This is a genomic window from Seonamhaeicola marinus (assembly GCF_008085455.1).
Genome location: NZ_VSDQ01000163.1, coordinates 155,672 through 213,342 on the forward strand (window position 1 = coordinate 155,672; position 57,671 = coordinate 213,342).

Genomic DNA, 57,671 nt, shown 5'->3' on the forward strand with positions numbered 1-57,671 from the left:
AGGCCAACGGGTTATGAAAACCCAGAATTAAGACGCCAAGTAGCCGATGACCAACACAACAAAACAATCATAAATGGCATTAGCCGCATTGGTTGGATGAAAGGTGGTAAATCGGCTGAGTGGGTAGATGAAGACTTTCCTTATAAATTAACAGAAAAAGCAAATACTTTTATTAAAGAAAATAAAGACAACCGTTTCTTCTTGTATTATTCATTTCATGATATTCACGTACCTCGCCTGCCCCATAAAAACTTTCAAGGGAAAAGTGAAATGGGCCCAAGAGGTGATGCTATTGTACAAGTAGATTATGTTGTAGGTGAAATTGTAAAATCATTAGAAACTGAAGGAATAAGTAAAAACACATTGATTATTTTCACCAGTGATAATGGTCCAGTTTTAAATGATGGTTACGAAGATGATGCTGTGGAAAAATTAGGTAACCATAAACCTGCAGGTAACCTAAGAGGTGGAAAATATAGTGTTTACGAAGCTGGAACAAGAGTTCCTACAATTGTGTATTGGCCTGAAGAAGTAGCACCAAAAATTTCTAATGCGCTTATGAATCAGGTAGATTTTTACAGTTCTTTTGCTGCCCTAACAGGGCAAAATAAAGAGGCTTCTATTTTAGATTCTGAAAACCATTTACAAGCCTTACTGGGTAAAACCGATAAAGGACGAGTAGAAACTGTTTTAGAAGGTTACACTTTAGCCTTAAGACAAGGTAATTGGAAATATATTAAACCTTCAAATAAACCTGGAAAATGGATTACCGAAGAGAAAAAAATTGAAAGCGGTTTAACTACAGTAGAACAATTATATGATCTAGGAAGAGACCCTAGCGAACAAACTAATGTAGCCGACCAATTTCCGGAAAAAGTTGAAGAACTGAAATTCAAACTAAAGCAAATAGAGGAGTTAACCTACTAATTCTATGTTTTATATAGTAAAAAAAAGGTAGCGCAATGTGCTACCTTTTTGTTTTACTGGAAGTTTATTACATATAAATTTTCTAATACATCTAAGAGTAAAAGTTTATTATTTATTTCATTTAGTTGTTTAGCTAACTAATTTTTATATATTTGTCTTATGACAGAAAAAAATCTTTACTACCTCATTGAGCTTACAGCCAGAAAGATTAGACATTATGGTCAAACCATTCTTAACGAACATGGCTTAAACCTATCCATTGAACAGTGGCTGGTTTTAAAAACCGTTTCTGAAAATGAAGGAATTAATCAAATAAAAATTGGTGAACTTTTGATAAAGGACAAACCCACAATTTCAAGAATGATAAAGAATCTTGTTAATCAAGAATACATTGTAAAAAGAAACGACACTAAAGATTTAAGACAATACGCCATCTATTTAACACCTAAAGGCAATGAACTTCTAAAAAGACTACTTCCAATAATTGAAGATATTAGATTGAAGGGGCTTAACAATCTAACAGAAGATGAACAACTCGCAGCCAATTCTATATTATTAAAAATTCAAAATAACCTTTTCGAATAAATTTTAACAATATAGTTGTCTAGCTAATTAATTTTATAACCTTTAATAATTTAAAAATGAAAAAGTTAATTCTAATTCTAACAATCGCACTATTAGCATCTAAGCTTACAAATGCTCAAAACAATGACGAAATTGAATCTATTAAAACCAGTCTATTGGCTTATATCTCTGCTGGAGATAAAAACGATGGTCAAGCACTTAAAAAACAACTCCATAATGATTTTAGAGTTGCATTGTACGATGCTAACAAGAAAACCCCAACTATTTTAGACCGCAATACTTACGTAAGCTTTATAGAGAAAAAAAAATTTGGTGGCTACACAAGAACAGCTAAATTTCATAACATCCAAACCATAGAAAAAAATATGTCTACTGTTAATGTTACCCTAACAAGTCCGGGAAAACCAACCTTAAAAAACTTCTACTCATTGGTAAAACAAAATGATAATTGGTTGGTGCTACAAGATTATGTCACATTAATCAAGTAAGAGTTTACAAAAACTAACAGATTTAGCAACAGTTTTGCTAAATCTGTTTTTAAAGTATAAATTAATCTAGCACTTACGCATTTTATTGGAATACAAATACACAAAGATAGAGCTACTCATGGCTTTTGAACTCTATAAATCACATTCTAATGTTCATGAGTTACAATTAATAACCAAAAAACATGGTTACTAATCTCTTAATTTCTTCACCTTTTTAGCTATCAAAATTAAACCCAGAGGCTTGCCATCACAAAAATTAAACTGGCCCAAGAATTGCTTCAAAGGTGTTTATCTTATTGCGCTAAAAGATCTTGGTTTAACAAGAAAGTTTCTCAAAAAATAGGTTTACTTTTTAGGAATATGTTTTAATATCTCTAAAACAAACTTCCAGTACTTTTGTACTGAAGAAATTTGGGCACATTCATCAGGAGAGTGTGCTCCTTTTATGTTTGGTCCAAAGCTTATCATATCCATTTCAGGATAGTTAGTTCCTAAAATACCACATTCTAAACCTGCATGACAGGCAGCAACATGAGGCTTTTCACCATTTAAATCTTCGTATAACTTCGCCATTACTTTTAAAATAGCAGAATCCATATTAGGGGTCCAACCGGGGTAATCTCCAGAGAATTCAACTTCACATCCCGTTAATTCAAAAGTAGCTCTTAAGGTATTAGCTAAATCTAACTTTGCACTTTCAACAGATGATCTTGTTAAACAAGCAATTTTAATATTACCTTCTTTAATAAGTACTCGTGCTAAATTATTTGAAGTTTCTACCAAATCAGGAATATCGGCACTCATTCTATATACGCCATTTTGTGTTGCATATAGCGCTCTGGTAACGCCTTCCTGAACCCCAAGATCCATTATTTTTTTTGGTGATTCGCATTTAGAAACCACAATATCCAAATCTGGTTCAGTAGTTTTTAATTCTTTTTTTATCGTATTTAAAACCAAGGCCATTTCTAAAAGAAATGCATCTTCATGAATAGCATCTATGGCAACAACGGCTTTACTTTCTCTTGGAATAGCGTTACGAAGTCCACCACCGTCAATTTCAGATATACGCAGACCAAAATTTTCAAAACCGTCAAAGAGTAAGCGGTTCATTATTTTATTGGCATTGCCTAAGCCTTCATGAATTTGCATACCTGAATGTCCACCTTGCAAGCCTTTTACCTCAATGGTATATCCTATTTTAAATTCTGGAGTTTCTTCTTCGTTATAACTTCTAAATGCGGTAACATCTACACCACCAGCACAACCAACACCTATTTCATCATCTTCTTCGGTATCTAAATTCAATAAAATACCACCTTCTAAAAGTCCTCCTTTTAAGCCCATAGCACCAGTCATGCCAGTCTCTTCATCAATAGTAAAAAGTGCTTCAATTGCTGAATGTTGTATATCGGTACTTTCTAATATCGCCATTATGGTAGCAACTCCTAAACCATTATCTGCTCCTAGTGTGGTTCCTTTAGCTCTAACCCAATCACCATCTACATACATCTCTATGCCTTGAGTATCAAAATCAAATACAGTATCATTGTTTTTTTGGTGTACCATATCTAAATGAGACTGCATAACTACAGTAACTCTATCTTCCATTCCTTGCGTGGCAGGCTTTTTAATGATAACATTCCCAACGTCATCAATAATCGTTTCTAAACCTAAATTTTCACCAAAAGCTTTCATAAAAGCAATGACACGTTCTTCTTTTTTTGAGGCTCTTGGCACCGCATTTAAATTGGCAAAATTCCTCCAAATTTCTGTTGGCTGTAATTGTCTTATCTCTGTAGTCATAGTTTTCAATTGAAGTTTTGCAAAGATACGTTTTACTAACATTCATTAATAACATTTGTTTATTTTTGATATATGCTAAAAAATAAAAAACTTCTTATTGCTTTAAGTTTGCTTCCTCAATACTTTCTAATTGTTTGGGCTTCTAAAAACCCCAACTTTGTGGAATCTTTTTACAGTAATGGGCTCTATGTGTATATTTCTAGACTCTTTAGATATATGTTAGGGTGGTTACCTTTTTCTTTTGGCGATTTAGTCTATGGCATTGCTATAGTATATATTTTAAGGTGGCTTATTGTAAACAGAAAACGTATTTTAAAAGACACTAAAAATTGGATTATAGATGTAGTTTCTGCTGTATCTCTCATATATTTTGCTTTTCACTTTCTTTGGGGATTGAACTACTACAGGTTGCCCCTGCATAAAAGTTTAAATCTAAGTCATGAATATAATACAGAACAGTTAATTGCGGTTACAAAAAAATTAATTGATAAATCTAACAAGATACACTTTCAAATCTCAAAAAATGATACTGTAAAAGTTGATTTACCATACACCAAAAGTGAAATTTTTAAAATGGTACCTAATGGTTATGATAATTTAAAAAACACATTTCCTCATTTGGAATACCACCCAAAAAGTATTAAAAAATCGCTTTTTAGTTACCCATTAACCTACATGGGGTTTAGCGGTTATTTTAATCCTGTAACAAATGAAGCCCAAGTTGATGGTTTACTTCCTACTATAAAATTCCCAACCACCTCTACCCATGAAATGGCGCATCAATTAGGATACGCAGCGGAAAACGAGGCTAATTTTATTGGATGTTTGGCATCCATTCATAATGATGATATGTATTTAAAATATTGCGGTTATACTTTTGGATTACGCTATTGTTTGAATGAAATTTATAGAAGAGATGAGGAGTTATTTAATGACATAGTGAAAACTGTTAACAAAGGTATTTTAAAAAACTACGAGGAGGTTAGATTATTTTGGGAAGCCCATGAAAACCCCATAGAACCGCTATTTAAAGTATTTTATGGCGGCTTTTTAAAAGCAAATAACCAAAGTAAAGGCATGAATAGTTATAGCTATGTTGTAGCGCTATTGGTTAATTATTTTGAGACCAAAAACTTATGAGCAAGAAAATTACAAGCTTACAAAATGTATATATAAAAAACTTAGTTCAATTAAGAGACAAGTCCCGTGAAAGAAGGAAAACAGGAACGTTTTTAATTGAAGGTGAGCGTGAATTATCTCTGGCCATTAAAGGCGGATATGAGTTAGAAACTATATTATTCTATCCAGAATTGTTTTCAAAAGAACAACTCATCAATTTTACAAATCTACAAGCAAATGTAATAGAGGTTTCCAAAGAAGTTTATCAAAAACTAGCATATAGGGAAACGACCGAAGGTATTTTAGGGGTAGCAAAATCTAAAGAAAACACCTTGACTGATTTAGTTTTTAACACTAAAAACCCATTAGTTTTAATTGCTGAAGCTCCAGAAAAACCTGGAAACATTGGTGCACTTTTAAGAACTGCCGATGCGGCTAATGCTGATGCCTTTATCATAGCAAATCCTAAAACCGATTTGTATAACCCTAATATTATTCGATCCAGTGTTGGTTGTGTATTTACAAACCAAGTAGCAGCTGGTTCTACCAAAGAAATAATATCATTTTTAAAAGCTAAAAACATAAATATTTACAGTGCAATTTTACAGGAATCGGTAGAATACCATACCCAAGATTTCACTAAACCAACTGCCATTGTTGTAGGAACTGAAGCCACTGGCTTAGGTGAAGATTGGCGCGTTAATTCTACACAAAACATCATTATACCAATGCAAGGTGAAATAGATTCTATGAATGTATCTGTTGCCGCTGGAATTCTTATTTTTGAAGCCAAAAGGCAGCGAGCTTTTGAATAGCTTGTTGTGCTGAACTTATTTCGATATCTAAAAAGAGTTTTAACCTATAAGAAACACTGAAATGAGTTCAATAGAACATACGACCAGAATAGTACACAGAAATACTACGATTAGAACAAAATAAGAAATGACTTCAACTACACTTTTCTACATCATCATAGCCATAATAATTATAAATTTTATTAAGGATAAAGTAATTGATGCTTTAAACGCAAAACATTTTAATGACGCTCTTCCTAAAGCATTACAAGATGTTTATGATGAAACAGAATATAAAAAATCACAAAATTATAAGGCAACCAAATACAAGTTTGGGATTTTAACCTCTTCTTTTTCTATAATATTAACCCTAGCTTTTTTATTACTGGACGGCTTTGAATTTGTAGATAATATAGCTAGAAACTACAGCACCAATCCTATACTTATAGCCTTAATATTTTTTGGAATTATAATGATTGTAAGTGATATTTTAACCACGCCCTTTTCTTATTACAGCACTTTTGTTATCGAAGAAAAATTTGGTTTCAACAAAACCACTAAAAAAACCTTTGTTTTAGATAAAATAAAAGGATGGCTTATGTCTGCTATTTTAGGTGGTGGTATTCTCGCTTTAATTATTTGGTTTTATAACGTTACTGGGCCGTACTTTTGGTTATATGCATGGGGATTAGTAACTGTGTTTACTGTTTTCATGAATATGTTCTATTCCAAACTCATAGTTCCTCTGTTTAATAAACAATCCCCACTAGAAGAAGGAGAACTACGAAATAAAATTTCAGCATATGCTAAAACTGTCGGTTTTAAATTAGATAAGATTTTTGTGATTGATGGCTCTAAACGCAGTACTAAAGCTAATGCCTATTTTTCTGGTTTTGGTAGTGAAAAACGCGTAACCCTCTATGATACATTAATAAATGATTTGGATGATGAAGAAATAGTTGCCGTATTAGCTCATGAAGTTGGACATTATAAAAAGAAACACATCATTTTTAATTTAGTAGCTTCTATTTTACTTACAGGAGTAACCCTTTTTATTTTATCGCTTTTTATTTCAAATCCCTTGTTATCACAAGCTTTGGGTGTTGAAACTGCTAGTTTTCATGTAGGTTTAATTGCTTTTATGTTACTCTACTCCCCAATTTCTGAAGTGACTGGTTTAGTTATGAATATTTTTTCAAGAAAGTTTGAATACCAAGCCGATGATTACGCCAAAATCACTTATAAAGGAGAGCCTTTAATAACCAGTTTGAAGAAGCTTTCTAAAAACAGTTTAAGCAATTTGACGCCACATCCTGCTTATGTATTTATGCATTATTCACATCCTACTTTATTGCAACGAATTAAGAATTTAAGGAAAATATAAACGCAACCTTTTTAGGCAATAAGCATCTTAAAGTAAATTACTTACAAAATGAAAAGAAGCTTATTCCTCATTCTCTTGCCATTATTTGTTCTTAGTTGTGACTCAAATGAAACATCTGAAAACATTAAGGTTGATTCCACCCTAATTTCTAAAGGTAACCTTTATGGCAACGGGCAAGAAAACATAGATAAACAAAACATTGTATTAGAGAATCAATCTTCCTGGAATAGTTTAATATCTAAAATGGATACGGTAAATAATGAATCGGATAACTTTTCCGAAACGGATATTGATTTTTCCAAATATACCGTTATCGCTGTATTTGAAGATATAAAAGCTAATGGAGGTCATGCTCTAGAGTTAAATATTACTTCTAATTCCCAAACTATATTAGTTGAAGTAATTAATACAAGCCCAAAGGGAAACGCTACCACTGTCATTACCCAGCCTTACCACATCGTAAAAATCTCAAAAAATGATTTGCCAATAGTTTTCAACTAAGAAAAAATCTATTCAATTATGGCTCATACAACAAACTTCCCTAAGCTTTTGATTTTAAAAACATTAGCACTCTTAATACTTATAAGTTGTTCTAAAACCGAAAATTCGATCTCAGACTCTTTGGAATTTAATGAGCCACAGGTTATGAATATCTATTGCCAAAGGGATTCAAATACCATTTTAAAAAGCTTAGAATATACTTATGAAGGGAATAACTTAGTTTCGAAAACCACTTTGCGTAATGGCAAAATAATAAGTAAATATGAATTTGAATATAATGCTAAAGACCTGTTGCTATTTGAAATCTATACGTCAACACTTTCTAAAACTGAAAAGAGCTACTTTTACAATACTTTGGACCAATTGACAAATATTAAATACAAATTCACTCAATTTAATGCCAATGGGGAAATATTAGAAATAAAAGAATATGAGGAGCCTAGAGAATATGAAAACAATCTACTTATAAAGGAATGGAAGTATTGGGGCGGATTTAGCACCTATGAATATAATCAGGGTAAAGTATCAACAAAAATTGATTACACAAAAAACGGAATCGAACACCACTTCACAACTTATAAGTATTCTGAAAATTTATTAATCCAAGAAAAAAAAGAAACTAAGGTTGGTAGCTTGCTATACTTAAAAACTTTTGTTTACGACTCTGATAACAGATTAACAGAAGTTTTAGATAGGGAAAACACTATTGAAGAGTATGATTACGTAAACGGTAAACTCACTGAAAAAAGAACTTACTATTTCGGCATTGACCCAGGATACGATATTTGTTATGGTAATTATATTTATAGGTTCGAATATTAATATTTAGTTACCTATTTCTATTAAGTTCCCCATTTCTAAAAAAGCATATATAAGTAGATGGGAGCATTAAACCAATCTTTACAGGTTGTCTAGTACCCAAATAAAAAAACATTATATTTGCCGCTTTAAACGCCTCAGGGTGAGGCTGTGTTACTAGAAGGTTTAGGTTTTAAGTATGTCGGTTCACTTCTTTATGTAACACTACATAACATAACTGATGACTTAAACTCAATAATGAGCACATTCCAAAACTTAGGTTTGCAGGATAATCTTTTGCAAGCCATTACAGATTTAGGCTTTGAAAAACCAAGTGAGGTTCAAGAAAAAGCAATTCCAATTTTATTAGACGAAGAAACAGACTTAGTAGCTTTAGCTCAAACTGGAACTGGGAAAACTGCCGCTTTTGGCTTTCCTATGCTTCAAAAAATCCAGATAGATAGCAGAACTACTCAAGGTCTTATTTTATCGCCAACTCGTGAGCTTTGTTTACAAATAGCCAATGAACTAAAACTTTACGGTAAATATTGTAAAGGCTTAAATGTTGTAGCCATATATGGTGGTGCAAGCATAACAGAACAAGCTAAACAGGTAAAAAGAGGCGCCCAAATCATTGTTGCCACACCTGGTAGAATGAAAGATATGATTAACCGTAGAATGGTTGATATTTCTAAAATAGAATATAGTGTTTTAGATGAGGCAGATGAAATGTTAAACATGGGATTTTATGAGGACATAACCAGCATTTTATCGCATACACCAGACGAAAAGAATACTTGGCTTTTCTCTGCAACCATGCCTAAAGAAGTTGCCACTATTGCTAAGAAATTCATGTATAATCCCAAAGAAATTACTGTTGGGCATAAAAATGAAGGTAGTAAGAACGTATCGCATGAATATTATACAGTTAACTCAAGAGATAGATACCAAGCTTTAAAACGATTAGCAGATGCTAATCCCGATATCTTCTCAGTGGTATTCTGTAGAACCAAACGAGACACGCAAAAAGTAGCTGAACAACTAATTGATGATGGATACAATGCTGGAGCTTTACATGGTGATTTAAGCCAGAATCAACGAGATTTGGTAATGAAAGCTTTTAGAAACAAGCAAATACAGATGCTTGTGGCTACAGATGTTGCCGCTCGTGGAATTGATGTAGACGACGTAACCCACGTAATAAACTACCAATTACCAGATGAAATTGAAACCTATACGCACCGTTCTGGACGTACTGGTAGAGCTGGAAAAACAGGTGTTTCTATGGTAATTGTCTCTAAAAGTGAAGTTCGCAAAATAAAGAGTATTGAACGCATCATAAAAAAGCAATTTGTTAAAAAAGATATTCCTGATGGTGCCATAATTTGTGAAATTCAATTAATGGCACTTGCTAACAAAGTTCATAACACAGAAGTTAACCACGAAATAGATAAACATCTTGATAGTATTAATGAGCTATTTGAGGATACTACCAAAGATGAGTTGATTAAAAAATTCTTTTCTGTAGAGTTTACGCGTTTTTACAACTACTATCAAAAAGCTAGAGATTTAAATGTTTCTGGAGGAGAGAAAGCCGGAGGCAGTGGAGATAATACAAGGTATTTTATTAATGTAGGAAGAAAAGATGGCTTTGATTGGATGTCTCTAAAAGACTTCTTAAAAGAAGTTCTAGAACTTGGCAGAGATGATGTATTTAAAGTGGAAACAAAAGACACATTCTCATTTTTTAACACAGAAAATGAGCATCAACAAAAAGTTTTAGACTTTTTTACCGACTTTAAATATAACGGACGTTTTGTTAATGTTGAAGTTAGTGAAAACCGTAAAGGTGGCAGAAGAAGAGATGGTCGCCGAGGAGGCGGAAAACGCGATGGTGGAAAAAGAAATTTTTCTGGACAAAAAAAAGAAGGTAAACGATCTGAAAAGAAGTCCAGACGTTCAAATTCTGAAAACTTTGGCGCTTCTAGACCTAGACGCTCAAGAAGGAAATAGTGGCTAAAACGAAATGTTAAAAATCAGATTAACATTAAACAATTTTGTTAATTTTTAGTCAAAAAGAATAACAAAACAAGGTGTTGTTAATTAGTTTAGTAACTTTATCCTTAAATTAGAGCTATATAAAAAGCATATGAAACGTATTTTACTTCTTATTTGTGTTATGTTTTCAACGGCAGCTATTACTGCACAAGAAAATAAATTAGCTATAGGAGTAATTTTAGATGCTGCTAATGACAAACCTTTAGAAAGTGTAAACATAGTTAACTTAAATCAGGTTACTGGTACTACAACTAATAATAACGGAGAATTTGAAATTGCAGCGAAAGTTAATGATACGCTCCATCTGTCTTATTTAGGTTATAAATCAATAAAGGTAAGAGTTACTAATGACTGGCTTAAATTTGGAAGCTCTGAAATTAAACTTACAGAATTAGCTTTGGCTCTGGAAAAAGTTGTTGTAAACCAATTGCGTTTAACTGGTTATTTAGAGGTTGATATTCAACAGGTACCAGCACCAAATGACAATTACCGCTATCAAATTTCTGGGTTACCAACGGGTTATGAAGCTTCTAAACCATCTGGTATTAATAAAATAATAGGCTCAATTTTTAACCCAGCAGATTTTCTTCATAGAATGTTTGGTAAAAAACCAAACGAGCTAAGAAAGCTAAAGAAAATGAAGCAGGATGATGAAATCAGAAACCTATTGGCTTCTAAATTTGATAGAGAAATGCTAACCGCATTACTTAATGTTGAAAAGGTAGATTTAGACGAAATTGTAAGTCAATGTAATTATTCCAAAGGGTTCATACAATCCGCAAACGATTTACAAATATTAGATGCAATTAGTGAGTGCTACGAAGAATATAAAGTCCTCAGTAGAGGACGTAATAAAAGACTATAAAAAAAAGAGAAGCAACAGCTTCTCTTTTTTTATTTTTCTAAAATTATTTTTAAGGATTCCAAGCCTTCTTCAAAGTCCTTTCCTACCGCAGTATCCATATTAAAAAACAGCATAAAAATGCTAAAGGGGAACTTATTCTTTCCGGAAAAGCCCCATGTAACTTTTGTTCTTTCATCACCTAAATACTCCACTCTTAGATAGGCATCAGAAGTAGATTTCCAAGGTTTAAAAAAGCGCAATTCAGACTCTATAATTTCATCTTTTACAATGCGCATAATTTCTTGCTCTCCAGATCCAACATCTTTATTCCCATCCCATTTGGTTTTAAAACCAACTTCGCCATCTTTACCAAAAAACTCTTGCTTCATATCTGGATCTTTCTTCTTCCAAGGAGACCAATCATTTTGATTCTTTATGTGTTTAAGGTAAAAAAACACATCCGAAAGAGAACATTCAATTTCAACGTTCCTATATACATGGTAACGTTTTGGAGCTAATAAAGTTAAGATTAAAAAAATTGCAATTAGTCCAAGTAAAATGTAAAGGAGAACATACATGTTTTAGTTGTTTTAGTTAGGATACTAAAATTACGAAATTTTATTCATCATAAAAACGCGCTACTATTTCGTCATAGCTTTTAATAGTTTTTGAAATCCAATCTAGCTTCTTTTCTAATATTTCGTCTTTGGTCAATTGCCAATTCAAATTGGTTTGCCTAAGTTTTGTTGTAACATGTTGTAATATTATAGCTGCCGAAACAGAAATATTTAAACTCTCTGTAAAACCTACCATTGGTATTTTTAAGTAAGAATCTGCCGCTTCAATAACGTCTTCAGATAATCCTTCTGTTTCTCTTCCAAAGAAAAAACAAGACTTCTTTGTAACGTCAAAATCATGTAATTCACAATCGTTGGTATGTGGCGTAGTAGCTACTATTTGGTACCCTTTACTTTTTAAATCACTAATGCATTCTTTAACGGAGTGGTATCTATTTAAATCCACCCATTTTTGAGCTCCCATTGCAATTTCTCTATCAATTCGCTTTGTATTTTGTTCTTCAATAATGTTTACTTCTTGAATACCAAAAACATCACAACTTCTTATTACAGCACTCGTATTATGTAACTGATAAACATCTTCTGTGGCCACAGTAAAATGTTTTGTTCTTTGCGGCAATACTTCATTAAATCGTTTTCTCCTGTTTTCAGTTAAATAGCTCTCCAAATGTTGTAATAAATTTACGTCAATCATTAAAATAGAATTATATTTATGCTATAAATATACAACTACATGAACATACAAGGCCTACTCAAAATATTCGTTTTTACACTTTCTTGTTTACTTTTTACGTTTTCCTGTTCTCAAAAAAAGCAAACAACACCTAAGCAGGAAAGCGTGGATATAGTAAAGCTTTCAAATACTATAGAAAACGATTCTCTTGTTCTTGAATTAGGAGATAATATTCAAAATATGATTATAAATGGTGATGTAGATGGGTATTTAAACTATTTTGACATAGAGACTTTTAGTCATTTTATTACCGAAGGTGTATCTCAACGTTACAATTCCGACAAGTTCCAGAAAGACTATATTACAGGTATTAAGGCTGGTTTAAAATCTTTACCTCAAAAAATAATTGATGAAGTTAATGCAGGAGGATATTATGACTTTGTAAATTATTTTTACGATGAGACAACGCAATCCTATAATATGTTATTTAGGCTTTACTCTTCACTAACTGGAGTAAACTATCATCAGTATCGTGTTTCTAAGAAAGATGATACGTTTCTTTTCAATGATATTTATGTTTATCTATCTGGAGAAGACCTAAGTGCTACTTTTAAAAGGTTCTATATGTATAGTTTACCAAAGAAGAGTTTATTTAGTCTTTTTGGAGAAAATAATTCTGTTGAATTCCTAAAAGTAGCAGATGCCGTAAAGCTTTATAATCAGGGTGAATTTCAAAAAGCATATCAAAAATTTAACGAAATAAAAGGCGATTTAAAAAATGATAAGTTCACTTTAATTTTAAAATCTACCTGTGCGGCAGAAATTAATGATAGGGCATATAAAAATTCAATGGAATTAATTGCTAAAACATATCCTAATGATCCAACCCTTTATTTAAATCAAATTGACTATTACATCATAACCAAAGAGTATGATAAAGCGCTTGAATTATTAAATAGATTGGAAGATGAAACATCTGATGACTTCTTAATTTTTCTAAAGGGTAACATAGAAATTGAAAGACCTAATCCTAAAAAAGCAGTAGAACATTATAAATATATATCTGATAATTATCCTGAGTTTTCTGAGGGGCATACGTCATACTTATATGCCTTATGTCTTAATGGTGAATATGATAAATGTATTGATTTGTTGGACGTTTTAGTTGAAAGTGATTATTTAAAAGAGGACTTAGTAGATTTTATTGAAGAAGTAGATGAAAATGGTATAAATGAACTTGAAGACTTTGTAAAGTCTAAACAATACAAAACATGGAAAAAAGCTTAAAAAAACACATTGTTGTACTTACCGGAGCTGGAATTAGTGCCGAAAGTGGTGTTAAAACCTTTAGAGATTCTGGTGGTTTATGGGAAGGTCATGATGTAATGGAAGTTGCTTCTCCTCAAGGTTATGCTGCAAACCCAGAGTTAGTTTTAGATTTTTATAACCAAAGAAGAAGACAGCTATTTGAAGTTACTCCAAATAGTGCACACACAGATTTAGCCGAACTTGAAAAAACGTATAACGTAACTATTATTACTCAAAATGTAGATGACTTGCATGAACGCGGTGGCAGTACAAATGTGCTGCACTTACATGGAGAGTTATTAAAAGTGAGAAGTTCTTACGACGAAACGGACGTACAAGAATGGAAGACAGATTTAATTTTAGGTGATTTGTGTAAAAAAGGACATCAATTAAGACCACATATTGTTTGGTTTGGTGAAGATGTTCCAATGATTTCTAAGGCCATAGAAGTTTGTGAAACCGCAGACATTATGGTTATTATTGGTACTTCCATGCAAGTTTACCCTGCTGCAGGACTCATGCATTATGCCCCATCTGGCATACCAGTTTATTATATAGACCCAAACCCTGCAATTTCCAACAAAAGTGATCTTACGGTTATTGCAAAACCAGCTACTATTGGAGTAAAAGAATTAATTGAAACTCTAATTTAATTTTCCAATTTCTCTATTCCCAATCCCTTTCGCTATGCCAACATTTTCATCTCCCAATTCCTTTCTAGCCTTCTCAACCTCTTCCATGAGCTCTTCTACCTTTTCTGGATAGTAGTCGTAAACATTATATTGCTCTCCAGGGTCTCTCATCATATTGTAGAGTTCTGGAGACTCAAGAGTTATTTTAACCCGCTTGCTCCCGTGTCCATCATTACCTGGTTTCACATTATAAGATGCCCAAGTATGAGGTAATACTAATTTCCAATTCCCCTTTCTTACGCCATTTAAATTATTTTTTCCAAAGTAATACCATATACTTTGTCGTGGTGTTTTTTCAAAATCTCCTTTGAAGAGTGATGTTATATCTACACCATCGATTTTCCTTTCAGAAAGTTTTCCCCCAGTAATCGAAGCCAAAGTTGGCAATAGGTCTATAGCACAAGCCAGTTTATTACAAACTTTGCCTTCTGGCACATTATTAGGCCATTTAATTATAAAAGGCACTCGTTGTCCTCCCTCCCAACTTGTGGTTTTGCCTTCTCTAAGCCCACCAGAAGATCCAGCATGATTTCCAAAGTTAAGCCAAGGTCCGTTATCTGTGGTAAAAATTACTATGGTATTATCTACTAAATTATTTTTTTCTAAAGCTTTATTAATTTCACCGACAGACCAATCTATTTCCATCATTACATCTCCGTAAAAACCTTGCTCACTTTTACCTCTAAACTTATCTGAAACTCCCAAAGGTATGTGACCCATGGTGTGAGGCAGATAAATAAAGAAAGGGTTGTCTGCATTTTTATTAATAAAATCAACTGCCTTTTCTGTGTAAAGTGTAGTTAATTTATCTTGATCCTTTAAGCTGGAAATGGTATCACTCGTCTTGTTAGCAACAATTAACGGAAGTGGCGGCATTTTACCTCTTCCTTTATCTTTTGGTAAGGCATGACCATCTACATTGCTATGCGGCCACATATCGTTAGAATAAGGTAAACCTACATACGCATCAAAACCATGTTGCAAAGGCAAAAACTCCTTTTGCCAACCTAAATGCCATTTCCCAAAGCAACCAGTAGCGTAATCTTGAGCCTTAAACATTTCGGCTATAGTCCATTCTTCTGTGTTAAGCCCGACATTATGATGGGGAAACAAAGCCCCTGAAAAGCCAATTCTATTAGGATAACATCCAGTTAAGAGTCCAGCTCTTGAAGCACTGCATACGGGTTGTGCCGCATAGAAATTTGTAAACTTCATGCCTTGTGCAGCCATATCATCTAAATTAGGCGTTTCAAATCCTGTTGCACCGTAGCATCCAACATCTCCGTATCCCATATCATCAATAAACACAATTATAACATTTGGTTTTTTAGGATTCGTAGATACTTCAGTTTTGTTATTAACTGTTGAATTACAATTAAAAAGAAAGACAAAAGCGATTAAAACATGGAATCTCTTTAGTAAGATTTTGAAATAAGACATGGTTTAGCTGGTTAGTGTTTAATGACTCTAAATGTAAGATTTATTCTTGAACCAATCTGTTTCTTGGTTTTTGGTATTTTATGTTTCCAGAAATGTTGTGTTTTCCCTTGCATTAATAAAAAATCGCCATGATTTAAAGGAATATCAACACGATTTAAATCTGTTCTATTTAAATGTTTTAATTGAAATGTTCGCATTGCTCCAAAAGTAACCGAGGCTATAACAGGATTGTTTCCTAGTTCTTTTTCATTGTCTTGGTGCCAATCCATACTATCTCTTCCATCTCTGTAATAATTCAATAGACAACTTGTAAACTCTACCTTAGCAACAGACTCTACACGTTTCTTAATAAACTGTAAATCTTCATTCCAGTTTTTTGGATAAAATGTTAATCCTGAATACCTGTATACATTAGTATCATTCCCATACAGAGCTGTTAATCTGGGAACGTCCATTACTTTACCATAAAATTTCACCTGATCTTGTTGCCATTCAATAGTTTCCTTTAAACTTTTGAATAATTTGTTAGATTCTTCGCTTGAGAAAAAGTTAGTATATAGAACGACATCTGCATCTGGTAATTTAAAATCAATTGCATCAGGTTGTTCATCGAATAAGCGCTTTTGATAGGTCATAATAACATTATCTTATCAAACTAAAATGTCCTCGATAAATTTTTAAATTTCCATCATTATCAATAAGATGAGCTACAAACCAATAATCGGAATTGGACAATGGTTGCCCATTAAAAGTACCATCCCATCCACTAGCTCCAGGTATTATTTGTTTAATCAATTTCCCATACCTATCATAGATATAAACAGAGGAATTCTGACTATAGTTATTTCCTAAACCTTTAATATTCCAAGTAGCATTATAGCTATCACCATTAGGGGTAAAAAATTTAGGAAAACCTAAAATAAATACTTGAAATTGCGTAATACTACAGTTATATTTATCCCTGATGTATAAAATATGATCTCCCGAAAATACACCTTCAAAAAAGGGCGAATCTTGATAAGGACCGAATTCATTATTTAACGAGAATTCATAATCATTGGCGTTTATATCTGATATATCTATGGTAATTGAATTGTTGATAGACAGCTCTTCCACTATTATATCCTCATCTGTAATATTCGGTTTCCCAACTACCTTAAATAATACTGGTGCAGATTCGCAATTGAATGAAGAAGTAGCAATAACCGTATAAACACCATCTTCATTCACATTAACGGTTGAAAGATTCCCAACAACATCTCCATTTTCATTAAACCACTCATAAGTATAGATATCGTTTGGGTTGTATGTTTCCAAACTAACACTCCCCGAGTCTAAACAGTAGACTACACCATTATCAGCTTGAAATTGAGGCAAAGGATTAACAGTTACAGTCACAGGTGTTCTTGTAGGTGTTGTACAACCATTATTAGTTGCATCTACATAATAGACTGTTGTGTTAGTTAGATTAGGAGTAACAAAAGTGGTTCCATTGGCTAATGGCGTACCACCTACAGGTACATTATACCAATTTACCACACCAGAAGAAGGTGTAGCGGATAACGTGGCTGAACCACTTCCGCATACACTTGTATTATTAACCGAAGTAATTGTAGGAATAGATATAACATTCGCTGTAACAGGAGTTCTTTCTCCCTCTAAACATCCATTTACGGAAGCCAGCACATAGTATGTTGTTGTATTTGTTAAATTAGGAGTGGTAAACGAGGAACCCGTTTGAATCTGATTTCCTCCAGATAAGGCATCAAACCAAATCACATTACCTTCAGACGCATTGGCATTCAATATCATACTACCAGAACCACATACCTCTGCATCAACAGTATTTATAATTTCGGGAATTCTAATTCTTGTACTAGCTGCAATATTAACAATTGGGTCTCCAGGCATGCCTCCATATTCCACCACATAACCTTGCGGATGATATTCACTTAACGGATCTAAGTCCCCGGCATTAGGCAAATCGTTCCACGAACCTCTTGTACCAATATTTGGACTTGTAACGTGGGCATAATTTTCGTCTCCATTCGAAGGAGAACAACAATCATTAGGTTCATTGGAATTCCAATTGGCATAATTAGGTGTAGTTCCATTAATTCCACCGTTCCAGAAAACTGTTCCCGCTTCGGGACCTGTCACCCACTCCCAAACACCTTCTGAAGCAGCATCGCTTCCTCCAATCCAACCAGCCCCTGCTGCTTGTTCGCCCGATAATTGCGCTTCCTCAGCCGAAGTAATTGTTGCTAAATAACCTTGTAAACCAAAATAAGTTCTGGCAGCTGCAGCTGCTCTTGCTTGAGTCCAAGTAATTCCTGTATTTGCCACGTATTCGTAGTAATGCCCTGTAGAAGGCAAATAATTAGCATCTCCTATTGTAAAAGAAAAGAACTTATCTCCCGAAACACTAGCGGAACTACTTTCAAAAACAACATTATTTACGGCATTAATCAAATCAGAATATGAAACGTTCAAACCTCCTATTCCCGTAAACGTCAGCTTTCCCTCTTGAGCATTCCATAAACTATTGATATTTGGATGACTTCCTAACAATAATAATCGATCTTCGGCTTGCACATAACCCGTAGATATTTGAATACTTAGCGATTCTATTTCAGTATCATCTGGATCTACGATACTAAAACCTGTAACAATATTTATCTGACTTAAAGGACAATATACTTGATCTCCAGTCGCCAAAATATTTGGAGGCACGTTAGTTTGGGAAGGAACGCTCCATCCTAGGAGTATCAAACCCGTTATTAACACGTATTTAAGCTTGCTATTCATTAAACCCTACTTTAAAAAGTAAACTTATAACCTTTATATAAGTTTCATTACCACATTTCAACTTTACTTTAGCACAAATCATTCATTTATCATCATTTATTCTTCTCTTCAATCCATCTACTCATAAATTTAGTACTTTGATGGGAATGATGTTGTAATATAGCTCCTGTAAAATTTTGAAGTCTATGATTGTCTATACTTAAAGTTAAATGCTCAATTTTATTCAGAAACGCTTTTTGAAAATCATTTTTATTAAATCTTTCATTGAGTACTTTAAATCCGTTTTGTTGCTTTTCGTACCAAAGCGTTTCATTTTGAAACATTTCAATTGCCCTTTTTGCAAAATCTTCTGGATTGTCTTCAACAAAACCGTTCACTTCAAAACCTCCAAACATTCCCTCTGCTCCTATCTTAGTAGTAACACATGGTATTCCATTAACCATTGCATCTATAATCTTTCCTTTTAAACCAGCTCCAAACCGCACAGGCACTAAGCAAACTTTAGCCTTTTGCATTACTTCATTCACATCTTCTGCAAAGCCTTTTACAAAAAAGCCTTCATTAATATTCTGCAATTGATTTACTTTTTGACTAGCATAAGCTCCATAAATATGAATTTCAGCATTAGGTATTTCTTTTTTTATTAAAGGCCAAATGGTTTCCTTTAAATATAGAACCCCATTGTAGTTGGGTTCATGTAAAAAATTACCAATAGTTATAAAATTATTTCTATCCTTAAATTCAGGTATTTTTTGAGTTTCTTCTTCTGAAATTTGATCTAACAAAAATGGGACATAGTAAAGTAATGATTCGTTAACTTTAAAATCTGATTTTAATATCTCCATTTCAACCTCAGAAATTATCAAACTTATATCGCAACGGTAAATGCTAGCTATTTCTCGTTTAGCCGTATCATTAAATAAATAGGACATATCAAATTCAGATGCGTCTTTATAGGCTTGTTGCCTTCCTCTTCTTAAACAGTGTAAATCTTCGGTATCTAATACTTTTAAAGCATTGGGACAATTTTCGGTTACGCGCCAACCAAATTGTTCTTCAGTCATAAACCTATCGAACATAACGACATCTGGACTCAATGCTTTTACAAAGTCATCAAAACTAGAACTGTTTAACTCAATAGACTTTTGTGAAACGCCAATAGCTTCGAGATTAATTGCATTTTCGGTTTTAGCACATGCACTTGCAAAAGTAATATTGTACTGGGCTAACCGAAAAGTTTCAATTAATTGTAGCATTCTACTCCCTGCGGCAGAACTTTTAGGTTCAGGCCATACAAAACCAATTATTAAAAGGGTTTTAGGCATAATGCTATTCTGGCTTTTGTTTTAAATCATAAGACAAACGCACTCTTTTTGCCCAATCTACAATAGCTTTGATCTGACTATCTGTGAGTTTAGCCTCTTTATGAGTCCAGGTATATGAATTTAAGGGCATGGTCTTATCTTCTACCATTTCTATTAATTCTTCAAACTTATGATCCTTCCTTTTAATAGAATTACCCTCCCAATTAGATACATTAAAATGTTTCTTACCATGGTCAATGTGATTTTTTAACCAATAATTAACTGGAGTTATAGCATTGTACCAGGGATACTTAGTAACACCACTATGGCAATCTAAACAGGCGTCTTTTAAAATTAGTTTTACAGCATTGGTTGGATTGGTTTCTTTATAAAAAGCATCAATTGAAGCTACGTCTCCATCATTCTTCTCTGGTCTAAAAAACTGAGCAATCACAAAAGCAACAAGTAGAAATAATAATACCTTTTTTATAATCTTCATTTCTGTAATTTTAATACATTTAGTTTATAAAAATAATAAATTAGCTTTGACTACTGCTCAACTTTATGACGAACTAAACTATGTGAACCATTCTCGGGAAAAACGGACTTATTATGCGAATTTAATAATTAACAATCCGGAGCTAGTTCCAAAATTGTTAGAAATTTTATTTACGGTAGATGATAAGATTTCTCCCCGAGCCGCTTGGGTATTTGAGTTTATGAGTAGCGAAAATATTGAGGCTATTATTCCTCATCTAGATTATTTTACGGAGAACATTCATAAAGTTCATTTAGATTCCGCTGTGAGACCTGTAGCCAAAGTTTGTGAACTTATAGCCAAAGCTTACAACTCCAAAACTGATAATTTAATTAAGTCTGAGTTAAAAGAAATCCATAAAGAACGTATTATAGAAACTTGTTTTGATTATTTAATAAACGATGAAAAAGTTGCTCCCAAAGCCTATAGTATGTCTACCCTTTTTATTTTAGGTAAAACATATGATTGGGTTTATCCGGAACTTAAGACTATTTTGGAGCAAGATTTCGCATTACAAAGTGCTGCTTTTAAAGCTCGAGCAAGACAAATTTTGAAAAAAATCAAAAAATTAGATAAGATATAAAACTTCAGTCCTCAAGCTTCGGTCTTCTATCTAAATAAACTATCTTTGCAACTTCTTAAAAATCAAATTACATATGTCATTATCCGTATTAAATGCCATCTCTCCAATAGACGGACGTTATAGAAGTAAAGCCAATGAATTGGCCCCTTTCTTTTCTGAAGAAGCACTTATTAAATATCGTGTTTTAGTAGAAATAGAATACTTTATTGCACTTTGTGAATTACCTTTACCACAACTTGCAGACGTAGATAATAGTCTTTTTGATGATTTAAGAGCTATTTACAAAGCATTTACTGCTGAAGATGCTTTGGCTATAAAAGAAATTGAAAGCGTAACAAACCATGATGTTAAGGCGGTTGAATACTTTATAAAAGAAAAATTTGATGCTTTAGGTTTGTCACAATATAAAGAATTTATTCACTTTGGATTAACCTCACAGGATATAAACAATACTGCAATTCCTTTAAGTATTAAAGAAGCTATGAATGCCGTTTACGTTCCTGAATACTTCGAGGTTTTAAAGAAATTAAAAGCTTTAGTTGAAGAATGGAATGACGTACCAATGTTAGCAAGAACACACGGGCAACCTGCATCTCCTACGCGTTTAGGAAAAGAGATTAATGTTTTTGTAACACGCTTAGAAGAACAATTTAATTTATTAAACGATATACCAAGTGCTGCCAAATTTGGTGGAGCTACAGGAAACTTTAACGCTCACCATGTGGCTTATCCAAATATTGATTGGAAAGCCTTTGGAGATGCTTTTGTACAAGAAAAATTAGGCTTACACCATTCTTTCCCTACAACACAAATTGAGCACTATGATCATATGGCTGCTTTATTTGATGGTCTAAAACGTATTAATACAATTTTAATTGATTTAGACAGAGATGTTTGGACGTACGTTTCTATGGATTACTTCAAGCAAAAGATTAAAAAAGGTGAAGTAGGAAGTTCTGCAATGCCGCATAAAGTAAATCCGATTGACTTTGAAAACAGTGAAGGCAACTTGGGTATTGCGAATGCTATTTTTGAACACCTTTCTGCAAAGTTACCTATATCTAGATTACAACGTGATTTAACCGACAGTACTGTTTTAAGGAATGTTGGTGTACCATTTGGTCATACAATAATTGGCTTTAAAGCAACATTAAAAGGCCTAAACAAATTGCTTCTAAATGAAGCTAAGTTTGCCCTAGACTTAGAAAACAATTGGGCTGTAGTAGCAGAAGCTATTCAGACCATACTGCGTAGAGAAGGTTACCCAAACCCATATGAAGCGCTTAAAGGCTTAACAAGAACTAACGACACCATAAATCAAGATTCTATTGCCAATTTTATTGACACTTTAGAAGTATCAAATGCAATAAAAGAAGAATTAAAACGTATTACACCTAGTAACTATACAGGAATATAAGTCTCTCACATTATGCTTACCGATAAACAATCTTTATTACTTTGCGGACTTTTAGTAAGCGGCTTTTTTATTGGAGGCATACTAGATATCTTGAATAATTTTGTGGTTTTAACTATTCTAACCATTATATTTTTGGCCATAATGGTTAATTTAATCTCTGCAAAATCCTTTATAAAAGATAAGGAAGAACATTCTAAAACTTCCTCATAAAAAAAGGTTCGCCAAATTGGCGAACCTTTTTTAATTAACATTTAAATTATTATGAATGAGATCTTCTTTAAAGAAATTCATAATATCTTGTATTTGGTTTTCATCTACCTGGGCATTTTGTAAGCTGTACACTAAACGCCCCATTTTTTCAGGATTCATTTCATCTCCCAGTATGCGAACAATAGCAAACCCCATTTCTTGAGCACTTCCAAAGATTACAACCTCATCTGCAGTTTCATCATCACCTATGTACTTAACAACAATCTTTCTACCCCTATCGCTAAACTCCATTAAATCTTGATACTTCTCTGCACTTAAAATGGTTTTAACTTTTGATATTTCGGTTTTATAAACCTCAACATCAGTATCGCCTACAGAATACCCCAAGAAGTTAAGTCTACTCACTGAATTAAAGGCTTCGTGTTGTTCTTCTGAAAAATCGGTTTTATCAATTTTCACCATTGATATTGGTAAATCTTGTGTAATGAAGTTTTTGCTCTCTTGGTTATCAACGTAATAACGTTGAAGAGTTACACCATCACCGCAGCTTACCAATAAAACTGCGGTTAAAACGGTGCATAGTATATACTTAAAAGTTCGTAACATGATTGATGATTAGTTTTTTATTTTTTCTCTAAATGTTGTCCCGCTGGGATATTCATTTTTTCAGTTAATTTAGAGATTTCATTAAGATTTATATCTCCTGTAAAAGATACTACTACAGTCTCAATACTTCTTTGCTTACCATTAATTTCTATTTTCTCTTCAATGTGCTTATCAATTCCATTCACAAAAATTAAAAGCTCTTTTACATGGTCTTCATCTCTACCCTCTTTAACGTAGAATTTCACTTCACTACCGTCATCTCTAACTTCCATTAATTCCTCTAAAGAATTTGAACGAGACTTTACCCACTTAGAAATATCTGCAGAAATTGCCTTATTATCTGTTACAATAGTTCTAAAGCTAGTAATACTTTTTACCATATCTATAAAAGCTTTTGCTTCAGGATCACTTGTATCCACACCCATTTTTGCAATCATTTGAAACATTTTTGGCTTAATGTTTACATAAGTTACATCTGGGTTTTCACTGTACTTGTCAAAAATATTCTTCTGAGCCATTCCTGTTAGAGGCAACAACATAATTGCCATGACTAACACTAAAAATTTCTTATTCATTTTTACTTTACTTAAATTTTTTATTATTGATTTCATCTTGTTCGTTTTTAAACTGAATATTAATCAGTATTACTATTATTTCTTAAAAATTATACTTGTAGAATTCTCTATTTCATTTAAGTATCCTAAAGCGGCTGTACCTTTGTCTACTTCACTTAAGTACCCAACAGCCTGAGTGCCTTTATTAAAGTGACCAGAAATCATAGCTAATTGCTTTGATACTTCATTTAGAGCTTCTTCGGGTTTACAATAAGTTCCTAATTCATTGCAATCTGCCAAAGATGGATCAACATCTCCAGAATTTATATAAAACCCTAACATTAGAACTGCTACTGCTGCGACAGAAATCCATTTGTAATTAAATGTTCTCTTAGTTTTTAATGGAACGTCTTTAGTAAACTGCTCTTGTTTGTTTACCAAAAAATAGTTGAACATGGGTTTATACATTTCTAAATGAGGCTCTACAGTTTCTTGCGAAAAATAGTCTTTTAACTGCTGCTCTTCTGTTAACGTAGTTTCTCCGTTCTCGTACTTTTCTAGTAATTCTTCTATATTAGCTAACACCATAACTATGTGTTTTTGTTAATTTTTCTCTTATTGTTTTTCTTGCTCTAGATAAAGCTACCCTTACTGCTGTATTATTCATTTCTAGCATTTTTGCTATCTCGTCAAAATCATATTCCTCAATATCTCTTAACTGAACAATCATGCGTTGTTGTTCTGGTAACTCTTCTATTATTTTAGACACCCAATTAACACTGTCATTTAACTCAACTTGCTTTTGCAAGGGTGTACTTTTTTCTTCATAATTACTGTGAACAATTTTTAAGTTTTGTGCCTGTTTAGACTTTAATTTATCAAAACAAAAATTCTTTGTCATGGTCATAGAAAATGCTTCAACATTTTTATACTCACTCATTTTCGCTTTATTATTCCACAGTTTTAACAGAACTTCTTGAGTTGCATCTTCCGCCTCTTCTGTAGATACTAATAATCGTTTTGCTAAACGAAATACTTTATCCTTAAAAGGCATTACAATATTTAAAAACTCTGTTTGAGTCATTTTTTGGTTGTTTAGTTTATAGCTTTTATTCGCTATTTGTCTTTACGACGATACATGATTTGTTTTGTTACAACAGTTTTTATTTTTTTTTCAAAATACTGTTTAAACAAGCAATATTAAATAGATTATTCCACTTAACATTTTCAATTTTAAGGTGTTTTTTGTTTTTTGTTTGCAATATTGTAAGTAATTTTAAGGTTTAATAGACTAATTAATACTTCTTAAAAAAAATTAACTATGAAAAAAACAGCGTTCAAACTTAGTCACGTATTACTTTTTTTAAGCTTTTCTCTATTTTTAGTGAATTGTAGCACTAGTGACGATGACTCCCCGAAGGAACCTGAAACACCAGATACTCCAGAACCAGTTACCTTAAATAACCCTATTCATAATTTTGTTTGGAGTGGATTGAATGAAGTGTACTTGTGGCAACAGGATGTTCCGAATTTAGCGGATAATAAGAAAAATGTTCAAGATGACTATTTCACATTTTTAAATGGTTACAATTCTCCAGAAACATTATTCGATGGTATGCTATATCAACCAGGTACAGTTGATAAATTTAGTTTTTTGGTAGATGATTATGTTGCATTAGAAAATTCTTTTCAAGGTATTTCACTTTCTAATGGAGTAGACTTTGGTCTTGTAAGATTCTCTGGATCTGATGATATTTTTGGTTATGTGAGATATATTGCCAATGATTCTGATGCCTCTGCAAAAAATATAAAAAGAGGAGATCTTTTCCTTGAAGTAAATGGTCAACAACTTACTATTAGTAATTACCGAGATTTGTTGTTTGGTCAGAACAACACATACACGCTTGGTTTAGCCAGCATTTCGAATAATACCATTAGTCTTACAGGAACAACTGTAGAACTAACCAAATCTGAATTTACTGAAAATCCTATCCTTAAAAATAAAGTTTTGGAAATTGGTGGTAGCAAAATTGGTTATTTAATGTACAACAGTTTTGTAGCCGATTTTGATGATGAGTTGAATACTGCTATTTCGGAGCTTAAAAATGCTGGTATTACGGATCTTGTATTAGATTTAAGATACAACCCAGGAGGACGCGTAAGTTCTGCAATAATTTTATCGAGTATGATTACTGGTCAGTTTTATCAACAAATATTTTCTAAAGAAATTTGGAATAATAAATATCAGGCCTATTTTGAAGCTAATGCTCCAGACAGACTAATAAATAGGTTTACAAATACACTTTTAGATGATACGCCAATAACTTCTCTAAATCTTAATAAAGTTTATGTATTAACTACAGATTCTTCAGCCTCTGCTAGTGAATTAGTTATTAATGGTCTATCTCCGTACATTGATGTTGTTCAAATAGGAACTGCAACAACGGGTAAATATACAGCATCCATCACTTTATACGATTCTTCAGATTTTGGTAAAGAAAATGCAAACCCAGCCCATACCTATGCACTACAGCCTTTAGTGCTAAAATCGGCAAACGCAGACGATGTAACCGATTACACTAATGGATTAATTCCAGATCATATTATAACTTATAATACAAGTAATGGTGTTGCAGAAGGTGAAGATTTAGCAAATTTAGGTATTTTAGGGGACGAAAATGAACCTTTTTTAGCAAAAGCAATTGAGTTAATTACAGGTTCTACAACGAAACGTAATATTACTAAATCATTTGAGAAGTTATCAATGCCTGTTGAACACATTACAAATACAAAAGAGTTTGCTCCTGCTGGTAATGAAATGTACATTGATACCTCTAAGTTGATAGAATAACTATTCTAATGAATTTCAAGAAACTACCAATATTAATACTCTTATTTAACCTACTTTTTAACTGTTATAATGATGGAGATGATGATTTAACATCTTCTAAAGACATTAATAACTTTGTATGGAAAGGGATGAATTCTTGGTACTTCTGGCAAAAAGATGTACCTAATTTGGCTGATGATGTAGACAATAACTCCACGGCCTACAATGAACTCTTAAATACATTTACCGACCCAGAAGATTTCTTTAAAAGTCTTAGGTTCGATTATGGAGAAACAGATAGGTTTTCATGGTTTATAGAGGACTACATTGCTCAGCTTCAAGCTTTCCAAGGTATCTCTAAGACTTTTGGCTTTGATTTTGAAGCTGTGAGAATTAATGATTCTGATGATGTTATTCTATATGTAAGCTATGTAGCAAATAATTCTCCAGCCAAATCGGCAAACATAAAAAGAGGCGATATTATTAATGCTATTGATGATACTGTCATAAACATTGATAATTTTAGAGATTTAGTTGGCAGACTTTCTGGAGACAATGTAAAACTTACTTTTGTTGCCGAAAATAACGGGGTCTTAGATTTCATTGAAGACAAAAGCATTAGTGCTGCGATTATTTCTGAAAACCCAGTTCATTTTAGTACAATCTTTAATGACGTAGCTGGTAGAAAAGTAGGATACTTGGTTTATACTGGTTTTAGATCTTCTTATAATGACGAATTAAACGACGCTTTTGAGCATTTTAAAAACGAAGGCATAGATGAGCTTATTTTAGATTTAAGATTAAATGGAGGCGGTTCTGTTGGTACATCGGCTTACTTAGCAAGTATGATTTATGCTGACGCTGGAACGGATGTATTTGCCGAATTAAGATATAATGCAAAACATACCAATGAAAATGACACATATAACTTTGCCAATACTTTAAATGTATTTGATGATAGCGGTACTAAAACAGGTGAGCAAAATATAAACAGACTTAATTCTATTAATAGACTTTATGTTTTGACTTCTGAGAATACTGCCTCTGCCAGCGAGTTAATTATAAATGGATTAAGACCCTTTTTGTATGTAAAATTATTTGGTACCACAACTTTTGGTAAGAATGTAGGGTCTACTACATTATTTGATTCTCCTAAATCTGATTATAGAGATAGACGTTCTGCAAATCAAAGTCATCTTTATGCAATGCAACCCATAGTTTTTCAATCCTTTAATAAAGATGGAGAAAGTGACTATACGCAAGGTTTTGAACCTAATGTTGAAATTAAAGAATATCTATTCTGGAATAACATTTTACCCTTTGGGAATGAAAATGAAGTTGTTCTAAAAGCGGCTTTAGATGATATAAGAGGAACTATTACGAAAACTATTGTTCCTCAAAACAAAAGCACAATTAACAGCAAACGTTTAAAAACACCATCAAAGAAATTTGAGACAGAGATGTTTGTTGAATGATATTTTAGTAGTCCTTAACATAAATGACCAAGCACAAAACCTATTTCAACTGGAGTTCAGGGAAAGACTCAGCTCTAGCACTTTACCATTTGTTACAAGATAAAAACTATACTGTTGATGAACTAATTACAACAGTAAATAGTCATTATAGCCGTGTGTCTATGCATGGACTAAGAAACGCTTTGTTACAAGCTCAGACGGAAGCCATAGGTATAAATTCTAGTTTCATTGAATTACCTGAAATGCCAGACATGGCTACCTATGAAAACATAATGAGTAAAACGGTTTCTAGACTGAAAAATGAAGGTTTCACACATACGGCTTTTGGTGATATCTTTTTAGAAGATTTACGTAAATACAGAGAGGATCAATTGTCTAAACAAGGTTTTAAAGCTGTTTTTCCTATTTGGAAACGTGATACTAAAGAACTACTCAATGAATTTTTAGATTTAGGTTTTAAAACCATTATAGTATGTGCTAATTCTAAATTCTTCAATGAAGATTTTGTGGGTACAATTATAGATAAAGACTTTATAAACAATCTTCCGGAAGGTGTTGACCCTTGTGGGGAAAATGGAGAATTTCACACCTTTTGTTTTGACGGCCCTATTTTTAAACAACCGGTAACTTTTTCTATTGGCGAAAAAATATATCGTGAATATAAAAATCCGAATACCGATGATTCTGTTTGTAACAGCGATGCCAATAAATATGGTGTTTGGTATTGCGATTTAATACCTACTTAAAACAGGAAGCCTAAAAAGTAATTCTAAAACTATCATTCTGAAGGTGTTTCAGAATCTTAAAACTAGTTGCGCCAGAAACAAGTTCAGGTTAACTAGGACATACTCTTTAGACTCCCTATTTTTTTTTAATAACGCACCACTACCCTACTTGTCTTTCTAGGGCAATGAAATGTGTTTTGGTATTCTTGCTATACAATGGAAAAATCTTGACTTCACAATCGTAAGACTCCCCGTTTTTTCTATAGTTTGTAATAACTTCTCTAAATGGTAAACTACCCTTTAAATTAGATTTTATCTTTTGCTTAATTACTTTGGAAGTCTTCGCGCCTTGAAGTAAACTAGGCTTTTTATTCAAGACTTCATTTTTAGAATAGCCCGTCATTTTAGAAAAGCCTCTATTAACCCAAACAATCTTCTGATTTAAGTCTGTTATAACGATGGCTTCAAAAACTTCCTTATCAAAAATAGCCTCTATATTCTCTTGCCAACTATAGGTTTGGGCATAAGATTTCACTTTAATGATATCTTGTGTTCTATCTGAATCCTCCAAGCCTTTAAAATAACCTTCGCTATGAATATCCCAGCTCATAAGAGGCATAATTAAATTACCCCTATAAGCAATTTTAGAGGAAACCGCTTCGTACTCTTCTTTATTCAATGACGATAGGTAGATGTCTAACCCCATCATCTTAGACAGATTATACTTCATAGCATTAAAGTTTACAAACCTAACTGAAACCCTAGTCTAATATTTCTTCCTTTGGTAACATAACCAGGTACATCTTCGTAATCTTCATTTAAAATATTATCTATCCCAGCAAAGAATTTTATTTTTCCCTTTAACGCTTTATGACTAGCGTAGAAGTTCACTAAACTAAAACTATCTAACATTGGTACAAAGGCATTTTCAAATCTGTCATGAACGTATTGATAGGACAGCGATGCAAATGTAGATTCACATAAATCATACCCTAATAATAAGTTTGCTTTATGCTTTGGAATTCTTCTAGCAAGACTCTCTTTATACTCAGTAAAAGCGTAATTTGCAGTAATTGACAATTTATTAACTGGCGTTGCACTCAATTCTACCTCTACTCCTCTAGCATTTAACTCGTCTTCTGCATTTTGATAACCTCCATTAATCCATAATACGGTATTAGTTTCCTCTCTTGAAAAGAAAAGACCACTAATTCTAAAATTATCATTTAATTTAAATTCAGCCCCAGCTTCAATAGTTCTATTTTCTTCAGGTTCTAAATCTGGATTTGGCCCAAAGTTTCCAAATAACTGCGACAAAGAAGGAGTAATAAATGAAGTGCTAAAAGAACCAAACAATTTGGTATAACCACTATCTGTGGTCTTCAGGGTATACGAAGGATTTAAATTATAGGTAAAATGAGAACCGTATTCACTATGATTATTTAATCTTGCTCCAGCATTAACATTTAAACCAAAATCAGATACATAAACAAAATTTGCATAAGGATCAACAATTGTAAACTCTTGCTCTTCAGCAAAAGTTGCTTTATTTTCAGCAGCATTTACACCAATTATTGTGTAAAACGTTTTATCAAAAACATATTTATTATAAATGTCTGCCACAATGTTTTTAGATTCAAAAGTAGAAGGGAATGCAGAAATAAATTCTCTTTCATATTCACTATAAGCAGCATTTAAATTAATACTACCATTTGTATATTTAAACTTAGATGAAAGTCCTACTCTATGCTGGGTATTATTAAATTCATCATCTGTATCTACTAGGTTAAAACTTGAATCAAACCCATCAATTTCAGAATTTGTATCTGTATAATTCCCATAAATATTTAAAGAAAATGCTTTACTAAATTGATACCCTAAATTAATATCAACACCATACTGTGAGAATACATCTTTTTCATTAGCATCACTAATTGCAGCCGAAAGTCCATCTGTAAAACGATTGTTAAATGCCGCACGATATGTGAATTTATCCAATGTTCCACTAATAGCAACATTATTATTAAAATCAGCTATATTATAGTTTTGATCAGATTCCGATTGATTGGTACCAATACTAGAAGAGAAAACCCCATTAATCTTCTTATCTCCAGGTTTTTTAGTTGTAATATTTACAACTGCCGAAGCTGCGCCACTACCATACAATGTACTGGCTGCTCCTTTAATAATTTCAATAGATTCAATTTGATTTAGATTTAATAGTCTAAAATCATATTCTCCATTAATTTGTGAAGGATCATTTACCTGAATTCCATCTATCAATACAAGTACTTGACGGTTTCTACCGCCACGAACATAAACACCTAAATTTTGTCCTGCATTACTTCTACTTCCATTAATTTCAATACCAGACTTGGCACTAATTAATTCCGAAACAGTTCTACCTTGGTTACGTTCAATTTCTTGACTAGAGATTTTAATTACTGTTTTTCCTGAGTTCTCACGCTTTAATGCAAAACGTGAATCTGTAATTACAACCTCATCTAGCTGTTCCACTTTTGTTGAATCTACAGTTTTTTCTTGTGCAAATCCAAATAATGATATACCAAAACATAGTACACCAAAAACACTTGTTTTTTTGTTCATTTTAATAATAATTAATCGAGAATCGCATGGATTATCATACGCAAACTTTTATCCCGAAAGTTCAACTTATTTGTTTGAATTTGGCAGGTCTCCTGACTTGCGTCTTCATGTTGGTCTTCCCAGATTTTAATCCAGTGACATTGAAGTATAAACATGAAGCTTTATAGCTTACAGTTGCGGGAACAGTTCTGGAATTTCACCAGATTCCCTTTTAATTAACATTGCCATTTACTAGAATACTTACTAGCGCTCATTAAATGACTTTGTTAAACCAAAATTCGCTGCAAATGTACCACCTATTTTTATAATCAAAACTATTTTAACCCTTAAATCTTAAAAAAAGATATCATCTTTGTACTCAAATTTTAGGATTTCCGTTTTATGATTTATTACATAACAGGAGGTGAACGTTCTGGAAAAAGTAGTTATGCTCAGAACCTAGCATTATCACTTTCGCAGACTCCAAAACACATTGCCACGTCACGTATTTGGGGCGATGATCATAGAAAACGAATAGATAGACATATTGCTGATAGGGACGAACGTTGGACTTCTGTTGAGGAAGAAAAAGTTTTAGTTTCGGCAATAAACAAAGGCGATGTTGTTGTTATAGATTGTGTTACACTTTGGCTTACTAATTTCTATGTTGACACAAAAAATGATGTTGAAAAGTCTTTGGAACAGGCAAAAAATGAATTCGACAAATTATTACATATTGATGCCACTATAATTATCATTTCTAATGAAATTGGAATGGGCGTACATGCACAAACAGAAATTGGCCGAAAATTTACCGAGCTACAAGGCTGGATGAATCAACATATTGCAAAATATGCTGACAAAGCTACTCTAATGGTTTCTGGAATCCCTTTAACTTTAAAATAAGATGCGTATTTCAACTGAATTTAAAACAGCACTTCAACATAAGATTGATTTAAAAACTAAACCTCTAGGTGCTCTTGGAGATTTAGAGTCTTTAGCATTTAAAATTGGTTGTATTCAAAATACCAAAAGCCCACAAATTACTAAACCAACCATTGTAATATTTGCTGGAGATCATGGTATAGCCAAAATGGGAGAAGTTAATCCCTTTCCCCAAGAAGTTACCTCTCAAATGGTTTATAATTTTGTAAATGGAGGCGCTGCAATTAATGTCTTTAGTAAAACCAATGATATTAACTTAAAAATAGTAGATGCTGGAGTTAATCATCAATTTGAAAGCGATTTAGAAATCGTAGATGCTAAAATAGATTTTGGTACTAAAAACTATCAATTTGAGCCTGCAATGACGGAGGCGCAATATGAAGAGGCCATTCAAAAATCAGGTGAGATAGTTCACCAAATTTACAACGAAGGATGCAATACTATTGGTTTTGGAGAAATGGGAATAAGTAATACCTCTTCAGCATCTCTTTTAATGGCTTATTTTTTAAAACTTCCTATGGAAGCATGTGTAGGTTCGGGAACAGGATTAAAGGAAGGTGGCATTAACAAAAAAGTCAAAATTTTATCTGAAGTTTTTGAAAAGCACAATGTAAACAACACTTTAGAAGCCTTGAGTACTTTTGGAGGTTTTGAAATAGTAATGCTATACGGTGCACTATTAAAAGCTGCTGAATTAAATATGACCATAGTTATTGATGGCTTTATTGTTACATCTGCCCTATTAGCTGCTAAAACGAGTAATACTACTATATTAGAAAATTGCGTTTTTGCTCATAACTCAAATGAACAAGGTCACAAAAAAATGCTAGAATACTTAGATGTTAAGCCTTTACTATCGCTTGGTCTAAGACTGGGAGAAGGTACGGGAGCTGCTTTGGCAATACCATTACTAAAAGCCGCCGTTAACTTTTTAAATGATATGGCCAGCTTTGAAAGTGCTGGCGTGAGTGGCGAAACTGAGCAAGGTTAGACGTTAGAAAATTGAAAAACTATTTTAATACATTCAAAATTAACAGTTTCTCCTTACGGAGAGATTAAGAGCACTCATGAAAAAAGAACTCCAAATATTCCTAACAGCAATTATGTTTTTTACAAGAATACCCTGTCCAAAATGGGTAAATCATGATGCTGATTATTTAAGACAGAGTTCAAAGTATTTCTCATTAGTAGGTATCATTGTTGGAAGTATTGGAGCAATTGTTTATTACACCTCGTCATATCTATTTTCTATTGAAATTGCTGTTTTGTTAAGTATGGTTGCAACCATATATGTAACTGGTGCTTTTCATGAAGATGGCTTTGCAGATGTTTGCGATGGTTTAGGTGGTGGTTGGACTAAAGAAAAGATTCTCTTAATTATGAAAGATTCTAGATTAGGCACCTATGGCGCTACTGGTTTACTATTAATTCTAGCAATTAAATTTGCTAGTTTAAGAGAAATACCGCCATACTTTATCCCTTTAGTTTTGATATCTGGACATAGCTTGAGTCGGTTTATAGCTACTACGCTTATTTACACGCACCCTTATGTAAGAGATACGGATGATAGTAAGGCAAAACCAGCCGCTAAGAGCATGACTTTAAACATGCTAATAATTAGTGGCGTTTTTGGAATAGCACCTTTATTCTTTTTTAAAACACCTCTTGTTTTTCTAACCTTAATAACTACATATCTATCTAAAATGCATTTAGCTGCTAAGTTTAAAAAGTGGCTCGGAGGACAAACAGGTGATTGTGCTGGAGCCGTACAACAATTTAGTGAGGTTGTTTTTTACCTAAGCTTACTTATACTATGGAAATTTATTTAGTTAGACACAGTACACCTAAAATTGAAAAAGGTATCTGCTACGGACAAGCTGACTTAGATTTGGCCCATTCATGGCCATCAGAATTTGATAATATAAAGCGCAAACTACCAATACATAGTTCTGTTAAAGTATTTTCCAGTCCATTAAAACGATGTGCTTTACTTGCTCAAAGTTTAAACAATGATGTTACTTTTCATGACCATCTTAAAGAACTTAATTTTGGCCATTGGGAGCTTAAATCTTGGAATGATATTCCAGAAGAAGAACTAAATCCCTGGATGGAAGATTTCGTAAATATTCAAATTCCAAATGGTGAATCTTATACAGTATTAGCCACCAGAGTGATGTCTTGTTTTGAAACGATTTCTAAAACCATTTCACCTAAGCCATTAATTATTGTAACGCATGCTGGTCCTATTAGATCTATACTAGCTAATATCCTTCGACTAGATTTAAAAGATTCGTTTAAAATAAAAATTAATTATGGAGATGTGTTTCACATTACCAAAGCTAAAGAGGGGTTTAAACTAAATACTGCTATTAACCTATGAGCTTTAAATTTGCAAAATTGTAATTGCTAGAAACCGCTGTATCTTGAATTTTAACTGGGATTCTATTTTTAAAAAAAGGCGCATTAATAACTAGCGTATGAAATTCTCCATTTTCCCCACAGGCATCAACACCTAAAGATTCAAATTCAGAAATTATATTTTTATCAATAGTCCGACCTAAAAAATCTTTTCCCAAGACTTGATTACACGATACAATCATAGCCTCAATACCAGCATCAATCATCTCTAAGACTAACTGCTTTCTGTTACCTTGCCATAAAGGCAATACAGCTTTTAAATTTGCTGCAACAGACACTTTTTCCTCCCAAGCTCTATGACTTTCAATATCAATATCTCCAAAAACGGTATGTGTTATTGGGTAATTTTCGGCAATATGTTTCAAATTTTTAACATACTTCTCCTCGTAGTCTTCCCAAGTACTATTAAAAAAATGAATTGGTAAATTAATAGCATCTGCTTGTGCACGTAATACTTCCTTAGGAATGCCATGAGAACGCGACCTATCGCCGTACTCATTCATTACATTTAAGAGTACCGTAGGTTGATACCCCAATAATTTTGCTTTATAAAAAGCATAGCAACTATCTTTTCCTCCACTCCAAGAGCATAAAAAATTCATCTAAATACGTTTAATAGCTCAAAAGTAATTCTAAGTATATTGTATTACAAAAAAAATAGTGACCTTTGGAATTCAAATTAACACCATGCGTTTATTTACTTTTTTTTTAGTTTGTTCATTAGCTTTATCAGCCTGCAAAAAAGACAATGGTCAAAAGCCTAATTTGCCAGACCAAAAATCTGAAAAAGTTACTTTAAAGTATGCCAAGGGGTTTTCCATTACCAACTACGAATCTTATAAAGAGATTGTGGTGACTTCTCCATGGCCAAAAAGCCAAGATACTTTTCGCTACATACTTAGTAAAGAAGGACATAAGAATCCGGAGTTTTTAAATGCTAATGCTTTAGTTCAGTTGCCTGTTGAAAATGTAGTCGTTATGTCTACTACCAACATCCCAACTTTAGAATATTTAAATATTGATAATAAACTCGTTGGCTTTCCTAATACTAAATTTATTTCTTCGGAGAAAACAAGATCTAGAATAGATACTGGTGAAATTAAAGATCTTAATAGTGATTTAGACCTAAACATGGAATTACTAATAGATTTACAACCAGATTTGGTAGTGGGCTTCTCTGTTAACGGAAATAATAAAACCTTAAATCAAATTGAAAAATTTGAAATTCCAGTTGTTTTAGATGGTGCCTGGACTGAAAAACATCCCTTAGGGCGTGCAGAATGGATAAAGTTTATAGCTGCATTTTTTAATAAAGAAAAAGAAGCTGACAGTATTTTTAATACCATAGAATCCAGTTATTTAAAAGCAAAAGAACTTGCTGCCAATGTAAATAACAAGCCTGTTGTATTTTCTGGATCAATGTTTAAAGATGTATGGAATGTACCAGGAGGCAAGAGCTTTGTTGCAAAATATTTAGAAGACGCCAATGTTGATTATCTTTGGAAAGACAGTAATGCTAATGGGAGCCTTCAGTTAAATTTTGAAAACGTATTAGACAAAGCTCAGGGTGCTCAATTCTGGATAGGAGCTGGATCATTTCAAACAAAAAGTCAAATGATTGAACAACATAAGGGTTACAGCTATTTTGAAGCGTTTAAAACGAATAACATTTATACCTACACCAACAAAATTGGACCAGGTGGCGGACTATTGTATTACGAATTAGGGCCATTGCGACCAGATTTAATCTTAAAGGATATTATAAACATAGCGCATCCCAATTTATTAGAAGATTACAACAATTTCTTTTTTAAACGTTTAGATTAATTGGCAGAAACAAAAAAGTATCATATTCATTTTACAATACTATTTACCCTTTTAGTAGTATGCTTTTTTCTGAACATAAGTCTGGGGTCGCTCTCTATACCAAACAAGGCTATATTTGAGATATTTCTAGGAAAAGGAGAACATACCTCATGGCAACATATTGTCTTAGATTATAGATTACCTAAAGCGATTACCGCTATTATTGTTGGCTCTGGATTAGGTATTTCGGGACTTTTAATGCAAACCCTTTTTAGAAACCCTTTGGCTGGTCCTTTTGTTTTAGGTATAACATCTGGAGCTAGTTTAGGAGTAGCTATCGTTACTATGGGAGCCTCATTGTTTGGAGGTATCCTCTTAGGCATTTTGGCATCTAAATGGAGTATTATTATTTCGGCTACTTTAGGTAGTTTCTTAGTGCTTCTAATCGTGCTAATTATATCTTCAAAGGTTAGAGATACTATGGCAATTTTAATTATTGGTTTAATGTTTAGCAGTATTGCTGCTGCTGTGGTAAATATTCTATCCTATTTTAGTACTGCCGAAGAGTTACAACAATACTTTTTTTGGGGTTTTGGTAGCTTAGGCAATTTGGCATGGAATGAAGTAACTATTTTATTCATCATTTATGTAATAGGTATTTTAATTAGCATCACTTCAATAAAAACGCTCAATAGTCTTTTGTTAGGAGAAAATTACGCTGTAAGTTTAGGGGTAAACATTAAAAGGAGTCGGTTGTTAATTATTATATCTACAAGCTTACTAGCCGGAACAATAACTGCATTTACTGGTCCTATAGCCTTTATTGGACTAACCATACCTCATATTACAAGACAGCTGTTTAATACCTCGAACCATAAGATTCTTTTACCTGCTGTATTTTTATCCGGTGCTTTAATTATGCTTATTTGCGATAGTATTTCTCAGCTCCCGAGCAGTGATTATACTTTACCAATAAATGCCATTACTTCATTAGTAGGTGCTCCTGTGGTTATTTGGTTATTGGTTAGAAAACGAAAAATGATGTTTTAATGGAGGAAAAGAAAAAACATATCGTTTTAAAAACCGAAAATCTATCTGTAGGTTACGCCTCTAAAAAGAAGGCTAGCACTATCGCCTCAAATATTAATATTGAATTACATAAAGGCGAATTAGTAGGGTTAATCGGTGCTAATGGTATTGGTAAATCAACGTTACTAAGAACACTTACTAAAGTTCAATCTCCTTTAAAAGGCACCATTGTAATAAATAACAAAAACATTTCTGACTATACTGGTATTGCGTTAGCCAAGGCATTAAGCTTAGTGCTTACAGAACCTTTAGTTTCGAAAAACTTCACTGTTTTTGAATTAGTAGCTCTAGGAAGACAGCCCTATACCAATTGGATTGGAAACTTAACAACTAAAGATTTTGAGTTAATTAATAGAGCCTTAAATCAAATAAATATTCAAGATTTAAAAGATAAAAAATGTTATGAACTTAGTGATGGACAACTACAAAAAGTAATGATTGCTCGTGCCCTAGTTCAAGACACGGATTTAATTATTCTAGATGAGCCCACCACACATCTTGACATGTATCACAAGGCTTATACACTAAAATTGCTTCAGCAACTAGCCAAAGAAACAGATAAGACCATTTTATTCTCCTCTCATGAAATTGATTTAGCAATACAGTTATGTGATAAATTGATTGTAATGAGTGAGAATACTGTTGTTTCAGACACACCATGCAACCTCATTTCCAAAGGAACTTTTAACCAACTTTTCCCCAAAGATTTAATTGCTTTTGATGAAACTTCAGGAAGTTTTAAGGTTAAAAAATAATATTTAAACAATATTCACTACCTTACAACAAGTTTAAATTCAACAGATTACCCCTTTTACTTTCTAATTAATAGCTATAACGTCATTTAAGAGCCTTTAATGACTCAGTTGTTTTGTTATTAATTTAAATCGTAAAAAAATGAAAACTAAATTATTACTCTCCTTAAGTAGTACATTAATTATTGTTCTTATCTATTTGAAAGTAAATAGTTCAGAAAAAACGATTTACCCGAAAACATCAAATCTAGTTACTAGCTCAATTTCCTGTACACCTTCAAAATTCTTGTTGAAAGTTATAGATAGTACTAAACAAATATCTCCTTTATTCAAAAATCTAGGCAACCTTCATTTTCCTGTAACAACAAAAAGTAAAAGAGCCCAAGCTTTTTTTGATCAAGGTTTAAAACTAGCTTATGCTTTTAATCATGCCGAATCACATAGATCTTTTATGGAGGCAGCAAGACTAGACCCAGACATGGCAATGGCTTATTGGGGACAAGCTTTTGCTTTGGGGCCAAATATTAATGATCCACTACCATCAGAGGAACGCAAAGAACAGATTAATAAAGCTATAGATTTAGCCACATCACTTTTGGATAAAGCAAATACTAAAGAAAAAGCATTAATTAATGCGCTAGCTAAAAGGTATAGTAAAGATTTAGACAAAGATGTTTCAGAGTTAAATCTAAGCTATATGAACGCCATGGAAAACGTAGCTAGTAGCCACCCTAACAATGCCAATATTCTCATTTTATACGCAGCATCCGTAATGAATACAGTCCCTTGGAATTATTGGGATAAAGATGGCAACCCATCACCTAATATTAATAAGGCAAAAACGGCTTTAGAAAAAGCAATCACATTAAAACCTGAGAATCCTGGAGCGCATCATTATTACATTCATATGGTAGAACTACCGTTTCCAGATATGGGTGTTAAAAGTGCAGATCAATTAGCATCTTTAATGCCGGGAGCCGGACATATAGTCCATATGCCGTCACATATTTATATTAGAGTAGGTAGATATAAAGACGCGGTTATTGCTAACCAAAAAGCCATTTTAGCCGATGAAGATTACATATCACAGTGCTTTTCTCAAGGATTATACCCTTTAGCATATTATCCGCATAATATTCATTTTTTATGGTCCTCGGCAAGCTTACTCGGTGATAGTGAATTGGCAATAGATGCTGCAAAAAAAACAGCCGAAAAAGTACCCGTGGGCGAGTATTTAGAAATGCCTTTTTTACAAGACTTTGCTTCTACTCCATTATTGGCTTACGTTAGGTTTGGAAAATGGAATGATATTTTAACATTTCCAGCTCCGAAAAAAGACATTAAGCACCTAAACCTAATTAGACATTATGCCAGAGGTATTGCTTTTATAAAAAAAGGCAATATAGAGAAGACTCAAAAAGAACTGGCTGCCATAAAAATTTTGCAGGATGATGAAGAGCTAGAATCTTTAATTGCCGTTCCTAACAATCCAACATCGGAGTTAGCCGATATTGCTTATTATATTGTAGCTGGAGAATTGGCAGCATCGCAAAACAACTATAACGTTGCTATTGCTAATTTTAAAAATGCTGTTGAAATTGAAGACCGCCTAGCCTACACAGAACCATCACCGTGGCACATACCTACCCGTCAAAACTTGGGAAATGCGCTAATGAACATAAAAAAATATGAAGCTGCGGAAACTATTTACAACGAAGACTTGGCTGTAAATAGACAAAATGGGTGGTCTTTAATTGGACTATACAACAGCTTAAAAGCTCAGAACAAGTTAAAGGACGCTGAAAAAATAAAAAGAGAGTTTAATAAGGCTTGGGAACATGCCGATATTGAAATAAATAGTTCGGTTTTTTAAACATGATTTTCGGGTTAAAAAATTATCTTTGATTTAAACTTAATTTTTTAATGAACGACAGTTTAATTCTTATTCTAGCTATCCTAATTTCTGCAGGTATTGGAGCCTACGTGGGTATGTTAATTTCAAAACTTAAAAGTAAAAGTGAAAAAAGCACTCTCGAAGAACGCAATACCAATCTACAACAGCAATTAAATGATTTTAAGCAACTTTCAGAAGCTGAAAATGAAAAACAAAACACCAATTTCAGCCTTCAAATAAGTGAGTTAAAAGAAGCTGTTTTAAAAACTGAAAAAGAACGAGAAGAGATAAGGCGTGAAAAAGAGTTTTTAAGTAACGAATTAACTAGGAAGAATTCTGAATACGAAAACCTTCAGCAACAAAATATAAAAAGAGATAAAGAATTAGAAGAGCGCCAAGAACAACTTCGTAAAGATTTTGAGTTGCTTGCTAACAAAATTCTTGAGGAAAAATCTAATAAGTTCACCGAACAAAACAAGGAAAATATTAAGAACATTTTGACCCCATTACAGGAGAAAATCCAAGGGTTTGAAAAGAAGGTTGAGGCATCTCAAAAGGAAAGTATTAGTATGCACTCTGCTTTAAAAGAGCAATTGTTAGGTTTAAAAGACCTTAACCAACAAATGACCAAAGAAGCTACCAACTTAACACGTGCCCTAAAAGGCGACAGTAAAATGCAAGGAAATTGGGGAGAGCTGGTATTAGAGCGTGTTTTAGAAAAATCTGGTTTAGAGAAAGATCGTGAGTATTTTGTTCAACAAAGTTTTACAAGAGAAGATGGCACTCGTGTTTTACCAGATGTGGTGCTACACCTACCAGACAACAAAAAAATGATCATTGACAGTAAGGTCTCTTTAACAGATTATGAACGTTTGGTAAATGCAGATGAAGACCAAAAGGACGTGTATTTAAAAGCACATACCAACTCTGTTAAGAAACATGTGGAGCAGTTATCTGCTAAAAACTATCAAGACCTATATGATATAGAATCTCCCGATTTTGTACTTATGTTCATTCCTATAGAACCTGCATTTGCTGTGGTTGTAAATGAAGATAACAGCATTTATAACAAAGCTTTTGAAAAAAACATTGTTATCGTAACGCCTTCTACACTGCTAGCTACCCTTCGTACCATAGATTCTATGTGGAACAATGAAAAACAGCAACGTAATGCCATGGAAATAGCGCGACAGGCCGGAGCTCTTTATGATAAATTTGAAGGTTTAGTAAAAGATCTAACGGGTGTTGGTAAGCGAATTGATGATGCTAAAAAAGATTATTCTGCAGCTATGAACAAATTAGTAGACGGACGTGGAAACCTCATTACTAGTGTTGAAAAGCTGAAGAAAATGGGGGCTAAAGCTAAAAAATCACTACCAGAAGCTATTATAAAACGCGCTGAAGAAGAGTAATTTACCCTGCCTAAAAACTAAATATTTTTTGCTTTTCACACTAAAACATAATATATTTGAATATTCCATAAAAAAGGAATAAATTTAAATATTCCACAAAAAAGGAATATTTTAAAAAATTCCACAAAAAAGGAATAAAAAATGACAAGCGTAATTACAGGCGATATTATCAAATCTAGAGGAGCAAACCCAAACATTTGGATGGATGTTCTAAAAAATGCCTTAACTACGATTTCCCCAAATACAGCTTATTGGGAAGTTTACAGAGGCGATAGTTTTCAAATTGAAATACCACAAATCGCCAATAGTTTTCTTAATGCCATCTATATCAAAGCTTGTATAAAGACTATTAAAGGTTTAGATGTAAGACTAGCAATTGGCATTGGTAATAAGACGTACAATGGTAAATCTGTTACAGAGTCTAATGGTGAGGCCTTTATTTTCTCGGGGGAAACTTTAGAATCTTTAAAAAAGGAAAAGCAAAACCTTTTAATAAAAACTCCTAATAATACTATTAATAAAGAACTAAACCTATACTTTAAACTGGCCTTAACAACAATGGATAGCTGGACTGTTAACTCTGCTGAAACTGTTAAATTAAGTATAGAACATCCAAAAGCCAAACAAAAAGATTTATCTGAAATAATAGGCACCAAACAGGATGCTATAAGTAAACGACAAAAGCGCGCTGGATTAGAACATATGTTAGAATTAAACCAAATGTACCAACAAAAACTCAGTAACCTATGATGCTATTTTTAAAACTATTCTTAGCCCACATCCTTGCAGATTTTTTTTTACAACCAGCAACATGGGTAAAAGAAAAAGAAGAAAAAAAACTAAAATCTGGCAAGCTTTATATTCACGTATTAATTCATATTGCTATTACAGCTTTATTACTTTGGAATTTAAGATTATGGTATGTTCCATTAATAATTGGAATTTCACATTTTATAATTGATGCACTTAAACTTTCATTTCAAAATGACACTAACAAAAGACGTTTATTCTTTTTAGATCAAATAGCTCATATTTTGGTTATAGCTGTCGTATATTTTGCTCATTCCAGAAGCGGATTTAACATAAATAATGTCTTAACGTATCATAACATTTTACTAGTTACCTGTTTGCTGTTTTTAACAATTCCTGCATCAATAATTATGAAAACCATTTTTTTAAAGTGGAATATTTTAGAACTCACTAAAAATGAAGATTCACTAGAAGATGCTGGTAAATATATTGGTATTTTAGAGCGCTTATTAGTGTTTGTTTTTATTATTGTAGGTCACTGGGAAGCTGTTGGATTTTTAATTACAGCTAAATCTGTTTTTAGATTTAAAGATTTGAAAGACTCTAAAGAAAGACAACTTACAGAATACATGTTAATCGGAACACTAATTAGTTTTGGCATAGCCATTTTAACAGGAGTTACGTATAACCTATTCGTTTAAAAAATGTTTAAACACCCTAAAGAATCTCAAGTTTCTATTACAGAATTAATGTTACCAGCACATTCTAATTTTAGTGGTAAAATACATGGTGGTCATATCTTAAACCTTATGGACCAAATTGCTTTTGCCTGTGCCTCTAAACATTCACAAAACTATTGTGTTACAGCTTCGGTTAATAGAGTAGATTTTTTAAATCCTATAGAAGTTGGAGAACTTGTTACCCTAAAGGCCTCTGTAAACTATACAGGAAGAACATCTATGGTAATTGGTTTAAGGGTAGAATCTGAGAATGTTCAATCTGGAGAGGTAAAACATTGCAACTCCTCCTACTTTACTATGGTGGCCAAAGACAAAGATGGTAAGAACGCTCCCGTACCAGGTTTAATTCTAGATAGCGAACAAAGTATTAGACGTTTTGCTAGAAGTATTGCAAGACAAGAACAATCTAGACACAGAACAACTAAATTTAAGTCTTCGGAATTTAAAGTGGAAGAACACCTAGAAACTATAAAAGCACATAACGTTAAGCTAGAGCTTTAAAACTGTACCTTAAATACCGCGTTTGGCGTAAAGCCTAAAGACTGCTGCACTGTTTCATTAAGCACATCATTATCCAAACTATAAAAGGTATTTAATTCATTGCTTTGGTTTAATACATTCCAAACTGACAAACCAGCTATTGCCGTGGTTTTATTTCCTAATTTAAAGTTGTATAAAGCCGAAACATCAAGCCTTAAATAATCCTTAAGCGAAGAGGCATTAGTATCTTCAAAATTAATGCTATTTGCAGTTACTTCATTTCCTTCCACAGGAAAGGTAACAGGTTTACCCGAATGCCAATTTAGTCCTGCAGATAGTTTCAATTTAGCATCCGTATAATTGGCTCCAAAGGTTATTGCATGAGCAATACTATAATTACTGGGAAATGAACCTGTTTCTAACTCCGAGAACTTATAGGTACTATTTAAATTAAAATAACTTAGCCAAACATTAAAATTATCAATCTGCTTTCTTATTAAAACATCTAACCCGTAAGATTCATAACTTCCTTTACTCCTAACAAATTGGTAATCATTTTGAAAACCCTGACTTTGGGAAGTTATGCCATCTACATCTTTTAAATACCCTTTAACACTAACTAACCAATTGCTTTGATTAAAATTTATACCAGCCGAAACTTGTTTACTTCGAATGATGGGAATATCGTTGTTATTTGACAATTGCCATCTCCTGTTTTCAATACCCAAGAAATCACTTTGAAAATTAATGATTTGAGAGGTGTTTTGATGCTTAAATTCACCCAACAACTCAAATGTAAAATGATTAGCAAACCGTTGCATAAAACTAAAGCGAGGTTCTAAAAGTGCCTTTTTAAATTTACTAATGTAATTATATCTTAAACCTAAATTAAAATTGGTAGTTCCAACTTTAGATTTATAATTAAACTGACTAAAAACCCCATGAGTCCTTAAAACTTCCGAAACTAATAGTCTGTAAATTGGATTATCTACATCATCTAAATTAGTAATTTCAGTCTCTACGAAATGGTAGCCAAATAAAATATTCGATGTATTTGAAAATCTATAATTAGCATTCAATTTAGAGCTAGTTTCAGAGACCACATTTTCCTGTAAAAATCGTTGAGATTCAAGAATATTGGCATTTAACGCTTTGAGCTTATAATCTGTCTCATAAATTTCAAAAATGGTCTGAAATTTAGAACTCCACTGTCTCTTGTAAAACAACGCACCTGCAATACTATTTTGAGTTAACTCACTGGCCCTAGATTCTGTTTCATCATAAATGACTGCATTCTCATTGAACCGTAATTTGTTATGTGCTGCAATAAAATTTAAACGTAATTCTTCATTGTCGTTAATTCTATAAATCCACCGTAAAGAAGTATCGTAAAAATTAAAAGCCTCATCTGTATTTGAAATTGCCATGACGTTATTAGCCACTTCAGTGTTTTGAGAAATTCTTTTAAAGAAAGACTTATAGGTTGGTGTCTCCAAAACTTCGCTTATAGATTTTCTTCCTGCAATTTGCAACGATGATTTACGCCCTAATGGCGTATCAACAAAGGCATTAACATTGGTTAAATTAAGGGCTACACTACCTTTAAAACTATCATTAATTTTTTCTTCAGTTTTCATTAATATAGATCCCGAAACACCATCGGTATAACTTACATCGCTACCATTTTTTCTTAAAACTACTTTTTGGGTAATGTTGGGATTATACATGGAAATGAGACCAAAAAAATGACCAGATTGATACATTTTTATACCATCCCAAAGAATTAAATTTTGATCGTGAGTTCCTCCTCTAATATTAATATTTGAAACCGTTTCATTGGCGCTAATAATACCAGGAAATGCTTGTACTGACTGTAATACATCATTATTTATTAGCCCAGGTAGAATATTGAATTTAGAAAAATCAATTTCAAAGGAACCATTACTAATTTTATTAATTCCTGTTGCTAAGTAATTAGAAATCACAACTTCAGATAATGGCTGCAATTCCTGTTGTAAACGTAATTCAGGACATAAGCCCTCGGAGTTAAGTTCTGAAAATGTTTTTTCTAAGGTTTTGAAACCTAAATGCTCAATTTTAATTTTACTTTCACCCCCGGTTGTTTTTATACTGAAAAAACCATTGTCGTTACTTGTAACCCTAAACTTTGAAGATTGCACCAATGCACGGGAAATAGGACTGCCATTTTGGTCTTTTAGATAACCGCAAATAAACGGATAATCTTTAGGTTTGGGCTTTATAAGAACAATAGTCTCATTTAAAGTAGAAAATGTTAAAGCCGTATTGCCTTCCAGATACACTAATGTGTTCTTTAAACTCATTTCTGCATCTGGTGCAAATAACCTTATGTTTTTAACAATATCTTCAGCATAATTGAAAGTAACGTTAAACCTAGTTTCTAATACGATAATGATTTCGGATAAGGTCTTTTGTTTATTTTCTTCTTGAGCTTTTAGATTAATAGACAAGAAAAACAAGAAACCTAAAGCAAGCCCAATTTTACTTATTTTGCCTGCCATGAATTGTAATCAGGTTAGACTTACTTATTGAAAATGATAAACTTAAAGGTTGGGTAATAGAAGTTAAAGCCTCTTCTAAATTATCATGAGGAAAACTACCTGTAAACAATCTATCTATATTCGTATTTTGATGCACTACCTGCACATTATATTGTCTTTCAATCTCTGATAAAACATGCGCCACAGGTACCGCTTTAAAATCACTCATATTTTTAGTCCACATTGGAAAAGTATCCAAGGTTTTACTTTCTTTAAAATTATCATTTAAAATTAAGAAAATATCTCCAGCCTTAAGTTTCCTATATAGGGTATCTACTTCAACACTAACAACACCCTCAAAACACTGTACTTCAAAATATTTTTCACGTTGTTTTACATTAAACTGAGTTCCTAAAACAGTAACATATCCTGCCTTAGTTTTCACCTTAAAGGCACTTCCTTTTTCAACTTTAAAATAGGCTTCACCATCAAGTTTTAAAGTCCTCTCTGTTTCCCAAGTTTTAGGGTTATACGTCACTGAAGACAAAGAATTTAATTCTACTATAGAACTATCTGGTAATTCAAACGTTGTTTTTTCTCCTGCCAAGGTTTGTACACTTCCAGAATCATTAGTAAACATTGCAAAATAAAGGCCTAAGCCAACAACTATAACACTTGCTATCCTTAAAAACCTATTAAAACTTGCTAATTTCTTAACTGGCTTTTTTTGGTCATAATAGCTTTTGAAGGACTCAAAATTCTTAGTTGTATAAATTTCAGAAGCTTTAAAATGCTTTGCGCCTTCTAAGATTCTTTCATTAAAGGCATAATCTTCCTGCTCACTAAATTGCTGTTTATCAACATCAGTAAGTTCATTATTAAGCCATTTTTTTAATAAATCATCATTTTTCATAATCTCATCATCTACTTATATAACAACCAACATTTAAAATCTCCTGATTATTTTATTCTAAATTCTCCTAATTCACTTTTCAAAGTATTAAAAGCCGTATAAATTCTGTACTCTACAACTTTTTGCGTAACACCTAATAGCTCGGCAATCTCACTATGCTTTTTACCTTCAACTTTACTTAATAAAAAAGCCACTCTATGTTCTTCTTTTAAATCTTCTAAAACTCTCTGATACTTCTTTAAAAATTCTTCTTCTTCTAACAAAAACTCTGGAGATTCATTGGTGTAATGCTTTGGGCGTTTTTGTTTGTACTTTAAAACAACTTTGTTATGTTTAACACTATTAAGCGCTAAGTTATTTGCAACGGTATACAAAAAAGATTTGGCCTTAGATGCTGTTATCGATTTACAATTACCCCATAATTTAACAAACGCTTCTTGCGCTATATCTTCGGGATTAGATACATCTCCATATTTATAAAATAAAAAACTCTGTAAATCTTTAATGTATCTATTATAGATACCTTCAAATACTTTCTCCTTGCAAATATCTTTATGAAGTTCTGTAGCCAATTTTAGTTTTTGGCTAAAGTTATGTAAAAAAATATTTAACTTTTTTTCAGGAGATTTAAAAAGTTAATTGTTTTAATATAAAGGCAACACGCTTTTACATATGAAAATAAACTCCTTTTACACCGTAATACTCTTTTTTTCACTGTTAGTCTTAGCTGGGTGCAGAAAAGAGAACATGGAATTTATTGAAGCCCCAGAGGAAGAAACATTAACAAAAAGCTCAACGATTACTAACCTCATGAAAAATGTTACTAGTAATGATGGTTCTAAAGATAACATCTTAGATTCGGCTAACTGTTTTAATATTAATTTACCTATTGAAGTTACCGCCAATGGAACCAAAATTAATGTAACTGCCAAAGAAGACTATAAAATTGTTGAGTATATTTTTGATGAATCTGATGATGATATTGACGAGTTAAATATTACATACCCCATAACATTAACACTCAGCGATTTTACAGAAGTAACTATAAGTACTCCCAATGAATTAGCCAGTTATAAAACTACTTGCAAAGGTGAAAATGTGAAGGATGATGATATTGAATGTTTAGATTTTAATTATCCGATTACGGGTTCTATTGCAAATACTATTAGTGGTAACCTTGATAATATTTCTTTTTCTACCGATGAAGAATTGTTTCAATTTCTTGAAAATTTAAATAATACCGATTTAGTAGCATTGAATTTCCCTATCTCAGTCACTTTATTTGACAATACTCAAATTAACATTTTCAACTTTATCGATCTCGCCAGAGTTATCAGTATGTACAAGGATAGTTGTGATGAAGACGATGATTTTAACTATAATGATGACGATTGCGATGATTGTAACGTTACCGAATTGGCAGACATTTTAACAACATGTAATTCATGGACTGTTGATAAACTTAAACGTTATGGCAATGATCTAGATGATGTTTATGATGGCTATACCTTTAACTTTTACAGCAATGGAAATTTAGGTGTGTACTGGGGAGGAACCAGTGCTTATGGGACTTGGGTTGCTTCGGGTGAAGGAAACAACATTACGGTAACCATTAATGTACCTGGTTTAGATTATTGTAATGCAGATTGGAGACTACATGAAATAGCGGAATACACAGAAAACAAAATAGATTTAAGAGTTGGTTACAACAATAGATTAAGGTATAACAATGTTTGTGAGTAACTTAAAATATGCTAGTAATAACTTCTATGAAAAAGAAAAGTTTCATCATCTAAAAGCTACTAGATGAACTAGCACACTGCTTCGGCTGTAAAAGGCGAAGCAGTTTTAAAAAACTAAAATGAAAAAGAAACTAATCATTGCGCTAATTCCAATACTTATAGGTGTACTTATATACAACTACGTTTATAAGGATCACAGAGATATTGAAACTGAAAAAGCGGAATTCTCATTTACCTCAACAGAATTATCCAATGAATTTGCAGTTGCACCCTCAGATTCTGAAAAAAAATATTTAAATAAAACCATTGAAGTTAAGGGTGATGTTACAGAGGTAAATACCTCTAATATAGTTATTGATGGCAATATTTTTTGTCAGTTTTTAAATCCTATTAAAGATGAAATAAAAACAAATCAAAAATTAACCATCAAAGGCCGTTGCATAGGCTATGACGATTTGTTAGAAGAAATAAAACTAGATCAATGCAGTATAAAACCATGAAAATTAAAACTTTATTATCAACTATATTAATCAGTTTAAGTATGTTATTAGTAAATTCTCAAAATAACGTTTTCGATGTGTGCCGTAAGGGAACTTTAGACCAAATTGAAAAAATTTATAGCGAGGATCCAGATGCTATAAATAGACTAAATCCTGCCGGATATTCGCCACTAATTTTAGCTTGTTATCATGGAAATTTTAATGTAGTAAGGTTCCTAATAGATAAAGTAGATAATATTAATGGCACAAGTGAAGATGGCACTCCGCTCATGGCAGCAGTTGTAAAGCAAAATTTGAGCATTAGCAAAATACTAATAGAAAAAGGAGCTAATCCTAACATAGCAGATATAAATGGTACTACAGCTCTACATTACGCTGTACAGTTTAAAAACGTTAAAATATCCGAACTTTTAATTAACAATGGTGCTGATTACACCCTTAAAGACAACAATGGCAAAACCCCTTATGACCATGCACTACTTAGTAATAATCAAGAACTATTAAATCTTTTTAAAAACTGATCCTATGAAAAAAATTACACTAACATTATTTTTATGTCTGATAAGTTTGTGGTCTTTTGCTCAAACATTCTCAACAGGCACGGTCACGCTTTCAACAACTTCTGGATTAGAATATTCGGCACAAATTGATATTACATCAACCCAAGTTACATTAACACTTGTTGGACCAAGTGATAGATGGTTAGGATTAGGGTTTGGGGTAGATTCTATGACAAGTGGAGGGGATGTTGTTATTTTTGACGGTACAAATTTAACCGATAGAACTTTTCAAGGAATTGGTTCTTTACCTATTTTAGACTCTAATCAAGATTGGTCAATATCCTCTAATAACACAACTTCTGGAGTTAGAACTCTTGTTGCTACCAGAAGTTTAAATACCGGCGAAACCAACGATTACGTTTTTTCTACAAGTGATGCCTCTGTAGATTTAGTTTGGGCCAGAGGAGGTAGCTCTTCGTTTACCATTAGCAACCATGGAGGTGGTAACAGAGGAATACAAGGAAATAATGGCATAACACTTGGCGTAAATGATTTGGCTTCCAACAATTTTAAAATATTTCCAAACCCCACATCTACAAATCTCAATATAGAATCTTCAAACAGTTTTTTATCTGCCGAGGTAAAAATTTACAATGCTTTAGGTAAAGAAGTTCTTAATCAAAATATTTCGAAACTTGATGAATCTATAGATGTTTCCAGTTTAAGCAATGGGATTTATCTTATTAAATTAGTTGCTTTTGAAAAAGTAGAAACAAAACGATTTGTAAAACTTTAAACCTTTTAGTTATTATTAAAAAATGAAGAATTTATTCTACCTAATATATTTCGTCCCTTTAATCATCTTTTCTCAAGACGATTTGCTTTCTGAGATAGACACAAATACAACAGATAACTCCTATGAAACCGCAACATTTAAGGGTTTAAAAATTGTAAATTTTGAATCGACTAAATTAGTGGCAGATAAGGAGATGACTTTGGTAATTGCCCATAGGTTTGGAAGTTTAAAAAACGGTATAGATACGTTTTTTGGTCTGGATGATGCTGTTACCAGAATCAACTTTATTTACGGTATCAGTGATAACCTAAACATAAGTGTATCTAGAAGCTCTTTTCAAAAAATATACGAAGGTGCTATAAAATACAAATTGCTTAAGCAACAAAAAAACGGATTCCCTTTTACTATTGTTGGATTTAATTCAATTCTAATAAACACAGGGTTAGATGAAGCTAGTTATCCATTGCTAGAATTTAAACACCGTATTGGCTATACGACACAGGTATTAATTGCAAGAAAGTTTAACTCTAACCTGTCTTTAGAGTTGGCACCAACCGTATTTCATGACAATTTTGTTGTTGTAGACGAGCAGAATAACACACAATATGCTTTGGGACTTGGCGGGCGCTATAAACTTAGTAAACGTTGGTCTCTTAATGTAGATTATGGACTCCACTTTAACAGAGCCGACAATTCTCCTTTTAAAAACCCGTTATCCATTGGTGTAGATTTAGAAACTGGCGGGCATGTATTTCAAATGCATTTCACTAATGCAGAAGGCATGAATACCAACACCTTTCTTGGCCAGGGCTCTGGGGATTGGGCAGACGGAGACATATATTTTGGATTTAACTTAAGTAGAAGATTTTAATATAACCTAAAAACAATTATCTATGAAAATGAAACATTTAATTTATTGCCTAGGAATTTTAGTTCTAGTACTAACCTATGCATGTTCTAGCAGTAGTACTGATGATGTAAGCGATCCTGATCCTGACCCAGACCCAACTGGAAAACTAACATATGATGACGATGTTAAAAGCATAATAAGTAACAACTGTATTGGTTGCCACGGAGCTACACCTACAAACGGTGCGCCATTTTCTTTAACAACTTATGATAGTGTTAAAGATCGTATTAATGGTATCATTGGACGTATTAACAACGCTTCTAGCCCAATGCCTCCAAGCGGATTAATGGCACAAGGTTTGAGAGATGATATACAGCAGTGGAAGGACGACGGGCTATTAGAAAATTAAAATGAAGTATCTTATCTATATTATTGGCTTTATTAGTTTAGGCACTTTTGCCCAAACTAAATACTTAACAAAAACAGGAACAGTGTCGTTTGAAGCATCTGTACCTTCTTTTGAAGAGGTTAAGGCTACAAATAATTCGGTAACCGCTATTTTAAATTCGGAAAATGGTGAATTTGCTGCTTTAGTTTTAGTTAAGGGCTTTAGATTTAAAAATGCCTTAATGGAAGAGCATTTTAACGAAAACTATGCCGAATCTGACACCTACCCCAAAGCTACTTTTAAAGGAAAAATAAAGGACTTTGAAGTTTCTAAGCTAAGTTCAAAGGGTATCGTTTTTAATATAGATGGCAATTTAGTCTTTCATGGAAAAACACATAAGCTGGAGAACATTGAGACTCTTATTTCTATGGAAAATGGCTTGATTAAAATAACTGGAAATTTTAAAACTAAAGCCTCCTATTTTGATATTAAAATACCCAAAATAGTCAGAAACAAAGTAGCCGAAGATATTGAAGTTCAGCTAAATTTTGATTTAAAAAAGAAATAAAAAAAATGCCGCTTAAAGCGGCATTTTTTATAATATAATTACTTACTTAAGTACATTTTTCGTCTAGAATAAAGGTCGTAGAATTCATCATCCTTTAAGCTATCTATGAATAAGATACTTTCTCCTGTACTCTTCATTTCTGGCCCTAGGTTTTTATTTACGTTAGGGAATTTATTAAATGAGAATACTGGTTGCTTAATAGCATACCCTTCTAATTGCGGATTAAAGTTAAAGTCTTTTACTTTCTTCTCTCCTAACATTAGCTTAGTCGCATAATTTACATAAGGCTCTCCATAAGCTTTTGCAATAAATGGTACCGTTCTAGATGCTCTTGGGTTTGCTTCGATAATGTAAACTACATCATCTTTAACAGCAAACTGAATGTTTATTAAACCAACCGTATTAAGTGCTAAAGCAATCTTTTTAGTATGATCTTTAATTTGCTGCATAACAAACTCACCTAGGTTGAACGGAGGTAAGGTAGAGTTACTATCACCAGAGTGAATACCACAAGGCTCAATATGTTCCATTATTCCAATAATATAAACATCTTCACCGTCACAAATAGCATCTGCTTCAGCCTCTATAGCACCTTCTAAATAGTGGTCTAACAACAACTTATTATTAGGAATACTATGTAATAGGCTAACTACATGCTTTTCAAGTTCTTTTTCATTAATAACAATCTTCATTCCTTGTCCTCCTAATACGTAAGATGGTCTTACAAGAATAGGGAAATCTAATTCTTTAGCAACTTCTAGAGCTTCATCAGCAGTCTCCGCAGTATCAAATTTTGGATAAGGAATGTTATTCTCTTTTAACAGTGTAGAGAAACTTCCTCTATCTTCAGCTAAATCTAAAGATTCAAAGCTTGTTCCAATTATTTTAATACCATATCTATCTAATTTCTCAGCAAGCTTTAAAGCTGTTTGTCCACCTAACTGTACAATAACACCCTCTGGTTTCTCATGCTTTATAATATCATAGATATGTTCCCAGAACACTGGTTCAAAATATAACTTATCTGCTGTATCAAAATCTGTAGAAACTGTTTCTGGGTTACAGTTAATCATAATAGTTTCATAACCACATTCTGCAGCTGCTAATACACCGTGAACACAACAGTAATCAAACTCAATTCCTTGTCCAATTCTATTTGGTCCAGAACCTAAAACAATGATTTTCTTTTTATCAGACACCACACTTTCGTTATGAGAATAACGCTCACCACCTGCAAGCTCCATTTCACTTTCAAATGTAGAATAGTAGTACGGTGTTTTAGCCTCAAACTCAGCGGCACATGTATCAACTAATTTATAAACCCTGTTTATGTTTAGCTCTTCACGTTTATTATAAACTTCACTTTCTAAACAGCCTAACATATGGGCTATCTGTCTGTCTCCATACCCTTTTTGCTTAGCTTCTAATAAAAGAGGCTTTTCAATAGAGTCTATTTTAAATGTAGAAATTTCCTTTTCTAAGAAATATAGTTCTTCATATTGTCTTAAGAACCACATATCAATCTTAGTTATTTCGTGAATTCTACTTAACGGAATTCCCATTTTAATTGCATCATAAATGATAAATACACGATCCCAAGATGCAAATCTTAATTTCTCTATGATTTCGTCATAGTTTGTATTTTCTTTACCATCAGCTCCAAGTCCATTTCTCTTAATCTCAAGAGATTGTGTAGCCTTATGTAATGCTTCTTGGAAAGAACGTCCAATACCCATTACCTCACCTACAGCTTTCATTTGAAGTCCTAAAGTTCTATCGGAACCTTCAAACTTATCAAAATTCCAACGTGGTATTTTTACAATTACATAATCTAATGTAGGCTCAAATAAAGCTGATGTAGACTTAGTAATCTGATTGCTTAATTCGTCCAAATGATAACCCATAGCCAATTTAGCAGCAATTTTTGCAATAGGATAACCTGTTGCTTTACTTGCTAATGCCGATGAACGTGATACACGAGGATTAATTTCTATAGCAATAATCTCTTCTTGGTCATCTGGACTAACAGCAAACTGCACATTACATCCTCCAGCAAAATCACCAATACTGCGCATCATATGAATAGCCATATCACGCATTTTTTGATACGTAGTATCGCTTAATGTCATAGCCGGTGCCACGGTAATTGAATCTCCTGTATGGATTCCCATTGGATCCATGTTTTCAATAGAACATATAATTACAACGTTACCATTAGAATCTCTTAATAACTCAAGCTCATATTCTTTCCAACCTAGTAATGCTTTATCTATCATTACCTCATGAATTGGAGAAATCTCTAATCCTCTTCTTAAAAGTTCATCAAAATCTTTTTCATCATATACAATAGAAGCTCCAGCACCACCTAAAGTAAATGAAGAACGTATACATAATGGAAAACCAAACTCTTGTGCAATTTCTTTTCCTTTTAAGAAAGATGTTGCTGTAGCCTGAGGAGCCATACCAACACCAATTTTTCCCATTAATTCTCTAAACTGCTCTCTATCTTCTGTAATGTTAATAGCATCAATATTAACACCGATAAGCTCTACATTAAAATCTTTCCATATACCTTTTTCATCTGCTTCAATAGCTAAATTTAATGCAGTTTGTCCTCCCATTGTAGGTAAAACAGCATCAATTTGAGGGTGTTCTTTAAGAATCTTAATGATAGACTTTGTATTCAATGGCAACAAATACACGTGATCTGCCATTGAAGGATCAGTCATAATTGTTGCTGGATTGGAATTAATTAGAATAGTTTCTATCCCGTCTTCTCTTAGTGATCTTAATGCCTGTGAACCAGAATAATCAAACTCACACGCTTGCCCAATAATGATTGGACCCGAACCAATAATCAGTATAGATTTTAACTTAGGATTTTTTGGCATTTTTAAATAGTTTCTTGTTTAATTAATTATTTGCAAAAGTAGTGATTACGAAACATAAAAAAAGGCGTTACACTTAAGCAACACCTTTAATTTATAAACAATTGTTAATCATTATTTTTTATGTCTTGTTTCAGATGATACAGACAATTTTTTTCTTCCTTTAGCTCTTCTTCTAGCAAGAACTTTTCTTCCATTAGCAGAAGCCATTCTTTCTCTGAAACCATGTTTGTTTCTTCTCTTTCTTTTTGATGGTTGAAACGTTCTTTTACTCATGTCTTATATCTTTAAATATCTGAAATGTAATTTTTTAAACTCTTAGCCCTTGAACCTTGCTCAAAAACTGAGCGCAAATATACAACAGTTTTTCATATCACAAACTTATTTTATTAATATTTTTTATAGAAATTTTTAGTTTCTTTGCATTTCAAAACAAAAATGCTGTAAATACAGGCTTTTTACCTGTAAAAACTTTCAAAGTAAACTATGTACAACAAAATTATAAAACTTATTATAGCCGCAGGAATTATTGCTTATGCCATTTATCAAATAATTGAAGGCTACGTTGGCAATGGTATTGCATTAATTTTACTAGCTGGTGTATTTATCTTCCTGTACTTTAAAAACGAATTTATATTACTTGCGTTTTTAAGATTGCGTAAACAGGATTTTCCTGGGGCAAAAAAATGGTTAGATAAAATTAAAAATCCAGAAGGCGCATTAGTTAAAAAGCAACAAGGGTATTACAACTACCTACATGGACTAATGACTATGCAAGATAACATGAATGATTCTGAGAAATACTTTAGAAAAGCTATTAACTTAGGACTATCTATGAAACACGACTTGGCAATGGCTAAATTAAATCTTGCTGGTATTGCGTTTTCTAAGCGTAGAAAACAAGAGGCTCAAAAGCTTTTAAGTGAAGCTCAGAAATTAGATAAACATGGTATGCTAACAGATCAGATAAAAATGATGAAGCAGAACATGAAAAAAGCGGTTGGACCTAATCAGCATTTCGGTGCTGGTGGTTCTTTAAGATCTCAAAAAAGACGAAGTAGGTAATCAAACCATACATACACAAAATAAAAACCCCGAATTAAATTCGGGGTTTTTATTTTTATATTAAGATGCTGAAACAACAATTTCGTAATGCTTGCTATAAATCGTAATACCCTTCTTTAGGTATTTCAATTTCATACAGCTTTCTTGATTTATTATTAAGGTGCTTTTCTCTTAACCAAGGGTTATGAAGTTTCAATATTTTATAGTTTATTCCAAATTTCTGTGCAAATTTTGAGAAGTCTGTTACCGCAGTATCCACTTCAATCGTATAAGTCGGGATATAGGTGTATAAATCTTTTTCTCTAAAGTTGAAACCGTACTTATCGGGATTTGATAAAATTTCCTTTAAGGCTACTATTCTAAACAAATATCGTCCGGTTTCTTCTCCTAAAAGCAAGTCGTAATAATCAGTAACATTTTGCTCCTTTAGTCTTCTTGAAACACCAGCTTTTCCTGCATTGTAAGCGGCAGCTGCTAAGGTCCAAGACCCAAGACTTTCCTTAGCTTCTTTTAAATACTTACAAGCAACCTCGGTAGCTTTTTCTAAATGATAGCGCTCGTCTACATTAGTATTTACCTCTAAGCCATTCTCCTTACCTGTAGCCTTCATTATTTGCCAAACACCTCTTGCCCCTGCTGGTGAAACCGCATTGGTTAATCCGCTTTCAATAACTGCTAAATATTTAAAGTCATCTGGCACACCATGTTTCTCTAAAATTGGTTCAATAATAGGAAAGTACTTTCTAGAACGTTTAAACATTAAAAGGCCATTAGATTGCCAGTATGTATTTACCAACAACTCTCTATCCATACGTTCTAAAATATCTGGATTACTTAAAGGAACCGGTTCTCCTGCAAAATCTAAATCTTCAGGAACCTGAAGTGCATAAACGTTATAATCGTTTATTAATTTCTTTTCAAAATTTTCATCTGTAGGTGCATCTTGTAGGGCGTAAATAAATATAAAACACAAACTTAACAATCCTACGCACGCTAAAAGGCGTTCAACTATCTTCATTGTTATT

At 32.8% G+C, this 57,671-nt stretch carries 59 protein-coding genes and 1 riboswitch (1 of these 60 cut by a window edge); of the genes, 38 read left to right on the top strand and 21 right to left on the bottom strand.

Features of this window, described 5'->3' with window-relative positions:
* From FUA24_RS01830 to FUA24_RS01840, 3 genes are all read left to right on the top strand, one after another.
* Positions 1–927, top strand: partial view of a sulfatase family protein gene (locus FUA24_RS01830; RefSeq protein ID WP_148539800.1) — the 3' portion only. Its footprint begins 609 nt before the window's first position; the window shows 927 of its 1,536 coding nt (coding positions 610–1,536); the start codon falls outside the window, past its left edge; it ends in the stop codon at positions 925–927.
* 159 nt (positions 928–1,086) lie between these two features.
* Positions 1,087–1,512, top strand: coding sequence for a MarR family winged helix-turn-helix transcriptional regulator (locus tag FUA24_RS01835; RefSeq protein ID WP_148539801.1), 426 nt, complete (start codon positions 1,087–1,089; stop codon positions 1,510–1,512).
* A gap of 56 nt (positions 1,513–1,568) precedes the next feature.
* Entirely contained in the window at positions 1,569–2,000 is a 432-nt protein-coding gene (locus FUA24_RS01840) for a nuclear transport factor 2 family protein (protein ID WP_148539802.1), read from the top strand.
* A 345-nt stretch (positions 2,001–2,345) separates the two neighbouring features.
* On the opposite strand, the gene FUA24_RS01845 is transcribed toward FUA24_RS01840, so the two are convergent.
* A complete protein-coding gene (locus FUA24_RS01845) occupies positions 2,346–3,806 on the bottom strand; it encodes an aminoacyl-histidine dipeptidase (RefSeq protein ID WP_148539803.1) in 1,461 nt (486 codons plus the stop codon).
* Between the two features lie 72 nt (positions 3,807–3,878).
* On the opposite strand from FUA24_RS01845, the gene FUA24_RS01850 reads away from it, so the two are divergent.
* The 7 genes from FUA24_RS01850 (at position 3,879) to FUA24_RS01880 (ending at position 11,325) form a co-directional block, all read left to right on the top strand.
* Positions 3,879–4,946: a DUF3810 domain-containing protein gene (locus tag FUA24_RS01850; RefSeq protein WP_148539804.1), complete on the top strand. Its 1,068-nt coding sequence runs from the start codon at positions 3,879–3,881 to the stop codon at positions 4,944–4,946.
* Positions 4,943–5,740 (top strand): TrmH family RNA methyltransferase, encoded by a 798-nt coding sequence (locus tag FUA24_RS01855; RefSeq protein ID WP_148539805.1) that lies wholly within the window; start codon positions 4,943–4,945, stop codon positions 5,738–5,740. Before FUA24_RS01850 ends, FUA24_RS01855 begins: the two co-directional genes overlap by 4 nt.
* A gap of 127 nt (positions 5,741–5,867) precedes the next feature.
* Positions 5,868–7,103, top strand: a complete 1,236-nt coding sequence (locus FUA24_RS01860; protein ID WP_148539806.1) for a M48 family metallopeptidase — start codon at positions 5,868–5,870, stop codon at positions 7,101–7,103.
* A 48-nt stretch (positions 7,104–7,151) separates the two neighbouring features.
* Positions 7,152–7,604, top strand: coding sequence for a protease complex subunit PrcB family protein (locus FUA24_RS01865; protein ID WP_148539807.1), 453 nt, complete (start codon positions 7,152–7,154; stop codon positions 7,602–7,604).
* Between the two features lie 18 nt (positions 7,605–7,622).
* Positions 7,623–8,426: a hypothetical protein gene (locus FUA24_RS01870; RefSeq protein WP_148539808.1), complete on the top strand. Its 804-nt coding sequence runs from the start codon at positions 7,623–7,625 to the stop codon at positions 8,424–8,426.
* 234 nt (positions 8,427–8,660) lie between these two features.
* Positions 8,661–10,415 (top strand): DEAD/DEAH box helicase, encoded by a 1,755-nt coding sequence (locus FUA24_RS01875; protein ID WP_148539809.1) that lies wholly within the window; start codon positions 8,661–8,663, stop codon positions 10,413–10,415.
* A gap of 136 nt (positions 10,416–10,551) precedes the next feature.
* Complete coding sequence (locus tag FUA24_RS01880) at positions 10,552–11,325, top strand: carboxypeptidase-like regulatory domain-containing protein (protein WP_148539810.1); 774 nt, start codon at positions 10,552–10,554, stop codon at positions 11,323–11,325.
* Positions 11,326–11,354: 29 nt separating this feature from the next.
* Here FUA24_RS01880 and FUA24_RS01885 read toward each other — a convergent pair whose 3' ends face one another.
* The gene (locus FUA24_RS01885; RefSeq protein WP_148539811.1) at positions 11,355–11,882 is read right to left on the bottom strand and encodes an SRPBCC family protein; all 528 of its coding nucleotides are present in this window, start codon (positions 11,880–11,882) and stop codon (positions 11,355–11,357) included.
* A 40-nt stretch (positions 11,883–11,922) separates the two neighbouring features.
* Positions 11,923–12,576: a TrmH family RNA methyltransferase gene (locus FUA24_RS01890; protein ID WP_148539812.1), complete on the bottom strand. Its 654-nt coding sequence runs from the start codon at positions 12,574–12,576 to the stop codon at positions 11,923–11,925.
* Between the two features lie 144 nt (positions 12,577–12,720).
* On the opposite strand from FUA24_RS01890, the gene FUA24_RS01895 reads away from it, so the two are divergent.
* Entirely contained in the window at positions 12,721–13,842 is a 1,122-nt protein-coding gene (locus tag FUA24_RS01895) for a tetratricopeptide repeat protein (RefSeq protein WP_148539813.1), read from the top strand.
* Complete coding sequence (locus FUA24_RS01900; RefSeq protein ID WP_148539814.1) at positions 13,827–14,516, top strand: SIR2 family NAD-dependent protein deacylase; 690 nt, start codon at positions 13,827–13,829, stop codon at positions 14,514–14,516. The genes FUA24_RS01895 and FUA24_RS01900 overlap by 16 nt, the downstream gene beginning before the upstream one ends.
* On the opposite strand, the gene FUA24_RS01905 is transcribed toward FUA24_RS01900, so the two are convergent.
* From FUA24_RS01905 to FUA24_RS01925, 5 genes are all read right to left on the bottom strand, one after another.
* Complete coding sequence (locus FUA24_RS01905; protein ID WP_148539815.1) at positions 14,508–15,995, bottom strand: sulfatase family protein; 1,488 nt, start codon at positions 15,993–15,995, stop codon at positions 14,508–14,510. The genes FUA24_RS01900 and FUA24_RS01905 overlap by 9 nt on opposite strands.
* 11 nt (positions 15,996–16,006) lie before the next feature.
* On the bottom strand, positions 16,007–16,630 hold the full coding sequence (locus FUA24_RS01910) for an alpha-ketoglutarate-dependent dioxygenase AlkB family protein (RefSeq protein ID WP_148539816.1): 624 nt from the start codon (positions 16,628–16,630) through the stop codon (positions 16,007–16,009).
* A gap of 7 nt (positions 16,631–16,637) precedes the next feature.
* The gene (locus FUA24_RS01915) at positions 16,638–18,803 is read right to left on the bottom strand and encodes an Ig-like domain-containing protein (RefSeq protein WP_148539817.1); all 2,166 of its coding nucleotides are present in this window, start codon (positions 18,801–18,803) and stop codon (positions 16,638–16,640) included.
* A 92-nt stretch (positions 18,804–18,895) separates the two neighbouring features.
* On the bottom strand, positions 18,896–20,128 hold the full coding sequence (locus FUA24_RS01920) for a glycosyltransferase (RefSeq protein WP_148539818.1): 1,233 nt from the start codon (positions 20,126–20,128) through the stop codon (positions 18,896–18,898).
* A 4-nt stretch (positions 20,129–20,132) separates the two neighbouring features.
* Positions 20,133–20,606, bottom strand: a complete 474-nt coding sequence (locus FUA24_RS01925) for a heme-binding domain-containing protein (RefSeq protein WP_148539819.1) — start codon at positions 20,604–20,606, stop codon at positions 20,133–20,135.
* A 46-nt stretch (positions 20,607–20,652) separates the two neighbouring features.
* Between FUA24_RS01925 and FUA24_RS01930 the strand changes: the two genes are divergently transcribed.
* From FUA24_RS01930 to FUA24_RS01940, 3 genes are all read left to right on the top strand, one after another.
* Complete coding sequence (locus FUA24_RS01930; protein WP_148539820.1) at positions 20,653–21,228, top strand: adenylosuccinate lyase; 576 nt, start codon at positions 20,653–20,655, stop codon at positions 21,226–21,228.
* Positions 21,229–21,301: 73 nt separating this feature from the next.
* The gene (gene purB, locus FUA24_RS01935) at positions 21,302–22,645 is read left to right on the top strand and encodes an adenylosuccinate lyase (protein WP_148539821.1); all 1,344 of its coding nucleotides are present in this window, start codon (positions 21,302–21,304) and stop codon (positions 22,643–22,645) included.
* Positions 22,646–22,657: 12 nt separating this feature from the next.
* On the top strand, positions 22,658–22,855 hold the full coding sequence (locus tag FUA24_RS01940) for a hypothetical protein (protein ID WP_148539822.1): 198 nt from the start codon (positions 22,658–22,660) through the stop codon (positions 22,853–22,855).
* Positions 22,856–22,885: 30 nt separating this feature from the next.
* Here the strand turns inward: FUA24_RS01940 and FUA24_RS01945 are convergent, their stop codons facing one another.
* From FUA24_RS01945 to FUA24_RS01960, 4 genes are read right to left on the bottom strand one after another with little or no spacing between them, the layout of a single operon-like run.
* Positions 22,886–23,461, bottom strand: coding sequence for a DUF4252 domain-containing protein (locus tag FUA24_RS01945; RefSeq protein WP_148539823.1), 576 nt, complete (start codon positions 23,459–23,461; stop codon positions 22,886–22,888).
* A 17-nt stretch (positions 23,462–23,478) separates the two neighbouring features.
* Positions 23,479–24,072, bottom strand: coding sequence for a DUF4252 domain-containing protein (locus FUA24_RS01950; RefSeq protein ID WP_246146925.1), 594 nt, complete (start codon positions 24,070–24,072; stop codon positions 23,479–23,481).
* Between the two features lie 39 nt (positions 24,073–24,111).
* On the bottom strand, positions 24,112–24,603 hold the full coding sequence (locus FUA24_RS01955; protein WP_148539825.1) for a hypothetical protein: 492 nt from the start codon (positions 24,601–24,603) through the stop codon (positions 24,112–24,114).
* Entirely contained in the window at positions 24,590–25,099 is a 510-nt protein-coding gene (locus FUA24_RS01960) for an RNA polymerase sigma factor (RefSeq protein ID WP_148539826.1), read from the bottom strand. The genes FUA24_RS01955 and FUA24_RS01960 overlap by 14 nt, the downstream gene beginning before the upstream one ends.
* Positions 25,100–25,336: 237 nt before the next feature.
* Between FUA24_RS01960 and FUA24_RS01965 the strand changes: the two genes are divergently transcribed.
* The 3 genes from FUA24_RS01965 to FUA24_RS01975 are packed head-to-tail and all read left to right on the top strand — an operon-like array spanning position 25,337 to position 29,066.
* On the top strand, positions 25,337–26,866 hold the full coding sequence (locus FUA24_RS01965; protein ID WP_148539827.1) for a S41 family peptidase: 1,530 nt from the start codon (positions 25,337–25,339) through the stop codon (positions 26,864–26,866).
* An 8-nt stretch (positions 26,867–26,874) separates the two neighbouring features.
* Positions 26,875–28,320: a S41 family peptidase gene (locus FUA24_RS01970; protein ID WP_148539828.1), complete on the top strand. Its 1,446-nt coding sequence runs from the start codon at positions 26,875–26,877 to the stop codon at positions 28,318–28,320.
* 23 nt (positions 28,321–28,343) lie between these two features.
* Positions 28,344–29,066: a Dph6-related ATP pyrophosphatase gene (locus tag FUA24_RS01975; RefSeq protein WP_148539829.1), complete on the top strand. Its 723-nt coding sequence runs from the start codon at positions 28,344–28,346 to the stop codon at positions 29,064–29,066.
* 139 nt (positions 29,067–29,205) lie between these two features.
* On the opposite strand, the gene FUA24_RS01980 is transcribed toward FUA24_RS01975, so the two are convergent.
* Positions 29,206–29,775, bottom strand: a complete 570-nt coding sequence (locus tag FUA24_RS01980) for a PAS domain-containing protein (protein ID WP_148539830.1) — start codon at positions 29,773–29,775, stop codon at positions 29,206–29,208.
* An 11-nt stretch (positions 29,776–29,786) separates the two neighbouring features.
* On the bottom strand, positions 29,787–31,652 hold the full coding sequence (locus FUA24_RS01985; RefSeq protein ID WP_148539831.1) for a TonB-dependent receptor plug domain-containing protein: 1,866 nt from the start codon (positions 31,650–31,652) through the stop codon (positions 29,787–29,789).
* Positions 31,653–31,717: 65 nt separating this feature from the next.
* Positions 31,718–31,896, bottom strand: a riboswitch (cobalamin riboswitch).
* Between the two features lie 137 nt (positions 31,897–32,033).
* On the opposite strand from FUA24_RS01985, the gene FUA24_RS01990 reads away from it, so the two are divergent.
* From FUA24_RS01990 to cobC, 4 genes are all read left to right on the top strand, one after another.
* Positions 32,034–32,537 (top strand): bifunctional adenosylcobinamide kinase/adenosylcobinamide-phosphate guanylyltransferase, encoded by a 504-nt coding sequence (locus FUA24_RS01990; RefSeq protein ID WP_148539832.1) that lies wholly within the window; start codon positions 32,034–32,036, stop codon positions 32,535–32,537.
* A gap of 1 nt (position 32,538) precedes the next feature.
* Positions 32,539–33,567 carry a nicotinate-nucleotide--dimethylbenzimidazole phosphoribosyltransferase gene (gene cobT / locus FUA24_RS01995; RefSeq protein WP_148539833.1) on the top strand — a complete coding sequence of 343 codons (1,029 nt, stop codon included), beginning with the start codon at positions 32,539–32,541 and terminating at the stop codon, positions 33,565–33,567.
* Between the two features lie 76 nt (positions 33,568–33,643).
* Positions 33,644–34,405: an adenosylcobinamide-GDP ribazoletransferase gene (locus FUA24_RS02000; protein WP_148539834.1), complete on the top strand. Its 762-nt coding sequence runs from the start codon at positions 33,644–33,646 to the stop codon at positions 34,403–34,405.
* The gene (gene cobC, locus FUA24_RS02005) at positions 34,390–34,956 is read left to right on the top strand and encodes an alpha-ribazole phosphatase (RefSeq protein ID WP_148539835.1); all 567 of its coding nucleotides are present in this window, start codon (positions 34,390–34,392) and stop codon (positions 34,954–34,956) included. The genes FUA24_RS02000 and cobC overlap by 16 nt, the downstream gene beginning before the upstream one ends.
* Here the strand turns inward: cobC and FUA24_RS02010 are convergent.
* A complete protein-coding gene (locus FUA24_RS02010; RefSeq protein WP_148539836.1) occupies positions 34,946–35,596 on the bottom strand; it encodes a Dph6-related ATP pyrophosphatase in 651 nt (216 codons plus the stop codon). The two genes, cobC and FUA24_RS02010, sit on opposite strands and share 11 nt — an antisense overlap.
* A gap of 85 nt (positions 35,597–35,681) precedes the next feature.
* Between FUA24_RS02010 and FUA24_RS02015 the strand changes: the two genes are divergently transcribed.
* The 8 genes from FUA24_RS02015 (at position 35,682) to FUA24_RS02050 (ending at position 43,938) form a co-directional block, all read left to right on the top strand.
* Complete coding sequence (locus FUA24_RS02015) at positions 35,682–36,821, top strand: ABC transporter substrate-binding protein (protein WP_148539837.1); 1,140 nt, start codon at positions 35,682–35,684, stop codon at positions 36,819–36,821.
* The gene (locus tag FUA24_RS02020) at positions 36,822–37,850 is read left to right on the top strand and encodes a FecCD family ABC transporter permease (RefSeq protein ID WP_148539838.1); all 1,029 of its coding nucleotides are present in this window, start codon (positions 36,822–36,824) and stop codon (positions 37,848–37,850) included.
* Positions 37,850–38,644 carry an ABC transporter ATP-binding protein gene (locus tag FUA24_RS02025; protein ID WP_148539839.1) on the top strand — a complete coding sequence of 265 codons (795 nt, stop codon included), beginning with the start codon at positions 37,850–37,852 and terminating at the stop codon, positions 38,642–38,644. Before FUA24_RS02020 ends, FUA24_RS02025 begins: the two co-directional genes overlap by 1 nt.
* 139 nt (positions 38,645–38,783) lie before the next feature.
* Positions 38,784–40,514 (top strand): tetratricopeptide repeat protein, encoded by a 1,731-nt coding sequence (locus tag FUA24_RS02030; RefSeq protein WP_148539840.1) that lies wholly within the window; start codon positions 38,784–38,786, stop codon positions 40,512–40,514.
* Positions 40,515–40,564: 50 nt separating this feature from the next.
* On the top strand, positions 40,565–41,947 hold the full coding sequence (rmuC, locus tag FUA24_RS02035) for a DNA recombination protein RmuC (RefSeq protein WP_148539841.1): 1,383 nt from the start codon (positions 40,565–40,567) through the stop codon (positions 41,945–41,947).
* 141 nt (positions 41,948–42,088) lie between these two features.
* A complete protein-coding gene (locus FUA24_RS02040) occupies positions 42,089–42,697 on the top strand; it encodes a transcriptional regulator (RefSeq protein WP_148539842.1) in 609 nt (202 codons plus the stop codon).
* Positions 42,694–43,398, top strand: coding sequence for a DUF3307 domain-containing protein (locus FUA24_RS02045; protein ID WP_148539843.1), 705 nt, complete (start codon positions 42,694–42,696; stop codon positions 43,396–43,398). Before FUA24_RS02040 ends, FUA24_RS02045 begins: the two co-directional genes overlap by 4 nt.
* Positions 43,399–43,401: 3 nt before the next feature.
* On the top strand, positions 43,402–43,938 hold the full coding sequence (locus FUA24_RS02050; RefSeq protein ID WP_148539844.1) for an acyl-CoA thioesterase: 537 nt from the start codon (positions 43,402–43,404) through the stop codon (positions 43,936–43,938).
* Here FUA24_RS02050 and FUA24_RS02055 read toward each other — a convergent pair.
* The 3 genes from FUA24_RS02055 to FUA24_RS02065 are packed head-to-tail and all read right to left on the bottom strand — an operon-like array spanning position 43,935 to position 47,921.
* The gene (locus FUA24_RS02055; protein WP_148539845.1) at positions 43,935–46,457 is read right to left on the bottom strand and encodes a TonB-dependent receptor; all 2,523 of its coding nucleotides are present in this window, start codon (positions 46,455–46,457) and stop codon (positions 43,935–43,937) included. The two genes, FUA24_RS02050 and FUA24_RS02055, sit on opposite strands and share 4 nt — an antisense overlap.
* Positions 46,438–47,349: a FecR family protein gene (locus FUA24_RS02060; RefSeq protein ID WP_148539846.1), complete on the bottom strand. Its 912-nt coding sequence runs from the start codon at positions 47,347–47,349 to the stop codon at positions 46,438–46,440. Before FUA24_RS02060 ends, FUA24_RS02055 begins: the two co-directional genes overlap by 20 nt.
* 47 nt (positions 47,350–47,396) lie before the next feature.
* On the bottom strand, positions 47,397–47,921 hold the full coding sequence (locus FUA24_RS02065; RefSeq protein ID WP_148539847.1) for an RNA polymerase sigma factor: 525 nt from the start codon (positions 47,919–47,921) through the stop codon (positions 47,397–47,399).
* A gap of 100 nt (positions 47,922–48,021) precedes the next feature.
* On the opposite strand from FUA24_RS02065, the gene FUA24_RS02070 reads away from it, so the two are divergent.
* From FUA24_RS02070 to FUA24_RS02100, 7 genes are all read left to right on the top strand, one after another.
* Entirely contained in the window at positions 48,022–49,092 is a 1,071-nt protein-coding gene (locus FUA24_RS02070) for a hypothetical protein (RefSeq protein ID WP_148539848.1), read from the top strand.
* Between the two features lie 118 nt (positions 49,093–49,210).
* Positions 49,211–49,591: an OB-fold protein gene (locus tag FUA24_RS02075; protein ID WP_148539849.1), complete on the top strand. Its 381-nt coding sequence runs from the start codon at positions 49,211–49,213 to the stop codon at positions 49,589–49,591.
* Between the two features lie 41 nt (positions 49,592–49,632).
* A complete protein-coding gene (locus tag FUA24_RS02080; RefSeq protein ID WP_187388133.1) occupies positions 49,633–50,112 on the top strand; it encodes an ankyrin repeat domain-containing protein in 480 nt (159 codons plus the stop codon).
* Positions 50,113–50,116: 4 nt separating this feature from the next.
* Positions 50,117–50,887, top strand: coding sequence for a T9SS type A sorting domain-containing protein (locus FUA24_RS02085; protein WP_148539851.1), 771 nt, complete (start codon positions 50,117–50,119; stop codon positions 50,885–50,887).
* 22 nt (positions 50,888–50,909) lie between these two features.
* Positions 50,910–51,758 carry a DUF5777 family beta-barrel protein gene (locus FUA24_RS02090; RefSeq protein WP_148539852.1) on the top strand — a complete coding sequence of 283 codons (849 nt, stop codon included), beginning with the start codon at positions 50,910–50,912 and terminating at the stop codon, positions 51,756–51,758.
* Between the two features lie 28 nt (positions 51,759–51,786).
* Entirely contained in the window at positions 51,787–52,146 is a 360-nt protein-coding gene (locus FUA24_RS02095; RefSeq protein ID WP_246146926.1) for a hypothetical protein, read from the top strand.
* A gap of 1 nt (position 52,147) precedes the next feature.
* The gene (locus FUA24_RS02100) at positions 52,148–52,693 is read left to right on the top strand and encodes a YceI family protein (RefSeq protein ID WP_148539854.1); all 546 of its coding nucleotides are present in this window, start codon (positions 52,148–52,150) and stop codon (positions 52,691–52,693) included.
* A 38-nt stretch (positions 52,694–52,731) separates the two neighbouring features.
* Here FUA24_RS02100 and carB read toward each other — a convergent pair whose 3' ends face one another.
* Both carB and rpmH read right to left on the bottom strand, forming a co-directional pair.
* Positions 52,732–55,584 carry a carbamoyl-phosphate synthase large subunit gene (carB, locus tag FUA24_RS02105; RefSeq protein ID WP_148539855.1) on the bottom strand — a complete coding sequence of 951 codons (2,853 nt, stop codon included), beginning with the start codon at positions 55,582–55,584 and terminating at the stop codon, positions 52,732–52,734.
* 111 nt (positions 55,585–55,695) lie between these two features.
* Entirely contained in the window at positions 55,696–55,857 is a 162-nt protein-coding gene (gene rpmH / locus FUA24_RS02110; protein WP_027878648.1) for a 50S ribosomal protein L34, read from the bottom strand.
* A 210-nt stretch (positions 55,858–56,067) separates the two neighbouring features.
* On the opposite strand from rpmH, the gene FUA24_RS02115 reads away from it, so the two are divergent.
* Positions 56,068–56,646 (top strand): DUF2892 domain-containing protein, encoded by a 579-nt coding sequence (locus tag FUA24_RS02115; protein ID WP_148539856.1) that lies wholly within the window; start codon positions 56,068–56,070, stop codon positions 56,644–56,646.
* A 94-nt stretch (positions 56,647–56,740) separates the two neighbouring features.
* Here FUA24_RS02115 and FUA24_RS02120 read toward each other — a convergent pair whose 3' ends face one another.
* The gene (locus FUA24_RS02120; RefSeq protein WP_148539857.1) at positions 56,741–57,664 is read right to left on the bottom strand and encodes a lytic transglycosylase domain-containing protein; all 924 of its coding nucleotides are present in this window, start codon (positions 57,662–57,664) and stop codon (positions 56,741–56,743) included.
* Between the last annotated feature and the right edge of the window lie 7 nt (positions 57,665–57,671).

Bases quoted from the DNA above. Each gene is read 5' to 3' on its own strand.
- FUA24_RS01835 (WP_148539801.1), top strand. From the start codon at position 1,087: ATGACAGAAAAAAATCTTTACTACCTCATTGAGCTTACAGCCAGAAAG.
- FUA24_RS01840 (WP_148539802.1), top strand. From the start codon at position 1,569: ATGAAAAAGTTAATTCTAATTCTAACAATCGCACTATTAGCATCTAAG.
- FUA24_RS01845 (WP_148539803.1), bottom strand. From the start codon at position 3,806: ATGACTACAGAGATAAGACAATTACAGCCAACAGAAATTTGGAGGAAT.
- FUA24_RS01850 (WP_148539804.1), top strand. From the start codon at position 3,879: ATGCTAAAAAATAAAAAACTTCTTATTGCTTTAAGTTTGCTTCCTCAA.
- FUA24_RS01855 (WP_148539805.1), top strand. From the start codon at position 4,943: ATGAGCAAGAAAATTACAAGCTTACAAAATGTATATATAAAAAACTTA.
- FUA24_RS01860 (WP_148539806.1), top strand. From the start codon at position 5,868: ATGACTTCAACTACACTTTTCTACATCATCATAGCCATAATAATTATA.
- FUA24_RS01865 (WP_148539807.1), top strand. From the start codon at position 7,152: ATGAAAAGAAGCTTATTCCTCATTCTCTTGCCATTATTTGTTCTTAGT.
- FUA24_RS01870 (WP_148539808.1), top strand. From the start codon at position 7,623: ATGGCTCATACAACAAACTTCCCTAAGCTTTTGATTTTAAAAACATTA.
- FUA24_RS01875 (WP_148539809.1), top strand. From the start codon at position 8,661: ATGAGCACATTCCAAAACTTAGGTTTGCAGGATAATCTTTTGCAAGCC.
- FUA24_RS01880 (WP_148539810.1), top strand. From the start codon at position 10,552: ATGAAACGTATTTTACTTCTTATTTGTGTTATGTTTTCAACGGCAGCT.
- FUA24_RS01885 (WP_148539811.1), bottom strand. From the start codon at position 11,882: ATGTATGTTCTCCTTTACATTTTACTTGGACTAATTGCAATTTTTTTA.
- FUA24_RS01890 (WP_148539812.1), bottom strand. From the start codon at position 12,576: ATGATTGACGTAAATTTATTACAACATTTGGAGAGCTATTTAACTGAA.
- FUA24_RS01900 (WP_148539814.1), top strand. From the start codon at position 13,827: ATGGAAAAAAGCTTAAAAAAACACATTGTTGTACTTACCGGAGCTGGA.
- FUA24_RS01905 (WP_148539815.1), bottom strand. From the start codon at position 15,995: ATGTCTTATTTCAAAATCTTACTAAAGAGATTCCATGTTTTAATCGCT.
- FUA24_RS01910 (WP_148539816.1), bottom strand. From the start codon at position 16,630: ATGACCTATCAAAAGCGCTTATTCGATGAACAACCTGATGCAATTGAT.
- FUA24_RS01915 (WP_148539817.1), bottom strand. From the start codon at position 18,803: ATGAATAGCAAGCTTAAATACGTGTTAATAACGGGTTTGATACTCCTA.
- FUA24_RS01920 (WP_148539818.1), bottom strand. From the start codon at position 20,128: ATGCCTAAAACCCTTTTAATAATTGGTTTTGTATGGCCTGAACCTAAA.
- FUA24_RS01925 (WP_148539819.1), bottom strand. From the start codon at position 20,606: ATGAAGATTATAAAAAAGGTATTATTATTTCTACTTGTTGCTTTTGTG.
- purB (WP_148539821.1), top strand. From the start codon at position 21,302: ATGTCATTATCCGTATTAAATGCCATCTCTCCAATAGACGGACGTTAT.
- FUA24_RS01940 (WP_148539822.1), top strand. From the start codon at position 22,658: ATGCTTACCGATAAACAATCTTTATTACTTTGCGGACTTTTAGTAAGC.
- FUA24_RS01945 (WP_148539823.1), bottom strand. From the start codon at position 23,461: ATGTTACGAACTTTTAAGTATATACTATGCACCGTTTTAACCGCAGTT.
- FUA24_RS01950 (WP_246146925.1), bottom strand. From the start codon at position 24,072: ATGAAATCAATAATAAAAAATTTAAGTAAAGTAAAAATGAATAAGAAA.
- FUA24_RS01955 (WP_148539825.1), bottom strand. From the start codon at position 24,603: ATGGTGTTAGCTAATATAGAAGAATTACTAGAAAAGTACGAGAACGGA.
- FUA24_RS01960 (WP_148539826.1), bottom strand. From the start codon at position 25,099: ATGACTCAAACAGAGTTTTTAAATATTGTAATGCCTTTTAAGGATAAA.
- FUA24_RS01965 (WP_148539827.1), top strand. From the start codon at position 25,337: ATGAAAAAAACAGCGTTCAAACTTAGTCACGTATTACTTTTTTTAAGC.
- FUA24_RS01970 (WP_148539828.1), top strand. From the start codon at position 26,875: ATGAATTTCAAGAAACTACCAATATTAATACTCTTATTTAACCTACTT.
- FUA24_RS01975 (WP_148539829.1), top strand. From the start codon at position 28,344: ATGACCAAGCACAAAACCTATTTCAACTGGAGTTCAGGGAAAGACTCA.
- FUA24_RS01980 (WP_148539830.1), bottom strand. From the start codon at position 29,775: ATGAAGTATAATCTGTCTAAGATGATGGGGTTAGACATCTACCTATCG.
- FUA24_RS01985 (WP_148539831.1), bottom strand. From the start codon at position 31,652: ATGAACAAAAAAACAAGTGTTTTTGGTGTACTATGTTTTGGTATATCA.
- FUA24_RS01990 (WP_148539832.1), top strand. From the start codon at position 32,034: ATGATTTATTACATAACAGGAGGTGAACGTTCTGGAAAAAGTAGTTAT.
- cobT (WP_148539833.1), top strand. From the start codon at position 32,539: ATGCGTATTTCAACTGAATTTAAAACAGCACTTCAACATAAGATTGAT.
- FUA24_RS02000 (WP_148539834.1), top strand. From the start codon at position 33,644: ATGAAAAAAGAACTCCAAATATTCCTAACAGCAATTATGTTTTTTACA.
- cobC (WP_148539835.1), top strand. From the start codon at position 34,390: ATGGAAATTTATTTAGTTAGACACAGTACACCTAAAATTGAAAAAGGT.
- FUA24_RS02010 (WP_148539836.1), bottom strand. From the start codon at position 35,596: ATGAATTTTTTATGCTCTTGGAGTGGAGGAAAAGATAGTTGCTATGCT.
- FUA24_RS02015 (WP_148539837.1), top strand. From the start codon at position 35,682: ATGCGTTTATTTACTTTTTTTTTAGTTTGTTCATTAGCTTTATCAGCC.
- FUA24_RS02025 (WP_148539839.1), top strand. From the start codon at position 37,850: ATGGAGGAAAAGAAAAAACATATCGTTTTAAAAACCGAAAATCTATCT.
- FUA24_RS02030 (WP_148539840.1), top strand. From the start codon at position 38,784: ATGAAAACTAAATTATTACTCTCCTTAAGTAGTACATTAATTATTGTT.
- rmuC (WP_148539841.1), top strand. From the start codon at position 40,565: ATGAACGACAGTTTAATTCTTATTCTAGCTATCCTAATTTCTGCAGGT.
- FUA24_RS02040 (WP_148539842.1), top strand. From the start codon at position 42,089: ATGACAAGCGTAATTACAGGCGATATTATCAAATCTAGAGGAGCAAAC.
- FUA24_RS02045 (WP_148539843.1), top strand. From the start codon at position 42,694: ATGATGCTATTTTTAAAACTATTCTTAGCCCACATCCTTGCAGATTTT.
- FUA24_RS02050 (WP_148539844.1), top strand. From the start codon at position 43,402: ATGTTTAAACACCCTAAAGAATCTCAAGTTTCTATTACAGAATTAATG.
- FUA24_RS02055 (WP_148539845.1), bottom strand. From the start codon at position 46,457: ATGGCAGGCAAAATAAGTAAAATTGGGCTTGCTTTAGGTTTCTTGTTT.
- FUA24_RS02060 (WP_148539846.1), bottom strand. From the start codon at position 47,349: ATGAAAAATGATGATTTATTAAAAAAATGGCTTAATAATGAACTTACT.
- FUA24_RS02070 (WP_148539848.1), top strand. From the start codon at position 48,022: ATGAAAATAAACTCCTTTTACACCGTAATACTCTTTTTTTCACTGTTA.
- FUA24_RS02075 (WP_148539849.1), top strand. From the start codon at position 49,211: ATGAAAAAGAAACTAATCATTGCGCTAATTCCAATACTTATAGGTGTA.
- FUA24_RS02080 (WP_187388133.1), top strand. From the start codon at position 49,633: ATGTTATTAGTAAATTCTCAAAATAACGTTTTCGATGTGTGCCGTAAG.
- FUA24_RS02085 (WP_148539851.1), top strand. From the start codon at position 50,117: ATGAAAAAAATTACACTAACATTATTTTTATGTCTGATAAGTTTGTGG.
- FUA24_RS02090 (WP_148539852.1), top strand. From the start codon at position 50,910: ATGAAGAATTTATTCTACCTAATATATTTCGTCCCTTTAATCATCTTT.
- FUA24_RS02095 (WP_246146926.1), top strand. From the start codon at position 51,787: ATGAAACATTTAATTTATTGCCTAGGAATTTTAGTTCTAGTACTAACC.
- FUA24_RS02100 (WP_148539854.1), top strand. From the start codon at position 52,148: ATGAAGTATCTTATCTATATTATTGGCTTTATTAGTTTAGGCACTTTT.
- carB (WP_148539855.1), bottom strand. From the start codon at position 55,584: ATGCCAAAAAATCCTAAGTTAAAATCTATACTGATTATTGGTTCGGGT.
- rpmH (WP_027878648.1), bottom strand. From the start codon at position 55,857: ATGAGTAAAAGAACGTTTCAACCATCAAAAAGAAAGAGAAGAAACAAA.
- FUA24_RS02115 (WP_148539856.1), top strand. From the start codon at position 56,068: ATGTACAACAAAATTATAAAACTTATTATAGCCGCAGGAATTATTGCT.
- FUA24_RS02120 (WP_148539857.1), bottom strand. From the start codon at position 57,664: ATGAAGATAGTTGAACGCCTTTTAGCGTGCGTAGGATTGTTAAGTTTG.